This is a genomic window from Colwellia psychrerythraea (assembly GCF_000764185.1).
Classification (GTDB): domain Bacteria; phylum Pseudomonadota; class Gammaproteobacteria; order Enterobacterales; family Alteromonadaceae; genus Colwellia; species Colwellia psychrerythraea_B.
This window is the reverse complement of the sequence record NZ_JQEC01000042.1, coordinates 115,344-173,014: the sequence shown is the minus strand read 5'-3', so window position 1 is coordinate 173,014 and position 57,671 is coordinate 115,344. Positions and strand designations below refer to the sequence as shown.

General features: G+C 37.9%; 45 protein-coding genes and 1 other RNA gene (2 of these 46 cut by a window edge). 32 read left to right on the top strand and 14 right to left on the bottom strand.

Annotated features, from left to right (window positions below):
• The 8 genes from rplM to GAB14E_RS07900 form a co-directional block, all read left to right on the top strand.
• Positions 1 to 148 carry the 3' portion of a 50S ribosomal protein L13 gene (gene rplM, locus GAB14E_RS24895; protein WP_019027184.1) on the top strand. The gene continues 281 nt to the left of window position 1, outside the view, so only the last 148 of its 429 coding nucleotides appear in the window; its start codon lies off the left edge, out of view; the stop codon is at positions 146 to 148.
• Between the two features lie 3 nt (positions 149 to 151).
• Complete coding sequence (gene rpsI, locus GAB14E_RS24890) at positions 152 to 544, top strand: 30S ribosomal protein S9 (protein WP_033083093.1); 393 nt, start codon at positions 152 to 154, stop codon at positions 542 to 544.
• Between the two features lie 309 nt (positions 545 to 853).
• A complete protein-coding gene (locus GAB14E_RS24885) occupies positions 854 to 1,003 on the top strand; it encodes a hypothetical protein (protein WP_156115749.1) in 150 nt (49 codons plus the stop codon).
• Positions 1,000 to 1,590: a ubiquinol-cytochrome c reductase iron-sulfur subunit gene (gene petA / locus GAB14E_RS07880; RefSeq protein WP_033083092.1), complete on the top strand. Its 591-nt coding sequence runs from the start codon at positions 1,000 to 1,002 to the stop codon at positions 1,588 to 1,590. Before GAB14E_RS24885 ends, petA begins: the two co-directional genes overlap by 4 nt.
• Positions 1,590 to 2,867 (top strand): cytochrome b, encoded by a 1,278-nt coding sequence (locus tag GAB14E_RS07885; protein ID WP_197061225.1) that lies wholly within the window; start codon positions 1,590 to 1,592, stop codon positions 2,865 to 2,867. The genes petA and GAB14E_RS07885 overlap by 1 nt, the downstream gene beginning before the upstream one ends.
• Positions 2,867 to 3,589 (top strand): cytochrome c1, encoded by a 723-nt coding sequence (locus GAB14E_RS07890; RefSeq protein ID WP_033083091.1) that lies wholly within the window; start codon positions 2,867 to 2,869, stop codon positions 3,587 to 3,589. Before GAB14E_RS07885 ends, GAB14E_RS07890 begins: the two co-directional genes overlap by 1 nt.
• Positions 3,590 to 3,680: 91 nt before the next feature.
• Complete coding sequence (gene sspA / locus GAB14E_RS07895) at positions 3,681 to 4,322, top strand: stringent starvation protein SspA (RefSeq protein WP_033083090.1); 642 nt, start codon at positions 3,681 to 3,683, stop codon at positions 4,320 to 4,322.
• Complete coding sequence (locus GAB14E_RS07900) at positions 4,322 to 4,801, top strand: ClpXP protease specificity-enhancing factor (protein ID WP_033083089.1); 480 nt, start codon at positions 4,322 to 4,324, stop codon at positions 4,799 to 4,801. The genes sspA and GAB14E_RS07900 overlap by 1 nt, the downstream gene beginning before the upstream one ends.
• 325 nt (positions 4,802 to 5,126) lie before the next feature.
• Here GAB14E_RS07900 and GAB14E_RS07905 read toward each other — a convergent pair whose 3' ends face one another.
• Genes GAB14E_RS07905 through GAB14E_RS07920 form a run of 4 tightly spaced genes read right to left on the bottom strand, consistent with a single transcriptional unit; the run spans position 5,127 to position 8,783 of the window.
• The gene (locus tag GAB14E_RS07905; protein ID WP_052093817.1) at positions 5,127 to 5,723 is read right to left on the bottom strand and encodes a BON domain-containing protein; all 597 of its coding nucleotides are present in this window, start codon (positions 5,721 to 5,723) and stop codon (positions 5,127 to 5,129) included.
• A complete protein-coding gene (locus GAB14E_RS07910; RefSeq protein ID WP_033083088.1) occupies positions 5,724 to 6,314 on the bottom strand; it encodes a phosphoheptose isomerase in 591 nt (196 codons plus the stop codon). It lies immediately after the preceding gene.
• A 53-nt stretch (positions 6,315 to 6,367) separates the two neighbouring features.
• Positions 6,368 to 6,757: a YraN family protein gene (locus GAB14E_RS07915; RefSeq protein ID WP_081967849.1), complete on the bottom strand. Its 390-nt coding sequence runs from the start codon at positions 6,755 to 6,757 to the stop codon at positions 6,368 to 6,370.
• Positions 6,744 to 8,783, bottom strand: coding sequence for a penicillin-binding protein activator (locus GAB14E_RS07920; protein WP_081967848.1), 2,040 nt, complete (start codon positions 8,781 to 8,783; stop codon positions 6,744 to 6,746). The genes GAB14E_RS07915 and GAB14E_RS07920 overlap by 14 nt, the downstream gene beginning before the upstream one ends.
• A 173-nt stretch (positions 8,784 to 8,956) precedes the next feature.
• Between GAB14E_RS07920 and rsmI the strand changes: the two genes are divergently transcribed.
• The 5 genes from rsmI (at position 8,957) to rnpB (ending at position 14,114) form a co-directional block, all read left to right on the top strand.
• A complete protein-coding gene (rsmI, locus tag GAB14E_RS07925; RefSeq protein WP_033083086.1) occupies positions 8,957 to 9,808 on the top strand; it encodes a 16S rRNA (cytidine(1402)-2'-O)-methyltransferase in 852 nt (283 codons plus the stop codon).
• Positions 9,809 to 10,173: 365 nt separating this feature from the next.
• Complete coding sequence (locus GAB14E_RS0123210; protein WP_081967847.1) at positions 10,174 to 12,018, top strand: vWA domain-containing protein; 1,845 nt, start codon at positions 10,174 to 10,176, stop codon at positions 12,016 to 12,018.
• Between the two features lie 50 nt (positions 12,019 to 12,068).
• On the top strand, positions 12,069 to 12,653 hold the full coding sequence (locus GAB14E_RS07930; RefSeq protein WP_033083085.1) for a sigma-70 family RNA polymerase sigma factor: 585 nt from the start codon (positions 12,069 to 12,071) through the stop codon (positions 12,651 to 12,653).
• Complete coding sequence (locus tag GAB14E_RS07935) at positions 12,643 to 13,647, top strand: hypothetical protein (RefSeq protein WP_033083084.1); 1,005 nt, start codon at positions 12,643 to 12,645, stop codon at positions 13,645 to 13,647. The genes GAB14E_RS07930 and GAB14E_RS07935 overlap by 11 nt, the downstream gene beginning before the upstream one ends.
• 48 nt (positions 13,648 to 13,695) lie before the next feature.
• Positions 13,696 to 14,114, top strand: an RNA gene (gene rnpB, locus GAB14E_RS24245) — RNase P RNA component class A.
• 343 nt (positions 14,115 to 14,457) lie between these two features.
• Here rnpB and GAB14E_RS07940 read toward each other — a convergent pair.
• Genes GAB14E_RS07940 through GAB14E_RS07950 form a run of 3 tightly spaced genes read right to left on the bottom strand, consistent with a single transcriptional unit; the run spans position 14,458 to position 17,456 of the window.
• Positions 14,458 to 15,312 carry a TolB family protein gene (locus GAB14E_RS07940; RefSeq protein WP_033083083.1) on the bottom strand — a complete coding sequence of 285 codons (855 nt, stop codon included), beginning with the start codon at positions 15,310 to 15,312 and terminating at the stop codon, positions 14,458 to 14,460.
• Between the two features lie 9 nt (positions 15,313 to 15,321).
• A complete protein-coding gene (locus tag GAB14E_RS07945) occupies positions 15,322 to 16,530 on the bottom strand; it encodes a serine hydrolase domain-containing protein (protein WP_033083082.1) in 1,209 nt (402 codons plus the stop codon).
• Between the two features lie 59 nt (positions 16,531 to 16,589).
• Positions 16,590 to 17,456 carry an alpha/beta hydrolase gene (locus GAB14E_RS07950; protein ID WP_197061224.1) on the bottom strand — a complete coding sequence of 289 codons (867 nt, stop codon included), beginning with the start codon at positions 17,454 to 17,456 and terminating at the stop codon, positions 16,590 to 16,592.
• A 277-nt stretch (positions 17,457 to 17,733) separates the two neighbouring features.
• Between GAB14E_RS07950 and GAB14E_RS07955 the strand changes: the two genes are divergently transcribed.
• Complete coding sequence (locus GAB14E_RS07955) at positions 17,734 to 20,043, top strand: winged helix-turn-helix domain-containing protein (RefSeq protein ID WP_033083081.1); 2,310 nt, start codon at positions 17,734 to 17,736, stop codon at positions 20,041 to 20,043.
• A gap of 232 nt (positions 20,044 to 20,275) precedes the next feature.
• Here the strand turns inward: GAB14E_RS07955 and GAB14E_RS07960 are convergent, their stop codons facing one another.
• Positions 20,276 to 21,097: an AraC family transcriptional regulator gene (locus GAB14E_RS07960; protein ID WP_033083080.1), complete on the bottom strand. Its 822-nt coding sequence runs from the start codon at positions 21,095 to 21,097 to the stop codon at positions 20,276 to 20,278.
• Positions 21,098 to 21,233: 136 nt separating this feature from the next.
• Here GAB14E_RS07960 and GAB14E_RS07965 point away from each other — a divergent pair, with 136 nt between their 5' ends.
• The 11 genes from GAB14E_RS07965 to GAB14E_RS08010 all read left to right on the top strand — a co-directional run bounded on the left by GAB14E_RS07965 (position 21,234) and on the right by GAB14E_RS08010 (position 31,889).
• Entirely contained in the window at positions 21,234 to 21,719 is a 486-nt protein-coding gene (locus GAB14E_RS07965) for a YHS domain-containing (seleno)protein (RefSeq protein WP_033083079.1), read from the top strand.
• A 34-nt stretch (positions 21,720 to 21,753) separates the two neighbouring features.
• Entirely contained in the window at positions 21,754 to 22,071 is a 318-nt protein-coding gene (locus GAB14E_RS07970) for a thioredoxin family protein (RefSeq protein ID WP_033083165.1), read from the top strand.
• A gap of 30 nt (positions 22,072 to 22,101) precedes the next feature.
• Complete coding sequence (locus GAB14E_RS07975) at positions 22,102 to 22,386, top strand: BufA1 family periplasmic bufferin-type metallophore (protein ID WP_033083078.1); 285 nt, start codon at positions 22,102 to 22,104, stop codon at positions 22,384 to 22,386.
• 3 nt (positions 22,387 to 22,389) lie between these two features.
• Positions 22,390 to 23,268, top strand: coding sequence for an MbnB/TglH/ChrH family RiPP precursor modification enzyme (locus GAB14E_RS07980; protein WP_231562071.1), 879 nt, complete (start codon positions 22,390 to 22,392; stop codon positions 23,266 to 23,268).
• Entirely contained in the window at positions 23,265 to 24,098 is an 834-nt protein-coding gene (locus tag GAB14E_RS07985) for an HvfC/BufC family peptide modification chaperone (RefSeq protein ID WP_052093808.1), read from the top strand. Before GAB14E_RS07980 ends, GAB14E_RS07985 begins: the two co-directional genes overlap by 4 nt.
• Entirely contained in the window at positions 24,095 to 24,586 is a 492-nt protein-coding gene (locus tag GAB14E_RS07990; protein ID WP_033083077.1) for a DoxX family protein, read from the top strand. Before GAB14E_RS07985 ends, GAB14E_RS07990 begins: the two co-directional genes overlap by 4 nt.
• 311 nt (positions 24,587 to 24,897) lie before the next feature.
• On the top strand, positions 24,898 to 25,047 hold the full coding sequence (locus GAB14E_RS24575; protein ID WP_081967846.1) for an XdhC family protein: 150 nt from the start codon (positions 24,898 to 24,900) through the stop codon (positions 25,045 to 25,047).
• A gap of 220 nt (positions 25,048 to 25,267) precedes the next feature.
• Positions 25,268 to 26,170 carry a transcriptional regulator MelR gene (gene melR, locus GAB14E_RS07995; protein ID WP_052093806.1) on the top strand — a complete coding sequence of 301 codons (903 nt, stop codon included), beginning with the start codon at positions 25,268 to 25,270 and terminating at the stop codon, positions 26,168 to 26,170.
• A 185-nt stretch (positions 26,171 to 26,355) separates the two neighbouring features.
• Positions 26,356 to 28,383, top strand: a complete 2,028-nt coding sequence (locus GAB14E_RS08000; protein WP_231562069.1) for a hypothetical protein — start codon at positions 26,356 to 26,358, stop codon at positions 28,381 to 28,383.
• 220 nt (positions 28,384 to 28,603) lie between these two features.
• Entirely contained in the window at positions 28,604 to 30,607 is a 2,004-nt protein-coding gene (locus GAB14E_RS08005; RefSeq protein ID WP_033083076.1) for a glycoside hydrolase family 97 protein, read from the top strand.
• 91 nt (positions 30,608 to 30,698) lie between these two features.
• A complete protein-coding gene (locus GAB14E_RS08010) occupies positions 30,699 to 31,889 on the top strand; it encodes a trans-sulfuration enzyme family protein (RefSeq protein ID WP_033083075.1) in 1,191 nt (396 codons plus the stop codon).
• Between the two features lie 242 nt (positions 31,890 to 32,131).
• Here the strand turns inward: GAB14E_RS08010 and GAB14E_RS24240 are convergent, their stop codons facing one another.
• Positions 32,132 to 35,410: a PKD domain-containing protein gene (locus GAB14E_RS24240; RefSeq protein WP_052093804.1), complete on the bottom strand. Its 3,279-nt coding sequence runs from the start codon at positions 35,408 to 35,410 to the stop codon at positions 32,132 to 32,134.
• Between the two features lie 149 nt (positions 35,411 to 35,559).
• Positions 35,560 to 38,400 (bottom strand): TonB-dependent receptor plug domain-containing protein, encoded by a 2,841-nt coding sequence (locus tag GAB14E_RS08015; protein ID WP_033083074.1) that lies wholly within the window; start codon positions 38,398 to 38,400, stop codon positions 35,560 to 35,562.
• A 1,025-nt stretch (positions 38,401 to 39,425) separates the two neighbouring features.
• Here GAB14E_RS08015 and GAB14E_RS24235 point away from each other — a divergent pair.
• The 3 genes from GAB14E_RS24235 to GAB14E_RS08025 all read left to right on the top strand — a co-directional run bounded on the left by GAB14E_RS24235 (position 39,426) and on the right by GAB14E_RS08025 (position 47,830).
• Entirely contained in the window at positions 39,426 to 44,591 is a 5,166-nt protein-coding gene (locus tag GAB14E_RS24235; RefSeq protein ID WP_052093802.1) for a collagenase, read from the top strand.
• A 76-nt stretch (positions 44,592 to 44,667) separates the two neighbouring features.
• Positions 44,668 to 45,090 (top strand): hypothetical protein, encoded by a 423-nt coding sequence (locus tag GAB14E_RS08020; protein WP_033083073.1) that lies wholly within the window; start codon positions 44,668 to 44,670, stop codon positions 45,088 to 45,090.
• Positions 45,091 to 45,655: 565 nt separating this feature from the next.
• Entirely contained in the window at positions 45,656 to 47,830 is a 2,175-nt protein-coding gene (locus tag GAB14E_RS08025) for a winged helix-turn-helix domain-containing protein (RefSeq protein ID WP_033083072.1), read from the top strand.
• Here GAB14E_RS08025 and GAB14E_RS25360 read toward each other — a convergent pair.
• On the bottom strand, positions 47,810 to 49,783 hold the full coding sequence (locus GAB14E_RS25360; RefSeq protein ID WP_052093801.1) for a metallophosphoesterase: 1,974 nt from the start codon (positions 49,781 to 49,783) through the stop codon (positions 47,810 to 47,812). The genes GAB14E_RS08025 and GAB14E_RS25360 overlap by 21 nt on opposite strands.
• A 600-nt stretch (positions 49,784 to 50,383) precedes the next feature.
• Here GAB14E_RS25360 and GAB14E_RS08030 point away from each other — a divergent pair.
• A complete protein-coding gene (locus GAB14E_RS08030) occupies positions 50,384 to 52,633 on the top strand; it encodes a collagenase (RefSeq protein WP_033083071.1) in 2,250 nt (749 codons plus the stop codon).
• A 356-nt stretch (positions 52,634 to 52,989) separates the two neighbouring features.
• Here GAB14E_RS08030 and GAB14E_RS08035 read toward each other — a convergent pair whose 3' ends face one another.
• A complete protein-coding gene (locus GAB14E_RS08035; protein ID WP_033083070.1) occupies positions 52,990 to 53,439 on the bottom strand; it encodes a MarR family winged helix-turn-helix transcriptional regulator in 450 nt (149 codons plus the stop codon).
• A gap of 292 nt (positions 53,440 to 53,731) precedes the next feature.
• Positions 53,732 to 54,301 (bottom strand): hypothetical protein, encoded by a 570-nt coding sequence (locus GAB14E_RS24225; protein ID WP_052093799.1) that lies wholly within the window; start codon positions 54,299 to 54,301, stop codon positions 53,732 to 53,734.
• A 335-nt stretch (positions 54,302 to 54,636) separates the two neighbouring features.
• On the opposite strand from GAB14E_RS24225, the gene GAB14E_RS24880 reads away from it, so the two are divergent.
• Positions 54,637 to 54,813 (top strand): hypothetical protein, encoded by a 177-nt coding sequence (locus tag GAB14E_RS24880; protein ID WP_156115748.1) that lies wholly within the window; start codon positions 54,637 to 54,639, stop codon positions 54,811 to 54,813.
• Between the two features lie 151 nt (positions 54,814 to 54,964).
• Here GAB14E_RS24880 and GAB14E_RS08040 read toward each other — a convergent pair whose 3' ends face one another.
• The gene (locus GAB14E_RS08040) at positions 54,965 to 57,133 is read right to left on the bottom strand and encodes a hypothetical protein (RefSeq protein ID WP_033083069.1); all 2,169 of its coding nucleotides are present in this window, start codon (positions 57,131 to 57,133) and stop codon (positions 54,965 to 54,967) included.
• A gap of 152 nt (positions 57,134 to 57,285) precedes the next feature.
• Here GAB14E_RS08040 and GAB14E_RS08045 point away from each other — a divergent pair, with 152 nt between their 5' ends.
• Together GAB14E_RS08045 and GAB14E_RS08050 are read left to right on the top strand one after the other, a co-directional pair.
• Positions 57,286 to 57,486: a Flp family type IVb pilin gene (locus GAB14E_RS08045; RefSeq protein WP_033083068.1), complete on the top strand. Its 201-nt coding sequence runs from the start codon at positions 57,286 to 57,288 to the stop codon at positions 57,484 to 57,486.
• A 31-nt stretch (positions 57,487 to 57,517) separates the two neighbouring features.
• A protein-coding gene (locus GAB14E_RS08050) for a prepilin peptidase (RefSeq protein ID WP_033083067.1) crosses the window boundary here: on the top strand, positions 57,518 to 57,671 show its 5' portion. Its footprint extends 335 nt past the window's final position; the window shows 154 of its 489 coding nt (coding positions 1-154); it begins with the start codon at positions 57,518 to 57,520; its stop codon lies beyond the right edge, outside the window.

The window sequence follows — 57,671 nt, the reverse complement described above, 5'->3', positions numbered from 1 at the left end:
AAAAGCACCAACACGCGTTCTTGAATTTGCAGTGAAAGGCATGTTACCTAAAGGTCCTTTAGGTCGTGAAATGTTCCGCAAATTAAAAGTATATGCAGGCCCTGAGCATGCACATACAGCACAACAACCACAACTTTTGGAGCTATAAGCAATGGCTGATAATCAATATTACGGTACTGGTCGTCGCAAGAGCTCAACTGCTCGTGTGTTTATGAAAGCTGGTAACGGTGCAATCACAATTAACAAACGTGACATTTCTGAGTATTTCGGTCGTGAAACTGCTCGTATGGTTGTTCGTCAACCATTAGAGTTAGTTGAAATGTTAGAAAAGTTTGACTTCAACATCTCTGTAGTAGGCGGTGGTATTTCTGGTCAAGCTGGTGCAATTCGTCACGGTATTACTCGTGCATTAATGGAGTTTGATGAAACTTTACGTGGTTCTCTACGTGCTGCTGGATTCGTTACTCGTGATGCTCGTAAAGTTGAACGTAAGAAAGTTGGTCTTCATAAAGCACGTAAGAAGCCACAATTCTCAAAACGTTAATATTCGTCATATTCAGGATTTATACAGCATTGTCTACGCTGTTCGCCCAAGCCACTTAGTTAACCTAAGTTCAGGGGCTCACAACTTGACCGCTTTGTCTAAATCCAGACTATTTAGAATATATGCATTTAAAGAACCGACCTCGTGTCGGTTTTTTTATGCCCTGAAAAAATTTACCCTTTTGTTAATAATTCCTATTAACTCACCATAAATATCCTTTATTTATTCTATTTCAAAGTATTTCAAATTATTTCTGTTTTTACAGTGCCTAAGCCCCTTTTTACCTTGTAAAAAACACGCTATTTCTTTATGATCAGAAAAATTTTTTGTCGATATACCGCTTGGTATGAATTTGAGCTAACAAAAACAAACGCTGTGCTTGCTGGTTATGGTAAATTATCACTTAGTTTGTCAGAAAAAAATTGTTTTGTTAGTGTCTTAGTTGGAGAGTATGAATGAGCAATGTGCCTGTGAATAACGGCCGCAGACGCTTCTTAACGGCTGCTACGGCAGTGGTTGGTGGTGCTGGTGTGGTTGGAGCTGCTGTGCCTTTTATTGCTTCCTGGAACCCAAGTGCTCGCGCGAAAGCTGCGGGTGCTCCAGTTGAAGTTAATGTAGGTAAAATACAGCCTGGTCAATTAATCCGTGCAGAATGGCGTGGTAAACCCGTTTATGTTGTACGTAGAACGGAAAAAACGGTTAGTGAATTAGCTAAACATGATGACCAGTTGCGAGATCCAGATTCTGAAAAGGCACAACAGCCTGAATATGCTACTAATGCCTATCGTTCAATTAAACCTGAATTCTTAGTTGCTCTAGGTGTTTGTACTCATTTAGGGTGTGCACCTACTCATCACGGTGGCGATTTTGAACAGTTTGTTGAAGGCGTGCCAAACGGTTTCTTCTGTCCATGTCACGGTAGTAAATTTGATATGGCTGGCCGTGTTTTTCAAGGCGTTCCTGCACCATTAAACCTGGTAGTGCCGGAACATTCTTTTATCAGCGATGACACCTTATTAATTGGTGTTGGTCAAGGAGACGTATAATGTTAATGAAATTATTTACTGATTTCATGGGCTGGATTGATAAACGTTTGCCAGTGACTGACGCTTGGAACAAACATTTAGCACAATACCCAGCACCAAAAAACTTTAACTTTTGGTACTTTTTTGGCTCATTAGCTATGTTAGTACTTGTTAATCAAATCCTTACCGGTATTTGGTTAACGATGAACTATGAACCATCTGGCGATGGAGCATTTGCTTCTATTGAATATATTATGCGTGATGTCGACTTCGGTTGGTTATTACGTTATATGCATTCTACTGGTGCTTCAGCATTTTTTGTTGTTGTTTATATGCATATGATGCGCGGCCTAATGTATGGCTCATATCAAAAACCTCGTGAATTACTGTGGATCTTCGGTATGTTGATCTTCTTAGTACTTATGGCTGAAGCTTTCATGGGCTACTTATTACCATGGGGTAATATGTCGTATTGGGGTGCACAAGTAATTATTTCCTTGTTTGGTGCTGTACCAATTATTGGAGATGATTTAACACTGTGGATACGTGGTGATTACGTAATCTCTGGTGCGACTTTAAACCGTTTCTTCGCTTTACATGTTATCGCGATGCCTTTGGTATTAGTTATTTTAGTATTTTTACATATTCTTGCACTTCATGAGGTTGGTTCAAATAACCCTGAAGGTATCGATATTAAAAAGCCAAAAGGCAGTGTTAAACCTGAAGAATTAAGTAAATTTACTTTCCATAAACAATACAGTGAAAAGTACGATATTGTTGATGCGGTACCTTTCCATCCTTATTATTCCGTTAAAGATATTATGGGTGTTGCTGGCTTCTTATTCTTATTCTGTTGGGTAATGTTCTTCGCGCCAGAGGGTGGCGGTTACTTTATGGAAGCGCCAAACTTCACGCCGGCAAATGGTTTGAAAACTCCTGAGCATATTGCTCCGGTATGGTACTTTGGTCCTTTCTATACTATTTTGCGTGTTGTTCCTGATAAGTTATTAGGTGCGGTTGCTATGTTTGGTGCAATTGTAATGTTATTTGCTTTACCTTGGTTTGACCGTGGTACTGTGAAGTCGGTACGTTATCGTTCAAAATTACATTTAGTTAACTTAATTCAGTTTGCTATTTGTTTTGTTGTGCTTGGTGCATTAGGTACTATGCCTGCAACACCAACGGCTAATCTAATTGGCGTAATTGCTAGTTTTGGTTACTTCGGTTTCTTCATTGCATTGTGGTTCTACAGCAAGAATGAAAATACAAAACCAGTACCTGAGAGGATTGCAGACTAATGAAAAAATTAATTATAGCCGCTACTTTCGGCATTTTTGTTGGCTTAGTGGCACTTACACCATTAAGTGCTACAGCATCTGGTCCAAGTATTGCCTTAGATAACGCCAATAACGATTTATCTGATAAAGAATCTTTGAAAAAAGGTTTCAAAACTTATATCAATTATTGTTTAGGTTGCCATCAATTACAGTACCAACGTTATAACCGTACTTTTACCGATTTAGGTATTGAAGAAGCGGACGGTATTGCTAATTATATGTACACTGGCGATAAAGTTGGTGGTCATATTCTAAATAGCATGCCGAAAAAAGAAGCGGCAAGCTGGTTTGGTAGCGCGCCACCGGATTTAACTTTGGAAGCGCGTTTACGTAGTCCTGATTGGATCTATACTTACTTACGTTCATTCCATATTGATGAATCACGCCCATTTGGCGTAAATAATACCGTTTTTAAAGATGTTGGTATGCCACACGTATTGCAAGACTTGCAAGGTGTTAGCACTATTGACGAACATGGTAAACTTTCTCCAGCAATGGGTGGAACTTTAACTGCTGAAGAGTATGATGTAGTTGTTCGTGATTTAACTAACTTTTTAGAATATGTTGGTGAGCCAAATAAACTAGAGCGTAAAGCACTTGGTTATTGGGTATTAGCTTTCTTGTTCTTCTTCTTTATCCTTTCTTATTTCCTTAAGAAAGAGTACTGGAAAGACGTACATTAAGTTATTAATGCAGTAAATTTCAGGGGGATTTGATAGTTATATATCAGGTTCCCCTTTGTTAGTTTTTAAAGTAAATAATTTTGGAGGCTCTATGGCCGTAGCAGCAAATAAACGCTCTGTGATGACGTTGTTCTCTCATGCAGATGATATGTATAGTCATCAGACACGCATAGTTTTAGCAGAAAAAGGTGTTGGTGTTGATATCAACTTAGTTGATTTAGCTAATTTGCCAGAAGACTTATTGGACTTAAATCCATATGGTACAGTGCCAACTTTAATTGACCGTGAATTAGCTTTATATGAAGCAAAAATCATTGTTGAGTATTTAGATGAGCGTTTTCCACACCCACCATTAATGCCAGTTTACCCGGTATCACGTGGTCGTAGCCGTTTGATGATGCATCGTATCGAGCAAGATTGGTATAGCCTTACTAAAGTGATCATGTCAGGCACTACGGCAGAAGCAGCTAAAGCTCGTCAAGAGTTAAAAGAAAGTTTGTTAAGTATTGCGCCAATCCTAAATGAAGCACCATATTTTATGAGTGAAGAATACAGCTTAGTTGATTGTTATTTAGCACCGTTATTATGGCGTTTACCAGTATTTGGTATTGAGTTAGTTGGTCAAGGTTCAAAAGAGCTTAAAACGTACATGTTACGTCTGTTTGAACGTGAATCTTTCCAAGCATCACTCACTGAAACTGAGCGTGAATTACGCTTTGGTCATCCTGCCTAATGGAAGACGCAACACCTAGCTCAATGAGTTCGAATAAGCCTTATATAGTTAAGGCTTTCTATGAGTGGATTTCAGATAATGATCTAACACCATACATTATGGTCGACGTTAATGTTTATGGTGTTTTAGTACCAATGAATTATGTGGCTGACGGGCAAATTGTATTAAATATTGCTGGTTCAGCAGTTGGTACCATTGCATTAGGTGATAAAACTATTAATTTTAGTGCCCGTTTTGGCGGGAAATTAGAGCACATTACCGTACCTTATGGTGCTATCGGTGCTATCTATGCTAAAGAAAATGGTGCAGGAACTTCACTTCCTATCGAACATCCAGCTGAGGATGAAGATGACTTAGTCGATGAAGTACCAGAGAAGCCTAAATCTACTTTAAGTAGTGTTGCATCAACGGGTAGTGAAAAAGATAAATCAAACAAACCGAAAGGTAAAAGTAAAGCTAGCCTGAAAATTATTAAATAGTCTTACCTATTTTTAAAAATTGAAAGCTAAAATACAAAAACCTGTAAATATCATTGATATTTACAGGTTTTTTTTGTTTTAAGAATATGACTTAAAAGAGAATTGAATAACCTGAATTCTGGATAATGAGTATTTGATGTTTAAGTAAAAACAAAAACTTAGGCTGTTAGCAACAAAATTAACTAGCGGTAGACTCTATTAATGTTTCAATTTATTCTATTATCAAGGCAAAACGTCGATGAATAACAGGTTCTTTATCTATGTTTTAACGCTGAAAATCGGATAAAGGGGGATTTTGAATAAGTACTGCTATCCATAGTTTAAATTAAAGATATTCAAAGGCTTTAATCACACGACTGACACCGTTAATATTACGAGCTATTTCAACAACAATGTTTGCTTCCTCTTTTGTCACTAAACCTAATAAAAACACCTCTGAGTTCTCAGTAACAACCTTGATATCTTTGGCATTTACTTCTGAGTTTGCAAGTAAGGCAGACTTTACTTTAGAGGTTAACCAAATATCATTGCTCTTGGTTGTGACACTTACCATTGAGCTAATGCGAATCTGATTGTGTATGGTTATTATGTCAGGAACGTCTTGTATTGTTTTGATGGCAAGGTCTCTAAGGTAGCTGTTAGGTGCTTGCCCAACAATCACAACAGTACCATTCATACTAATAATATGAAGGTTGGTATTTTTTGCTAATGCCTTTTGCTTGTTCAGTTCATTATGGGCAACAAACTCGATGCTCTGGTCATCTATTTGTTTGCTGAAACTACGCCTGTCAGCAACCATAGTAGCACCGGCGGTAATGGCGACTACAGTGGCAACTGCACAGCCTTGCAAAGCTGACACAAGCATTAGCAAGCCAGCAATGTGTGCAGTTTTATCTTTAACTATATTTGTTAAAGAAAGCATTTATGAATCACCTTGAGGAAATAAGGTGCTATCAATTATTTCGCATAAACTGTGTATGACGATTAAATGTACTTCCTGAATTCTTGACGTTCTTGACGAAGGCACTCGTATTTCAACATCACTGTCACCGAGTAAACCCGAAATATCACCACCATCGCCACCAGTTAAGGCAATAATAGGTATATCACGTGATACTGCACTTTCTATCGCTTTTACCACGTTACGCGAGTTACCGCTGGTAGAAATAGCTAACAGGACATCGCCATTGTGACCAAGTGCTCTAATTTGTTTGGAAAAAACTTCATCATATTGATAGTCATTAGCGATAGAGGTGATAGTTGATATATCGCTATTAAGTGAGATGGCTGGCAAACTAGGTCGTTCAGTTTCATATTTATTCAGCAGCTGCGCACAAAAATGCTGAGCATGACCTGCAGAGCCGCCATTGCCACAAGAAATTATTTTATTACCACCTAATAAGCATTGCACCATCATCATGCCCGCATGCTCAATAGCTGGTGCTAGGAGCTCACTAGCCGCAATTTGAGTTTGAATGCTTTCGGTAAAATTATTTGTGATCTGTTCTAGCATGGAAAACTGACTCCGCGACAATATTGTCTATAATATTAATTTGTTTTATGAGCTTAAAAAGCATTTTTTAGCCAAGTAACCTGTGGATTGGCAATATCACCCTCAAGGGCTACGACATCAATACGACAGGGGGTATTATATTCATTTAAACCGACTTGATGCAGATAAAATGTTACGCAATGTTTAACTTTTTGTTGTTTACTCGCAGGTATAGCGGCAATAGCACCTCCAAATGCTTTATTTTTACGATACTTAACTTCAATAAAAACGTAAGTATCGCCATCAAGCATAATCAGATCAACTTCTCCTTGGCGACAGTGGTAGTTCTTGTCAATTAGGTTTAAGCCTTGTTTTGTTAGGTATTGCTCAGCAAGTTGCTCAGTAATTTTTCCTATATCTGTACAGGTAACACCTGTAGTTGCTGCGCGCTTACTCCATAACAATAGAGTCTACCTTATTGCCTTTATATACACCCCAAAGCAAACTGCGGGTTAAAATGCTGTTTTTATCTAGCTTTAATACGCCAGTTTGCCCCCAATGTTGCAAATGAGGGGCTTGTTGCATAAGTGGAATCTTGCTGATCAGTTGATAGCTGTCATAACCCATAGCAAAAAGTCGGGATAAGCCATCACTACGTTTTGGCCAAAGTTGTTGACTAAGTGCAGCTAATTTTGGATTTTGTTCACTAGTTAATAACCACGGGATTTCAGTAAAAGTTAACCCTTGTAAGTCACTGTTACTACTGTAGTCGCTACGAGTGCTATGACTTCGTGAACTAGCAAACACCGGTATGATTTCCGCGAACGGGCTAATATTAACTTCAATATAAGGTTTTACTAAACGCGTTTTATCAGGGGTGCCAACAAGATAAATCATATCTATATCACGTCTGTTGCGAGTTTGCGTTTTTATACTTTGACTCAGTCGACTTTCAAGATTTTTTATTCGAACCTTACTTTTATCAACAGATAGAATTGCTTTTATATTGGCTTGCATTTGAGCACCGGTATCGTAATAAACTACCTCTATAGTATTGCCAGTTATACGCTGCCACTGTTTAACAAAAGCTTGCGCTATACGTTTACTGACAATGTTTTTTTGGCTTAGCACTATCGGGTGTTGATAACTTTGCCGACTAAGGGTTGATGCTGCTTGATTAGCTTCATCTTCTGGGCGCATAGATAACACAGTATGTTGCTGTGTTAGTGAAGAAGAGGCCGGTATATTTAGTAATAACGTCGCAATAGCAGTGGAGTTAGCGGCTGGCTTTAAATAATTTTCTATGGCAGAGTCACTATCAATAGCAGCTAAGTAATCAACTGACTGTTTGAGGCTGTAACTTTCAGCGTTTACGGGGGCCTGATTGCCGTCAAGGGTAAACAAACCAGAGTTAGCATTAAGCATATAATCATTTTGCGATTGTGCTTGGACACTTGTATGGCTGATGTACTTGTCTACATTGGATTTTAGTAAAGGGCCAATGACGTAATCTATTTTTTTTGTCGATAATTCATTTGTTAGGCCATACCAGTTAATAGTATTACTGTCTAAAAAATGCAGTGTCTTGGTTTCATTATTATTGAAACTCGCTAATATTCCTTGCTGTATAGCTAAACCATACGAGCGCTGACTACCTGTTAACGGTAATATTACCGCTATATTTTCAATGTTTTTTGGAACAATTACTTGCGTAGATAACTGTTGTGCAATGATATTAGCAGGATGAATTTTGAAATTATTTTGCCATATCTTCAGGTGATATTGCATCAGATTTTTTTTGTTAGTAAACTTATTTGCGATAGCCGTTAGCTTTAACCAACCCTCGCTATTGGGCGCTTTATCTAATGCAATTAAACTTAACTGCCATTGAGATAGGATTTGAAATTGCTGCCAAATATCAGTAATTTGTTGTGAGCTTTGTTCACTGCTGTTTGTTGTTGAAAAAGCGAATAATTGCGCATTTAAAGCGGCAATAGGCTGCTGCTTCTGATGAAAGGCAATACTGAGTAATCGGTAGTATGTGGCTGTAAGTGTGATGCCATTTTCGCTAGCATATTGTTCTAATTGATTTAGCTGTAAAAAACTTTCCTGATAGTAACCTAACTGTTGCAGGCTATTGGCTTTAATTAAAGCCAATTGTACTTTTTCTTGGGTATAGTTAGCTATTTGACCATCGATTAAAGGCAGCGTTTTATCTGCAAGCCAAAGCGCTTTTAGGTAATTTTCTTTTTGAAAAAATAATTTTGTTGCTGTAATTAGTTCACTTACCGCTTCGTTATTTGTTAACGTTTTTGCAAGCGCTAAATGTTGCTCAGCAGATAAGTCACCGGAGTCAATGACCATTTCATCAATCTCTGTGCCTGTTTTAGTAACGGTTGGTGTTAAAGGTGGCTCTTTAGTACTACAACTTGCAAGTAATGTCAGTAATAAAGCAGGGAGAATCAGAGATTTTATTTGTTGAATATACATTGAAAAATTGTTTAATCCTATTAACTTGATTCTTACCAGTAAAGACGCTGTTTTTACCACAATAAATAAATCCGTGCATATTGCTGTCAGTATGGGGTTATAATAAACGCCAACGAAGTTAGTCTCAACTAAATACGCCAAATATAACTATTAAATCGAGTGAAATAAGTTACATGAGTGAAACAACCTTAACCCCAGCTACCCTCTATATTGTTGCAACACCTATCGGGAATTTAGGTGATATCAGTCAAAGGGCTATTGATATATTAACGCAAGTTGATGTTATTGCTTGTGAAGATACTCGCCATACAGGCAAGTTATTATCAGCTTTTTCAATTAAAAATAGAACTATGTCATTGCATGATCACAATGAGCGCCAGCGCCAAGATCAAGTCGCTACTATGTTACAAGAAGGCAAAACTATTGCGTTGGTTTCAGACGCAGGCACACCACTGATCAGTGACCCTGGTTTTCATATTGTCCGTCATTGTAGAAGTTTGGGATTAAATGTCTCGCCTATTCCAGGAGCTTGTGCCGCAATTTCAGCCTTATCAGTAGCTGGTTTACCTACCGATAGATTTAGTTTTGAAGGTTTTTTACCTTCAAAGTCAGGTGCTAGACAAGCGACATTAACTGCTTTGATTGATGAGCCTCGTACTATGGTTTTTTATGATGCGCCGCGCCGCGCCATAGATACCGTGCGAGATATTGTCGCAACCTTAGGTGGCGAACGTTATATTGTTATTGCTAGAGAGATCACAAAAACCTTTGAAACAATTCATAGTGATACTGCAGAAAATTTTTTAATTTGGCTTGAGCAAGACGCCAACCAGCTAAAGGGAGAAATGGTATTAATCATCGAAGGATATAAAGCCGTTGAAAATGAAATTTCAGCAGAGGTGATTAACACTTTAAAGTTATTGCTTGGGGAAATGAAACCTAAAAAAGCTTGTGCGATCGCTGCTGAAATCTATGGCGTGAAGAAAAATGCGCTTTATGATATTGCTTTGTCTTTGAAAGGCTAGCAGAGCGGCTACTTTACGCTCTGCTTTTTAAATGGCCAAATTAGACTAGCTACCGCGATTTCCAAACGGCATATTTAAACGACCATCACCATAACTGTCTCAAATATGATTTTTGGATTTCAAGCAATATGATTGAATACTATTCTTTGTTGAATAGTATTTACTTAGAATGACTTGGCTACACACTACTCGCCGCGACTAAAACGCTTTACTCTCTTTGAAAGAAACGAACAAAATTTTAACCATGAAAGATCAACAGCCCTTAAGGTCATTTAAATAATTTTAGGAAATTAAAATAAGTAATTTCATTTTAATTAACCCTTTTTCATTACTCCTGCGTTTATAACAATAACCAAAGGAGAAAAATGATGACCAAGACTATTAAAATTGCATTATGTGCAAGTGTGTTATTACTCGCTGCATGTGCACAAGAAGCTAAAGTTGACAGCAAAAAGCAGCAACAGGGTGATGACATTGCCATAATACAAACCGCTGAAAATGAGGCAGTTGAAAAAATAAACATAGCGATTGAAAAGGAAAAAAGAGCAGAAACAAGTCCACCTGCTGTTTCGTTAGCCCAAAAGCGGCAAGTTGAACATAGCGTGAGAAAAACAGGCCCAGCAATGCAGCAAGGTATTATGGCTGTGGGACGTGATATAAGACCGCCGAGCAATTTTTATTCTCATTACCCGCCAATTGCACCGGTATCAAAAGATAGAGAAGAATATTCGCAAATAATTGAAAATAGTGTCAAATCGGTAAGTGAAAAACCGGTTTCTACCTTTTCAATTGATGTTGATACAGCCTCTTATGCCAATATTCGCCGATTACTAAACCAGGGCAATCTACCCCAACATGATGCGGTTCGTATTGAAGAGTTAGTGAATTATTTTTCTTATAACTACCCCAAACCAGATATTAAAACTAAGCAACCGTTCTCGGTTTATACTGAGGTTGCGCCAAGCCCATTTAATCGCGATAAACATCTAATTCATATAGGTATTCAAGGTAAAACAGTTGATAAAGCCAAGCGACCCGCGGCAAACTTGGTTTTTCTCATTGATGTTTCTGGCTCGATGAATAGGGTTAATAAATTAGGATTATTAAAGAACTCTTTGAAAATGCTTGTTAAACAACTAGATGATCGTGATAGCGTTGCAATTGTTGTTTACGCTGGCAGTGCAGGTACTGTACTTGAGCCGACCGCTGGCGATAATCGTCATGCAATCACCAGTGTACTCGCTAATTTATCTGCGGGTGGTTCAACTAATGGTGGTGCGGGTATTCAAGCTGCTTATAGGTTGGCAGAGCAAGCATTTGTAAAAGATGGTATCAACCGAGTTATTTTGGCAACCGATGGTGACTTTAATGTTGGTACGGTTAATCAACAAGCACTAAAAGAGCTCATTGAACATAAACGGGCGTCTGGAATTTCTTTAAGTGTATTAGGTTTTGGTGCGGGAAATTATAATGATGCTTTAATGCAGGAACTTGCCCAACATGGTAACGGTAATGCCTATTATATTGATACGCTAAATGAAGCACGTAAAGTGCTGGTTGAGGAGTTGACGGCAACGTTAATGACTATTGCTAAAGATGTAAAAATTCAACTAGAGTTTAATCCAAACCTTATTAGTGAATATCGTTTGATTGGCTATGAAACAAGAGCATTAAAGCGTGAAGACTTTAATAATGATAAAGTTGATGCAGGTGATATAGGTGCGGGCCATACGGTAACCGCGCTTTATGAAGTGAGTTTTGTTAATGCCAAAAATAAACTGATTGATGATTTACGTTATCAAGATCAAAATCAGCAGGCAATAACGTCAAACCATGAAAGCAATAAAAGTGATGAACTTGCCTTCTTAAGGTTACGTTATAAATTACCTGAACAAGAAAAAAGTCAATTAATTGAGACACCGATTTTACTTAGTTCAATGAAAGCGAGTTTGTCTGTTAGCAGCAACAATTTTAGGTTTTCAGCGGCAGTCGCTGGTTTTGGACAAATATTACGTGGCGGTAAAAATCTGACTACTATGACTTTAAACGACGTTATTAAGTTGGCTGAAGTAGCCAAAGGTGATGACAAATATGGTTATAGAGCTGAATTTATTAACATGGTGAAACTCAGTGATGCCTTAACGTTTAATGACCTGGCTGTTCAATCAGATATAGTTTTAGCCGCAACTCAATTTGACACTATTTACTAAGCCTACGGCATTAATGCCTAAGGTGCTAAAGCCTAACTTATTAAGGAAAGATGCTGATTTTAGATGAACTGAGCCAAGATGAAACGGATGAATCGCTTATGCTTAGCTATGCCAATGGTAATGCTTCAGCGTTTGATCTGCTTTATCAACGGCATAAATTGGTTGTTTTTCGTTTTTTTGTTCGGCAAAACTTGGCTCATACTGTGGCTGAAGAGCTGGCCCACGATACTTGGCTAAAAATTATTAATGCTCGTCAAAGCTATGTAGTCACGGCAAAATTCACTACTTATTTATTTACGGTTGCGAGACGGTTGGTAATTGATTATCAGCAAAAGAAAAGCCACTTATTTGAAGTGACAACAACAGATGACGAAGCATATTCACAAGATTCAATGCCATCTAACGCAGATGATGAACAGACTGAACCAGATAAGCAAGCGTTAAGCATTGCCTTAAAACAGCAAATATCATTATTACCCTTTGAACAGAGAGAGGTATTTTTGCTCAAACAAGAAGCCGGATTTAGCATTGATGATATTGCTAATATTACTCAGCAGAACAAAGAAAAGGTTAAAAGCCGATGGCGTTATGCTTTAAAAAAAATGCGTAAGGGGTTAAGTTTTTATGTCAACTGAACATGATAAAAACAAAGTCACTATCGATGATGAAAAATTCATTGATGCGCTTTATGCTGAGCTGGAAAGGGAAATAGAAAACGAGCTGAAAAATACACAGCAAAATGAACTAACAACAGAGCCAACTGATAAGTTGTTCACTGAACAACCGAGTGCTTCACTCGATCAACGTATTTTAGCAGCAGCGCATAAAGCGGTTGACTCTAGTCCAAAGGCAATTGATTTCGGTGGAGAAAAATCATCAAAAATCAGAAAGTCACGCACTTGGCACGTTCCGCTTAGTTTAGCAGCGTCAACGGTATTAGTGGTGTCATTGGTTGTTAATCAAGGAGAAGAGTCAGTGCTGCCAAACGGTGATATTATGTTAGAGCCGATAGCGATTCAAGCTGAACAGGCACTAAGCACTAAAAGAGTAGGCATAGCTGAAAGAAATGTTATGGCGCAAGGGCAAAGTCGAGAGTTTGCTAAGCAAAGCAACCATCAAGCGAAGAAAAATGCTAACCCACTGATTCAAGAATCTGTTCAAGTGGCTAAGCGAGTACCCGCCCAAGCACCAGTTTATGTTGCAAGGAAACAGGAGCATGAAGTCGCAGTTGCAATGGTCGATCTGCCAGCTTTTAAAGCTCCAGAAAATAGCGTTTTGGGGGATAAACGGGCTCGAACAATAGCTCGTGAAGAGACTTCAGTTTTGCAAGAAAAGTCATCGGCCAGCAAGCTCGCAGGTTTAAATACTGTGCCTTTTCTGTCATTGCAGCAATATCAATTATATAAAGAGCAAAGCAAGCAATGGCTTTTACGTAACGAGAGTAGACAATATTATTTGATTGATGTTTTCGATAGTGAACAGAAAACTACTCAATATAAGTTATTAAAAAAATATTTTAATATTAAGCCTTTAGCGATAAATTTAGCCGATGGTTTTGTTAGTAGCTTGGCAAATGGCATAGATCATAAACATTCGTTCGAACAGATAGAAGCACTAGATGAAAAATAATTGAGTCAACTTATAGGCGCAACAAAAATATTAGGGTAGAATGCGCCCCGAGTTGACCAGACAATCGCTGGCTAGTTTGCGTAAGTATTTCTAGCGGGAGGAAAGTCCGGGCTCCAATGAGCAGGGTGCCAGGTAATGCCTGGGCGGCGTGAGCCGACGACAAGTGCAGCAGAGAGAAGACCGCCGATGGCCGCTTGCGGAACAGGTAAGGCTGAAAGGGTGCGGTAAGAGCGCACCGGATTGCTGGTAACAGTAATTGCAGGGTAAACTCCACCTGGAGCAAGACCAAATAGGGTTTCATGATTATTTAGGCGTAAGTTTGAATAATATAAGCGTGGCTCGCGTGGAAACCGGGTAGGTTGCTTGAGCTATAGAGCGATTTATAGCCTAGACGAATGATTGTCACTTTTACTTATTTTAGGATAAGCAAGAGATACAAAACCCGGCTTATAGTGTCAACTCACTTATTTAAATAAAAAGCCTCTACAGCAATGTAGGGGCTTTTTTGTCTAAAATTATCCATTCAACTTGTCATCTAACAAGCGAGGCTTATTGATCAACTCTAAAAGTGAGCTATCACTTTAAACCCTACAATTATATTCCCTAAATACTGCGCTCTTAAGCACAGAACTCATACTCAAGTTTCTTTAAAGCCCCCTATTAACTATGAAATTAGGAATACTGCACTGCCGGCATATAGATGCTTCAAGTTTATGGTAGCTATCGAAAAAGCAGCCGGCAGTACTTTATTCAGCGGAAATCGGATCGTAGCGACTCTTGTTCCACGGGAATAGTTTGTCATAGGGTTTACTATTTTGGCCTGAGTGTTTCAATAATCTGTGCATCCACCCAGTAGATATCTGTATTACCGTCAGCTACGTTTCTGTTGAAAAGTATGTATTTTCCGTCAGGGGTGACGCTTGGATAGAAATCCTCTCTAGCGGAATTGACTTTATCACCCATATTGATCGCAGGGCCCCATGATCCATCTTTTTGTCGGTAACTAATATAAATATCATTACCTCCATAGCCGCCTTCCCGTTCACTATCCCAAAGCAGATAGCTTTCGTCTGCCGCGATAAAGGGGTGAGCCGTCCATTGTCCGGTGTTGACTACGGGTCCTATTTCCTTTGGTGTTTGGCGTTTTCCGTCCTTGAGCTTTGAAATGCGGATTACCTTGTTTTTATAATCGTCAAAAACATAGCTACCTTTGGCTGATGCCGTCAGGCGCATAATGCCCCAGTCTTTGCGGTCAAACATCGGTCCAAGGCTTTTGCGTACTGACCAGCCGTCGCCAATGCGGTCTTTATAGCCTTCTGCCATGTGCCATCGCTTGCCGTCAGGCGAGAACGCAGTTTCACCGTTTCGCGGAAATTCTAGATACTTCGTCCAGAGTTTGTTTTCTTGCCGGAAGCCGATAACGGTTCGGCGTGTGTATTTTCCGCCTTTTGTGGTGAAGTAAAATTCTTTCATCCCGGGGGCAAATACGCCCTCACCATCCCAACTTTTTTTGGAAATGATACCCGGTGCAAAAGGCTCTGCCACCATGCCAGGCGGCTTTTGCCCGAGATAAGGGCCTTCAAGGATAGGAGGTTTATCATGTCCATAGCTTTTACCACTCATAGCTAACAGACAAAGCAGCAAAATAATTGAAATAGGTTTCATGGTTGTTCCTTATTTAACAAATGCAGGTAGGATGATTTTTGAAAGCTGGGTCATTATGGTATCTTCACGGTCATGACCAGTAATAACCACAATTAAATCAAGCGCTTCAACCGTTATAATGCGTTGTCCTCCTGCACCCCAAGCAATTTTGGCATCATAACTTTTATCACCGACTGTACTATCAGTTTGATACCAAAAATAGCCATAATTAAAGCTATCGGGTTGCCAATCTTCAGTAGCTTTAGTTATTCCTTTGGTGGCAGCCGCTAAAAATTTTTCAGAAATAAGTTGTTCGCCATTCCATTTGCCGTTGTTAATAACCAAAGTGCCCAACTTGATCATATCGCGCGATGTCATGCTTGAGCCACTGTCCCCTGTTGGCAGGGCACTGAGGTCATTTCGCCAGCTATAAATACTGATCCCTACCTTATTGAGCAGTTCATTTTTAATAAAATCTTTAGCGGATCCTGGTACCACAGCATCAAGTACTTGCATGACTATTATCGGATCGGGGCCTTGGTATTTATAGATCTGAGACTCAGAGGTAATAGGTGCACTAAGCTCAAGATAAGCCTGAATCTGATCTAAGCCTTTAAACTGGCTGCGATTTCCCCTGAATTTTTTGAACTGTTCTTCACTGAATCGAAGCCCTGAGCTCATAGTCAATGCTTTGTGAAGGGTGATTTTTTCTACACCTCCAACAAATTTCGTTGAGTCTAGGTCTTTGAGAAAGTTGACCAGAGGTTTGTCCAGATCAGCCATTGTCAGGTAGCCAAGTTGTATTGCACGGCCAACAAGCAGGCTTGTATAAGCCTTGGTGATTGAAGCTTGCATATGAGGAAGGTTGACGCGACCGCGCAAATAATAGGATTCAAAGACAAGTTTGCCGTGGCGGGCAATAAGCAGGCTATCGTATTTCCCATGTTTCTGGTCGGCAATCTCTTGGCTTAGTTGCATAATCATAGCTTTATTACCGCCATTAGCGACCAAATCACCAACCACTAGACCGTCTTTTCTGTCTGCTGGCGTTGAATCGATAAAGGCTTCTTTTAGATACGGAAGATCCCAGAAGGAAATCGAGGCTTCAGCGGTTGTAACCTCTGGTGCTCGACTATTATTTTTTTCGGTACTATTTATGGCGCTTTCTTCGGCAAAGCTGCTAAAACTAACGAGTAGTGCTACAGCGATCAATTTTTTTAACGTAAAGTTAATGTTCATATTTATGTTCTCTAGAGGGAATGTTTTATTTAAAACCTAGTGGTTTTTATATTGCTAGCTTAATCAGTATTTAAATTTGTTAACCATGTGACACTGCGTACTCCAGTCAAAGGAAACGCTGTTTGATGGCTACCCTCAATGACTACATGTTTTAAAGATAAACTCTTATCGTTTCTAGCTTTGAGCAGGGTAATTAATTTTTCGGTATGCATGCCCAGCTTTTTCTCCAATGTGCCATATGAAATGAAAACATTAGCGTTTAGACCTTTACGCTTTAAAGCCGTATTACCGCTAAGCTTGGATAGATAGGGAATATCTCTTGAAAGCGATGGGCTGCCAAGAATGTAGTTTTTAAAAGTATCGTGTTGTGTCAGTAGAATGTATGCGCCAAACTTTCCACCCATAGAATAGCCAAAGTAAGTGCGTTTATTAGGATCTGCTCGGTAATTGTTTTCTATAGTCTTAATCACATCGTTGCGAATAAAATCTAGATGATTACTGGCTTGCCCAAATTGATACTTCGCTTGACGTTCAGGGTTGCTTGACTTACTTATTGAATAATCCCGAAATCGACTGACATGTGCTCCACTGTCTTTCTGTAAATCTTCTTTGATGTCTTTTTGCCAGGAAATCCCCACTAAAATAGCGTCCTCCATTAGGAATTCAGTGGCAGCAGATAATAATTCGATATGCCACAGTGCGTCAGTAAAATAGATTACCGGATAAATTTTGTCTTTATTCTTTGTATATTCCTCTGGTAGTTTAATATACAACTCATACTGTCTATCAGCCTGAGTATCTTTGATTGAGGCGACTTGTATTTTCGATAAGGTAAAATCGCTTGTTTCGCTAACATCGTTCGCATGTACTGTTAGAAAAGGTAGAAATAATAAAATAGCTAGGGTAAAACACTTCTTCATATTCATCAGTTTATCTGTTCCTATTTCTTTTAAAATAATTGGCATGGTATACATCAAGTAAAGTTCGCTCTTTAAATAACATGGATAAGTGAATTTAAACGGTTAGAAACTAAAATGCTTGAAGTTAGGATGATTTTTACCTGATGTCTTGCTGATAGTATAAAAAGTACAGTTTATCAATTGGTTAAATAATCTGGTTTAGCTAAAGTAGGGGTTGTGTTAAGGTTATTGTTTTCGTTTAGACTCACTTTTGAGTACCCGTTTCATCCACAATAGAGGTTATATGGCAGAGCAATATTGGATTGGTGGTTTTTATATCGATTTATCTAGAAATCAAATCACTCAAAATATGCAGTCTCAAATAATTGCCCCCAAAGCTTTGGCTGTACTAACCTACTTGGCTGAAAATCAGGGTAGGGTGGTTAGCCATGACGAATTGTTAATGAACGTTTGGCAAGGAACTGTGGTTTCAACTAATACATTGCAAAGAAGCATCGCCCAAGTAAGAAAAGCACTGGGTGATGACGGAAAAGTTCAAGTCTATATTAAGACTCATGCTAAACAAGGATATAGTCTGGAGTGTGATGTTCGATGGCATGAAAATGTCGACTCAACAAATGATGAATCGACTAACCTCAATAACGGCGAAAAAAATTCAGTCGACGAGACCCGTATCAGTGAAGAGGTTAGTGATGGCTATATTGAAGGAGATACTGAAGGTAATAGTGAAGGTGACAGTGAGGTCAAGAACGATATTAGTACGACCACTCATACCGCTTATCCCACAAATAGGTCAGCGATTGATGCAGAAGATAAACCAAAATATTCTAAAGCTAGTTTAAGGCAGATTGCTATCACCTTTGGCGCTATCTTTTGCATTATGATTCTGGCTATTTTTGGCTATCAATATCTTGTACCTAAGCAAGCTGCGAAATTCTCCTTTGGACAGTTACGTGCACTGACTTCCACAGACAGCAAAGAATTAGCGAGTATCTATTCGCCTGATGGTCAGTACGTGGTTTTTCATCGTTATTCAGAAGCGTTTTGTATTAATAATGTCTGGGCAAAAAATACTAAAACACAGCAAGAGTTTCAGTTAACAAAGAATTTAGACTCATATGGCAGCCATAGTTTTTCTAACGATGGCAATAAATTGGCATTTATTAAAACTGGCGGTTGTAGAAAACCGGACACTCAGAAAAAATGTTATAAACTGATGAGCTTGGATTTTAACAAGGCACTGGTGTCGCCTCAATCTCCAAAGGTATTGATGGAATGTAAAAATTCACGGATACGAACTCCTCGATGGTTAAATAATGAAAATATTGCTTTATTACAGAAGTTTTCGGATCGTTGGAAGTTAATCAGTTACTCAGTAAGTGAAAATACAAGCCAAGACCTATATACCATAAATGACGGTAATATAATCGACTATGACTACTCGGTTGCAGACGATTTAATCGCACTCACCAGTTTTCATAGTGATGGTCACTATTACATTGAAGTGATCAAAACAGATGGTCAGCTCTTATCTAGTCATCGAATTAGCTATCCGAAAGAAATAGCAAAGTTCAGGCTGATTTATCCCAACTTTTCACCGTTAAAAAATCAATTTATTTTTAGCACAGGTAGACAACTTTTTACCTTATCCCATGAAGGCCAAGTAACCAATATCAGTTTACCTTTGGATGAATCAATGGGAACGCCGATATTTCATCCAGGTGGCAATAAAATGCTGGTAATTAAAGGGCAATACGATAGTGATATTGTATCGATGCCGCTTTCACAGGTAAAGAAGACACAGATAACACTGGCACAAACAGAAAAACCTCAAAACAAACAAAACTTAAATTTCTCCGTTATTGAACGCTCGACTCATAGTGAAGAAAACGCCATATTACAGCCCCATGGCGAGTTGATTGCGTACGAATCAGAACGTTCAGGAGAAGAGCAACTTTGGATAACCGACGGTAAAGGTTCACAACAACTCACCCACTTTTCTATGGATAGTTATTTACTTGGCATGGATTGGGCGGCAGACGGTAAAAGTATTTTAATCAATGCCAATAATGAGTTAATCCAGGTATACCTGGATTCAAAGCAAAAATCGTTTCCCTTAAAATACCCAGTTGTGCAACTTTTCCAATGGAATAGTAAAAACAACAGTGCTTTATTGCTGGTACGTATTAAGGGTATATTAAAATTCGTCGAGCTCAATTTAACTAACTCCGAGATTCGCATTATTAATGACAAAGGCGTTAATTGGGCATTAAAAAGTGAAAGCGGTCAATTAGTCTACAAGGACCATATGGACAGGTTTTGGCAACCAGGACCTGCTGAAGATCAACTTATTGAAGCGTTAGAGGGTCAAGGAAGTGCTAAGCAAGGGTTCTTGATAAAAGACAATGTCATTTATGGCATCAATGATGATTCTCAATTATGGTCGTATGCGCTTAAAGAGGAGCACTTTGAAATTATCGGTGAGTTACCTACCAATATAGATGATTTAACCGACATAAATCAGACACAGGTTTTGATAACAGTCCGAGTTTCTGCCAAAAAAGAAGTGGTAGAACTCACTTTAAGGGAGTAAAGCAAGCAAAGAATTGATTGTCTTTTAGAATAATTTAATTACCTTTTAGTGCGCTATAGGTAAGCTATTCTTCTATCAATGAATAAATTCAGTGTGAATTTAATACTCTATCTCGCTATGGGTGCACAAAGCGAGATAGGTGATATTCATTGGCCTTCTATAAATATGACCAAATGTATAGTCGCACCACCGCTTACGAACAGATAGCTATAATATTTTATTTAACTATAAATTAACTAGCTTGTTCTAGCCATTGCTTAGGTGATAAACCGAGTTTCTTTCTAAATACCCGCGCGAGTGCCGAGCCATTTTCATAACCAACGGCATTGGCAACTAATGCCACAGACTTCTTTTGTTGCAACAAATCCTTGGCGACAACAATTCGCCAATCAATCACATAATCTCCCGGGCTTTGACCGACAATACGTTTAAAAGTCTCGGCAAATTTTGATCTAGACATTAATGCAAGCTCAGCCATTTCCTCTAATCCCCATTGTTGCTGTGGTGTTTGATGAATAGCCAATAAAACTTTAGCTACGTGAGGGTGTGCTAAACCCGCGAGTAACCCATGCTGCATAATATTGTTATTAAGCACATGTCGCAGCACATGGATAAGAAATATATTGGTCAGTGAGTTAATCATCGGTAGTCGTCCACATCGATCATGAAAAGCTTCTTCAAAGAGTGATTGCGCGGTTTGTTTGAGCTTTTGACAATCGCTAAGCTTGAAAGCTAATAATGCCGGCAAAGCATTAGCAATGGGATTTGAGCTACTTTCATTATAAATAATATTGGCGCAAACCAACTCTGGAGGATTCTCTTCACTGCCAATAATACGATGAACATGGGGGGTTGGAAAAAATAGTACTGTGGGTTCATTAACTAGCTGAGATTTCCCTTGCTCATCAATCAGCGTTAACTCACCACTGCACAGTAAGTGCAAATGTCCTTGATTTGGTTCTCGACTAAAAGTACTGATGCCACAGAGGTTACCAGTGAAGAATACTTCGGTATTCATCGAAAAGCGCTGCAAGATGACTGAAAGTTGATCCATTCTTCTCCCCTTTATGCTTGTTTTGGACGATAGGGTTCAAAGTTAGGACTATGTCATCCCTTTTGGTTAATTGAAAGGCCTATATTATCAACCAAGGAAAGCATCCTTATCAATTATTAATAACAGGAACAACAAAATGAAACTTGCAACGCTTATAAAATCAACCTTCACAACTTCTGCACTATTGATGAGCAGCCTAACTTTTGCTGCAAATATCGAAGTAAATGCCAATGGTAATGACTTAGCGATTAAAGGATACGACGCGGTATCTTACTTTACTAAAGGCGCACCGGCTAAAGGAACTGATAATTTTACCGCCGCTTACAACGGTGCCATTTATCAGTTTTCAAGTGCTGACAACCGAGATTTATTTAAATCAGAGCCAAGTAAATATGCACCTCAATACGGTGGGTACTGTGCCTTTGGCGTTACGATGCATAAGAAATTTGATACTGACCCTATGGCTTGGCATATCCGTGGCGACAAATTATACCTGAACCTAAATAAAGACGTACAAAAGAAATGGGTAACTGATATTCCGGGTTACATCGAGACAGCTCAAACTAATTGGACCGATATTAAAGGATTAACAACAGAGCAAATTGAAAAAGTTTACGACTAATACTGAGTTATTTGATAACAAGCATGAGGTTTTAATGATGAAACAACTGACATCAGCTGACTCACTTGACGAGTTACTATCGCAGCACGAATTTTCACTATTATTTTTTAGTGCCTCGTGGTGTGGCCCTTGTCGGTCTCTATCACCGATTGTTGAAGGTGTATCAGGTTTGATGAGTGATCGATTTAACACCATTAAAATTGATGTTGATAACTTGCCCACTTTTGCAGCAGATTATGGCATACGCAGTGTGCCTACGCTGATGTTGGTGAAAAATGATGAAATTATTGAGCAACGTGTTGGCGGATTACCACCACAGCAATTAATGCAATGGTTAGAGCAGCTGACTTAGCTGCTTATTTTAAACGTTTAAGGATTAATGATGAACAATAAATTATTAGTAAGCGCAGCATTAGCTGCAGTAATTTCTACTGGGGTTATTGCCCCAGCCGAAGCTGCGGGTAAGAAAGAAAAATGTTATGGCGTGGCAAAAGCGTCTCAAAACGATTGTGCAAATTTAGCCGGTACTCACTCATGTGCGGGTCAATCAAAGGTTGATAATGACAAAGGTGAGTGGAAGTTAGTAACTAAAGGCACGTGTTCAACGCTGGGTGGATTATCAAAAAAAGCAGCGAAAAAACACTATAAAGCAACAAAGGGTGCTTAGAAAATGACTATGTCGGTAAAAAATAGCGAAATAATGGTAGGTGTTGGCCTAAGACACCCACATTTTTCCGACATATTAACCCAGCCTAAGCAGGTTGATTTTGTTGAAGTGCATTCGGAAAATTATTTCGGTCTAGGAGGTGCAGCGCTTTCGGTGCTTACTCAAGTTAGAGAAAAGTACCCAGTTAGTTTACATTCAACGTCGATGGGGCTTGGCTCTACGCAAAATGTTCCGATGCAATATTTGGCACGCTTAAAAACGCTCACCCAAAAAATAAATCCATTTCTGATGTCTGAACATGCCTGTTTTACTTGGGGGCAACAGCAAGGACAACTTATTCATAGTGGTGATTTATTACCGATTGCTCATACCCTGCAGACGTTAACTAAAATGTCTGCACAAGTGGATAAAGTGCAGAATTTTTTAGGTCGGCAACTGATCATTGAAAATATTTCTGCCTATGTGAAGTTTGATGAAAGTTACTTTAGTGAAGCTGATTTTTTAGCACGGCTTTGTCAAAGAACTGGGGCAAAAGTATTATTAGATATTAATAATATTGCCGTTAACAGTATGAATTTTGAAGGTGGTGATATTCATCAATCAGTGGCTGATTATATTAATGAACTACCCGTGGGGAGTGTCGCGCAAATTCACTTAGCGGGTTGCACTGAACCTTTAACGGGAGAGATGACCATTGATGATCATGCACGCCCTGTTTCTGATGATGTTTGGCTGGGCTATCAACAAGCGTTAATACGTTTTGGCGCTGTGCCAACGTTAATTGAATGGGACAGTGAGCTACCCGAATGGTCAGTATTGGTTGATGAAGCGAAAAAAGCACGTGATATTGCCCATGCTACATTAGCGAGGAAAAGTATATGAATGAGCTAAGTAAGACTGAAACAGGCAAAAATGAGTCAACCATTAATGAATCAGTTAAAAATGAACAACGCTTGTTGTTAGAAGTGATTTGGAATGATGAACCTTTAGCTCTAGCACAATGCGGCTTTAATGCTCAAGGCATTAATATTTATCGACGAAATTTATTGGTTAATGCTCAGCGAGCATTAACTATTAGTTTCCCAACGGTGTTTGCACTGCTTGATAGCGACATTAGCGAGAGTCTTGTTTATCAATTTTTACGCGTGTCTGCACCTAACCGAGGCGATTGGACGCAATGGGGCGAACATTTTTCTCACTTTTTAAGTACCACAGAAGTAGGGGCAGATTATCCGTACCTTGCTGATTGTGCAGCATTAGACTGGTATGTGCATTGTGCATTACATGGTCGAGACCAAACCCTAGCATCATCGACATTACAATTGCTTAGTAAGGGTGAGCCAGAGCAACTTTTCATTGCTTTCAATCAGAATGTAAAAGTATTTAAAACAGCCTATCCCTTAACTGAAATATTTCAGGCTCATCATAACAGTGATGAACTTCAACGAAAAGTCGCGATGGGTGATGCGCAAAAAGTACTGGCAAGTGTGTCTGTCGAACAAGTTGTGATGGTTTATCGTCCTGAATTTCAGCCGCAAGTGACTACATTATCGGCCAGTGAAGGGGCGTTTATGCTTTCTTTATTGTCTGGACAATCACTAGCGCAATCACTTGATGCGGTGAAATATGATAACGAATTTTCATTTGAGCAATGGCTGTTTACCGCTATTGAACGTAACTTAATTAATATTATTAAAGAGAAAAAAATATGAATACTCTAAACAATCTATTTTTATCTATCAGTTATATATACCGTAATATTGCTAGCAAAATCAGCTTGCTAGAGCCAGTCGCGTTATTAGCCGCACGTTGCTATGTTGCTTGGGCATTTTTCTCTTCGGGGTTAACTAAGCTAAGAGATTGGGACAGCACGTTAATGTTATTTGAATATGAATATCAAGTGCCGGTCTTACCGTTTGAATTGGCCGCCTTTTTAGGCACTGCTGCAGAAATTGTTTTGCCGTTGTTATTAATTGCAGGACTAGCGAGTCGTTTTTCTGCTTTGGGATTATTTTTTGTTAATATTGTTGCGGTAATAAGCTTAGAAGAGATTGCCCCAGCAGCTTATGCAGAACATGTATTATGGGGCGTATTATTGGCACAGGTTGTGATTTTTAATGGTGGACGCTTTGCTTTAGATCGCCTAGCGGAACAGCGATTATTTAATATTTACTCAACAAATAAAGCATCAAATACTTGATTGTTAATTTAACCCGCTATAACGATTAGTTCTAAGCAATGCAGGGAAATATTAACTCTTGATCTGGCTTATGTGATTCAATTTACGACTTCCAATAACGACTTGATCTGCTAATGATAGTTCAAGTCGTTTTCTAAATTCCTTTTAAGTTCTGAAAATATGGTGGCGCTAATATGCTTAGTTTTGAACCTGTCGTTGTGAAAGGAAAAGACAATTGGAGTTTCAGCCATTTAGGACAAAAACTATTTAGTAGTGGAGTATTCAGCTTATTATTAGCAGGATATTATTTTGGCTAATCGCTTAGAACAACTATTTTTGAAACAAAGGGAGCTGCCTATCGTAAGGCGAGAGGGGAAATGTTGTTCAACAGTAACGGTCAAGTTTTTGGATTACTCAGCGGTGGCTGTCTCGAAAGTGATCTTATGCGTAAAGCACAGAAGTGTTTGTTTTTTTTGAGGTAATGTCATCGTTATTTACGATATGCAGATATTTCATGTAAAGCTCTTTGTTATTATTAAGTAATGATCATTTGATTGATTTTTTTAGCAAAAGCTACGATTTAAATAGGGCTGTAATGCCTGTTACGGAAAACTCATAATAGATTCCCGTTCTGTAATATTTATTTGTTTAGTTCCCACTTATCATGTATTTTTTCCCAATAAGTAGTAGTGGAGTGATGATATGTTTGATTGGGTCAATAGAATTACTTTTGATGAAAGTAGTCCTTTAGAAGTGCAAGGGTATGAAAATAAGTTTGGTTTTCAAAGACACCAACCAGAAATTATGGAAAGTAGTCACTGGCATGGACATATTGAAATTAATTATTTATTTAATTGTTCAGCAGATTACCTGATAAACGGTAAAAAAATCAGTGTACCAGAAGGACGAATGATTCTGTTCTGGGCGTCTATTCCTCATCAAATGACGGCAACTGAGGGGGAGGGTTATATGGTCAACATCTACATACCGTTACAAGCGTTTTTAAGTTGGAAGTTTCCAAATGCCTTTATTGACCATATATTACATGGCGAAGTACTCGTTGCAGATAGCCTTCATCCAACCGATCAACCTCTTACTTTAATGTGGGAAGAAAACTTAGAAAAAAAACAAAATCCCTTAATGTTACAAGTCATTGATGAAATTAGAAACCGTATACGAAGAATGTCATTAGAACCCTTTAGTACATTTAATTTATCAAGTGCTGACAGAAAATATGAAGCTAAGTCGTTAGTTTCTAGTTTACCCTACATTCATACAATTCTTCGTTATATTGCTGATAATTATGATCAAAAAATCACTGTTGATGATGTGGCTAAACATACAGGTTTACATCCTAATTATGCGATGAAAATTTTTAAGCAAGTGATGAAAATTTCGATAAAACAATATATTAATAAATTAAGACTACAACATGCTCAAGCACTATTAATAGATACTCATAATGCTGTATTAAATATTGCTCTGGAAGCCGGCTTTGGTTCTATAAGCCGTTTTTATGATGTTTTTCAGCGCGAATTTAAAATGACACCATTACAATTTCGTCAAAATGCTTTTAATTCGATAACGAATTCAGAAGTAAAATAGACAGAATGAACTTAACTAACTGTTTTATTCAAATTAATATTTTACCAAAAACATATTTTATCAATAGTGTGTTTTTCAGGAAGTTTTCATTAAATTTCGATAAGTTATTTGCTGGCTTAGCTGTTCCAATATAACTAAATATGCACTTATCACTTAGTGTAAATATATTATTGGAGGCAATTATTTTGCTTAAGTTTGTTTCAAGTTTTATTTTGTTGTCTAGTCTCGTGGGCTGTAGTGGTATTGAACAAGTAGAAGTTGCTAATCACCCAGAAAGTAGCATAAATAGTTTGGCTAATACGTTGACTGATCGCTGGGCACTAACTGAACAAGGTATAGAGTGGCAAGTTACTGATAGCCATGAAGACCATATTGAAATGAGTGGTGAGCAAATATCTGCGATTATCTATTATGGTAGCGATAAACAGGGGGAGTTGTCTTTAAATCGTAAACTTGTTTGGCCAATGTTAAGAACTATACCTAATGATACCCACGCCAGTTTAATTCATGATTTTCCTCTTTCGGTTTCACCTAACATAAAAATCAATGGGCAAGTAACTAATCAAGAACAGTTAAAACATGTGCGTTTTAATGGTGTACTCACATTAACAAGTCTATTAAATAACGATGTCACGCTTACGCGCACTTTATCTCCTAGTACTACAGAAGCGGTAATGGTTGAGCAACTACACTTTGCAAATACAAGTAAGACCAAAGTAGAGATTTCCATTGATGCATTAAATTATCAAGTGAAAACAGCTGCTAAGAAAGGAACTTATGGTGTTTATAGCATCGTTGCCCAAAGTGATAAATATGCAGGAATAAGTTTAAAAGCAGGTGAGTCGATAGATGTTTTTGTTAAATATATTGCGACTAAACAAGGTCAAATTGCAGATTTTAATGGTGCAGATGAAATTCAAAAGCGTCTTGTTTATGTTAAAAGTCTTAAAAATAATCTGCAATTAGTAACACCTGACCCTATTTTAAATAAAATGTTCGATTTTGCTAAGTTACGCTCTGCAGAAAGTATCTTTCGTACCAAAGGTGGCTTAATGCATGCACCGGGTGGTGGTCGGTACTACGCTGCTATTTGGGCTAATGATCAGGCGGAATACATCAATCCATTTTTTCCATTTTTAGGGAACAAAACGGGTAATGAATCAGCAATAAACAGCTTCCGCCATTTTGCTCGCTTTATGAATAATGAAGGTAAACATATTCCATCTTCAATTATTGCTGAAGGTGATGATATTTGGGATGGCGCGGGTGACCGTGGTGATTGCGCCATGATAGCTTATGGTGCTAGTCGTTACGCCTTGGCAATAGCTGATAAAAATCAAGCAACTGAGTTATTAGCGCTTATCGATTGGTGCATTGACTTTAGTTATAGCAAAATGAATAAAGAGGGCGTTATTGGTTCCGATAGCGATGAACTTGAAGGTCGTTTTCCAGCAGGTGATTTTAATCTAAGTACCAATATGCTGACTTACGGTGCTTTGATTTCTGCGAATCATTTAAATAATGAATTAGGCCGTGAAGATATTGCTAAAGACTATCAAAATAGAGCCATAGCATTACGTACGGCAATTGAAAACTATTTTGGTGCTAATGTTCAAGGATTTGATACTTATCAGTATTATCAAGGTAACGATAAGCTTCGAGCTTGGATCGCTTTACCTCTCACTTTTGGTATTTTTGACCGTAAAGAGGCAACTCTAAACGCTTTATTATCTGAGCACCTTTGGAGCGCTGATGGCATCTATAGTGAAGCCGGCAATAAAACCTTTTGGGATCGAGCAACTTTATATGCCTTTAGAGGTATATTCACGGCGCAAGAAACAGATACTGCGATGCGTTATTTTAAATATTACTCACGTAAAAGACTATTAGGTGAGCATGTTCCCTATGCTGTAGAAGCATGGCCAGAAGGCAATCAACGTCATTTATCAGCAGAAAGTGCTTTATATGCTCGTACGGTAATAGAAGGCTTATTTGGAATTGAACCAACTGGTTTTAATCGTTTTAATGTGGCGCCATATTTACCAAGTGAATGGAATCATATGTGCTTAAATCACGTCCGTGCATTGGCTAATGATTTTAATGTTTGTGTTACTCGTAAAAGCGCTAACTTTGAAATAACAGTTAATCATGGTGATGGTAAAACTCAACAGATTAATTGGGATGGGCAGGCTCCTGTAAGTGTTAGTTTTTAGCCCAATCCCGGACAGCGTTTGTTGGGCATTTTATGGCGTTATCGCCTGTTTATGTAGAATAACCCTATTTTAAAGGCTCTGCCTTGTATAAATAGCCAATGATTTGCTGCAAAAATAATCTCAAGTGATCAACCGCGCCTAAATAAACAGAGAAGTTTACTCTTGGGGTTTATCTTCTCTAATTCTCAGTCTCCTATCTTTATATTAAGAGTATTAAGTCATGAACCTTGGTTTCAAGAATATAGCGTGCCTTGCACTATTATTGTGTAATTTTTTTATCGTTAAAAGTTACGCTCAAACATTTATTATCACTTCCCCTGATGGAAAGTTGGAGCTATCTGTCAGCTTAAATAATAGCTTAAATTATTCATTAAATGTTTCAGGGCAAGCTGTGCTTGTAGATTCTAAAGCTGAGTTAACTATTGAAGGAGTCGATAGTTCTAAAAAAATCATTAGCGTCAAGCGTAACAGTGTTCATCGTATTTTAAACCCTCATGTGCAGCAAAAATCAAAAGACGTTGTTGAGCACTATAATGAAATTTCATTACAATTTGATAATAAACAAAGTGTAACTTTTCGTATTTTTGACCAAGGCATGGCATATCGGTTTAGTACGCAAAAAATAGGTACTTTAGTTGTGAATTCAGAGTTGGCACTCTTTAATTTTGATAATGATCATCAAGTATTGTTTCCAGAAGAAAAGAGTTTTATTTCTCACAACGAACGATTGTATTTACCTAAGCTTTTATCTGAAATATCTTCTAAACAATTTGCAAGCTTACCGTTATTAATTGATGTAATGCATTCAAATAAAACCAATACAAAAGTGGTAATAACTGAAACTGGTTTACGTGATTACCCTGGTATGTGGCTAAAGGGCAGCGATAAAACAGCCTTATCAGCTTTATTTCCAAAACAAGTTTTAAAAAGTGAACTTAAAGAAAAATCTGATCGTAATGAAAATATAATAAAACGTGCAAGTTATTTAGCAAAAGTTGAAATAACGGCTAATCAAGCTGAAAGAAACTTTCCATGGCGTGTCATTGCTATCGGTAAAACAGATGCGGAACTGTTAACCAATGAATTATCATATTTATTAGCTGACGAATTAAAAATAGCAAATCCTTCTTGGATAAAACCAGGAAAAGTGGCTTGGGATTGGTGGAATGCTAATAATATTTATGGTGTTGACTTTACTTCAGGCATTAATACTCAAACCTATAAGTATTATATTGATTTTGCTGCACAATATGGTCTTGAATACATTGTGATGGACGAAGGCTGGTACCATTTAGGTAATGTCTTAGATGTGGTTCCAGATATTAATGTAAAAGAAATTATCGATTATGGTAAGTCTAAAAATGTTGACGTTATTCTCTGGGTTATTTGGGAAACACTTGATCAACAACTAGAACGAGCACTAGATACCTATGAAAAATGGGGGGCTGCCGGCATTAAAGTTGATTTTATGCAACGGGATGATCAGGCAATGGTTAATTATTACTGGAAGGTAGCAGAGCAAGCCGCTAAAAGACATTTGTTGGTTGATTTTCATGGCTCTTATAAGCCTGCAGGCCTACGTCGTGCTTATCCTAATGTGATCACCAGAGAAGGGCTTAGAGGTTTAGAACATAATAAATGGGCGGACTACATTACTGCTGAACATAACCTAACATTACCCTTTATTCGAATGTTAGCAGGGCCTATGGATTATACGCCAGGGGCTATGATTAATGCACATTCAAAAAACTTTAATATCGTTTTTGACCGGCCCATGAGCAAAACTACTAGAGCTCATCAAGTGGCTATGTATGTTGTTTTTGAAAGCCCGTTACAAATGCTTGCTGATAGCCCTTCAAATTATTTAAAAGAATATCAGTCTACTCAATTCATTAGTGTTATACCGACCGTTTGGGACGAAACACGTATATTATCGGCTAAGATCAGTGACCATATCATCACTGCTAGACGTTCAGGTGATGAATGGTTTGTTGGTATTATGGGAAATAGTAAGGCTCATGACTTTACCGTTGATTTATCTTTTTTATCTTCGGGTGATTATCAAATGGAAAGCTTTGCCGATGGCATAAATTCTGAAAAATATGCGAGTGATTATCAAATTAATAAACAGTCAGTAACTCGCCTTAATAAAGTTAAAGTTAGACTTGCGCCAAGTGGTGGTTGGGTCGCTAGGCTAATTAAAGTAAAAGTAAAAGTAAAATAACTAGGATCTGTTGATATTTAGAGATTTTTTTTGCAGCAAGTTGTAGGTTGTTTTTGGCTGTTCTTATAAAAAGAAAATAGAGAAGTAAGTTATGGAAAATAAACGTCATCTAAATACCTTAATGGTACATGATAAAGATCAATATCAAGACCAATTTGGTGCCGTTGTACCGCCTACTTATCAAAATTCATTGTTTACATTTTCTAGCTGGGAAGCAATAGAGCAAGCATTTGAAGATAAAATTAACAACTCAATATACACCCGAGGTAAAAACCCTACTGTTGCCTTAGTTGAGCAAAAAATAGCAACCTTAGCCGGTGGAGATAAAAGTAAATTGTTTGCTTCTGGTATGGCCGCTGTTTCTGCGGGTATGTTACATTTTTTATCTGCAGGTGATCATATTATCACTTTAAAAAATATTTATGGGCCGTCGATTAGCCTTATTAATGATTTTTTGATCCCCAAGATGAATGTTGAAGTTAGTTATGTTTCAGGTAATGATATTGATGAAATAATTGCAGCGATAAAACCTAATACCCGATTGATTTATTTAGAAAGTCCATCATCAGTAATATTCAGTTTACAAAATTTGGCACTAATAACTGCTGTTGCTAAAAAATATGATATAGCTACCGCAATTGATAATACCTGGGCTACTCCATTATTTCAGAAACCATTAGCGTTAGGCATAGACCTTGAAATCCATTCTTGTTCTAAGTATTTAGGCGGACATAGCGATATTGTTTCAGGGGTATTGATTGGTTGTAAAGAATTGATAGATGCGATACATATTAGAGAATACGAGCTACTTGGCGCCAAAATGGCACCCGCTGAAGCATCCCTATTATTACGCAGTTTACGTACCTTAGATTTACGAATGGATCGACATCAACAGAGCGCTTTAAAAATAGCAGAATTTTTAAATGCTCATCCACAGATAGCACTTGTTAATTACCCCGGTCTCGCAAACTTCCCTCAAGCAGAGCTGGCTCAACAGCAGATGTCAGGCTTTAGTGGCTTAATGAGCTTTAGGTTAAAAACAAACGATCTTGTGAAAATAAAAAGTTTTTTTAATCATCTTGAATTATTTCAAATTGGTGTTAGTTGGGGAGGACATGAAAGTTTGATTTATGCACCAGCTATCAGCTATTTGAAAGAGCAAAGTCCCGAGCAATTTAAAAGAATGGCGATTTCATTAGGGGATATGCGTATTTCTGTTGGTTTAGAAAATGTTGAAGACTTATTGTTAGATCTTTCTCAAGCGTTGAAGCTAATAGAGTAAATGATTTAATGTGATTTATTTGTATCTACTTCCTCATTATTGAAAACTTCCACAGTCACTTTAAATTATTATACCTTTTGCATTAATTCATCTTCAGCTCTTGAATAAACCTCGAGGTGCTTGTTAGCAATAATTTTATTTATGTTAGGCTTCAAACTTAATGTTTACTTTCAATTTTCAATAGTTAATAAAAAACGAGTAGGGTTACTACTCGTTTTTTATTAAACGGCTAAGCCAATAGATTAATCTATATATCTTAAATACAATGTCGGTGCACTAAAGTTAGGGTTAGCTTTAATGTGGATATAGCTCCAACCTTGCTGAATACTTTCTACCACAATAGTCTCATTATTCCCCTCACTTGCAGACTTTTTATCATAGGTACTTTCTGTAGGGCGAAAATCGAGGCGATAGAGCATATCAGCATTACCGTCACCATAACGTAGGTTAATCTCTAAGTTCTTTCCTGCATTTTCACTCTTAACCATATAAGATAGTTGGACTTGCCCTTGGTCGCTGGTATTAGCCAAACAATAAGCGGTATCTGCATATACTCTTGATCCTGATATAACTGAACCACCATTTTCACAGGCGTTTATTATTTCACTAACCGGCTCACTAGTAATAATTACTTGTGCCGTGTCGGTATGGGAAATACCCTGGTTATCAGTCACGGTTAAGCTTGCAGAATACACACCTGAGTTGGCATATTGGTGTGTAGGGTTTTCTAGCTTGCTCACTTCATCATCACCAAAGTCCCAATCATAAGCAACAATATTGCCATCAATATCAAACGAGCCAGCACTTGAGAAAGTAACGGCTTGTGAAATACTGCTATTGTATGGACCATTGATATCAGCTTGTGGTTGTTGGTTGTTATCAAAAGATATTTTTAAACTAGTACCTGCAAAAGTATCATTAGCGCGAACATGAATATAATGCCAGCCACCTTGTACATTAGACAGTTGAATATGCTCTTTATTGTCGTCGTTATTTGCTACGTTATCGTACTGCAACGTGGTTGGACGTGATTTATATTGATGATAAATGTTGGCATTACCTTCACCATGCTCAGTATATACATTTAGCGTTTTATCCACATCTTCACTTTCTACATAATATGAAAACTGTAATTGACCACCGTCAATAATTTCAGCTAAACAATATGTTGTATCTAAGAGTAATTTACCTTGCGACTTAATCTCAGCATTTTGTAAACACGCGTCTGTTATCGTTTGATTGACATCAGTTTCAGTTACATTTAGTTCTATTGTCGCAGTATCTGTTAAACCTAAATCATCTTCTACAGTTAATGAAACAACATATGTTCCTATAGTATCAAATATATAGTTTGGGTTGATTTCACTACTTATATCTCCATTAGCAAAATCCCAGTTATAGCTAACAATCTCACCATCCGGATCTGTAGAGTTAGCGCCCTGAAAACTTACCAGATTACCTACTGTACTTGGATCTACTGGTGATATTAAGGCAATTGGAGGTTGATTATTTAAGCCAAAAGTTACAGTTAATTTAACATCGTCAAAACCTTTATAGCCACGAACCATTACATGGTACGCGCCCTCGACAACCGCTGGAACCTCACAAAATTCATTATTACCAGGCTTGTATGGACGACAATCAAAATCATTCATAGATGCAGGTAAACCTTGATTTAAGTATAAATCCGCATCACCGCTGCCGTCAGATAAGCTAAAGGTAAGATCTGTGGCATTAACAGGTATATTAATATTGAAGTGTTGCTCTGATGAAGCTACGCCACTAAGCAAACGATACTCGCCATTTACTAAGGTATTATCAATTACGCCAGCAGTAATGCTCGCCGTTGTGGTAACTATATCAACAGCGCCTTTGTTGTCTCTTACTTGCAATGTGACTGTGTAGTCATTGGCACTAAGGTAGCGATGACTAGGGTTTTCTTCATTGCTAGTAGTATCATCACCAAAGTTCCATAAAAAATTACTGATCAAGCCATCAGAATCTTTAGAACCTGCACTTGAAAAAGATATTTCATCGGCAGTGGTAGCAACATATGGACCATTTATAATAGCTTCTGGCTTGATATTTATCGGAGGATTTTTATCAGTATGTTCAATGGTAAAATAATCTTTAACTACACCTTGTGGATTTAACACATTCATTTTTAATGTTTTATTGTTAATCTCTAACAACATTGAGCCACGTCCACCATAAATATAATCACTTGGATGACGCTTACCTGAAGCTTTATCTTCATCAGTTACCACTTCAGCATGACCATTACCGTCACCAGAGCTAGCACCATGAGTAATATATATGGTGCCATCATTCGCTTTGCCGGCGGTTTTAACATAAGCACCATCACCATCAATACGTCCGTTGCCGCCATTTAGTATATGTTTACTGCTATCAAAAGTTGATGAGTTACCATAATGGCCATTAATTAAAGCGGTTCGTGTATAAAAATGGTTATGACCCATCATGACAAGATCAACACCATGCTTTTCTAATATAGGGTTAAATACCTCGCGCATTTTTACCATGTTATATTCAGTGTCTGAATCATGGCCACTTTTGCCGTAAACCGGGTGGTGGAATATGACAACAAGCCATTCAGCATTGCTGCTAGCGAGATCATCTTCAAGCCACTGGGCCATTGGTGCGCCGCTGTAGGTAATAGAGCCATCAGCATTAGTTGTTACATCTACATCATAGTGCTCTTCATCACTAGAGTTTAAAGAGATAACATGAATATTACCGTAATCAAAAGAAAAGTAGCCCTCCGTATTCGACGGCACACCACCTGCTTCACCTTTGGTTGGCATAGTAAATAAGTCGTAATAACCACCGGTACCCGTTTCTACTTTGGCTGTGCGGTTATCATGGTTGCCCATTGCCGGCCATAAGGTAGATTGTTTCAACATTTTAGGATATTGATTGAACACTGCATTTTGATATTCTTCAATGGTGCCATCTGGGTAGGCATTATCACCAAGCATCATCCAAAAATTTGTATGTTTGCCATTAGCGAAGTTGTAATACCCATCACGTACTATTTTTTGATCTAAGGTTGTTGGGTTATCACCGGCACGTCCTGGATCGCCTAATATCCAAATTCTTGTTGGTACAGCTTCACCTGTCGTTGGTGATGTTTCAAAAAAGGTTTCGGCATTATTACCATCAAGTTGCTCTGCAGAAGAGCCAATAGAGTAATAATATCGGGTTAACGCCGATAAGCCTTCGATGTTCACTTCATGATCAGTGGTTAATTCATCCTCTAAGACTTTATTACTTAATGCATCAACAGCATTACCGAAACTTACTTGGCTGTTGGTTGCAACATCGGTTTTCCACCTTATGGTCATACTTTTGTCAGTGGCCATCTGCACATAGGGGCCTCGGACAATTTCTGCAGCCCATGCATTTGTAGTACTGGCTAAAGTTAGCAGTAAAGTGGTTGTAATAATGTTTTTTGCAAATCCGTTATGGCAAAATTTATTGCTTTTAGTTTTAGTTATCATAGGTATTGCCTTTTTATTTTAATTAAAAAGTGGTTTTTTTGAATTAGTTAACTAAGGGGGAGAGCGTTTAAGCCCCATTAAAAAGGCTACACACAGACGAATAGGTGAAAGTGCATAACCTATAAAGCTAATGAATTAAGTTTTTGACGCTAAAATTCATAGCTGAACCCACCGTAGTAATAACGGCCCATTAGGTTATACCCAGATGTAGTTGGGTGAGCAGTCCAAGATTTATCGAATATATTGCGCGCACCCAAATATATTTCTGTTGAATCCGATAAATCATAAGCTAGGCGCGCGTTATGAACGGTAAAGCTAGGAGTTTCAGGGCGATCATAATCTTCGATAGTGGCATTGCGTTTAACTAAGGTTGAGGTGGTATGATCAACAGACCAATTAACTCTTACTGCGTTAATGCTGTAGTTAGCTACAAAGCGTCCTTTCCAATCAGGCGTATCATAAACACCACGCCAATTATAGGCTTCGTCAGTTGGTGAACTCTGATCGGACACTTGAATGGTATGAGTGGCATAAAGTGCAAAGTTTAAATCACCAAAGCTTGACTCAAGCGAATAATTTGCCTCGAAATCAATCCCTCGTCGTGTAAAAGCGCCTTTATTTACTGGCGCTTTTAAAACATTGCTAATATTTCCATCACTTTTTCGAGAAACGAGCGGGCAATAAATACTATTATTAATATCAATAGATTCGGCACAGCCATATAGAATTTCTGATGAGGAAGTATTTTCAATTGAGTCTGTTAAATCAATATCAAAGTAGTCAACGGTCAAAGCTAAATTATCAATAAAGCTGGGTTGATAAACTAAGCCTATTGTTAATGTGTCTGCTTTTTCTACTTCTAGAATTTGATTACCCGAGGTAGTTGTATCAGTACCATTGCCTAAATTGGTTTCAGAAGCAAAGTTCTCAGGGTCTTCTATACCAAAGGCTTGACAGTTAGCAATAACAGTCGATTTTTCATCTGCTGGTAAACTGTTCACATTGGTTTGGTCACAAGGGTCGGTTAAACCACTAGAGAATCCTGTGGAAGGGGCACCAAACATCTCTTTTAACTGCGGAGCACGTACGGCATGCGCATATGTTGATCTTAAAGCTATACCCTCAAAAAGACTCCAGTTTAATGCTAGTTTCCAACTAGTATTTTGACCCGAATAACTATAATCAGCATATCGAATAGCTGTATTTAAAGTTAAATCGTTAATGAGGAAAACATCACTAACCAATGGTACTTCTATTTCAGCAAAAGCCTCAACAATGTTGCGCGCCTTTTTCCATGGCAGTTTTTGACTACCAGAAAGATCTTCATCTTGCCAAGTATCATCGACTTGAACATCTATTGACTCACGTCGGCCTTCGATACCCGCAGCAAACATTAAATCACCCGCAGGTAATTCATAGAGGTCGCCTGACAAACTCGTTGAAAATAAGTGTTGCTCGCTAGTAATTTGTTGACCAAAAGGATCAAGCCTAACATAGTCAACAACCTCAGCATTCATTGGCTGTAGAGAGTTCCATGCTGGACAAGACATGTCTTCTACGCCGCAAATACCGTTGGCACCATAAGTATGATTATCAACTCTGCGATAGTCATTAGCGTTGTTAAGGCGTAACACGTCTGTCTGTGTAATGCCGGATGAAACATAAACGTCCCAAAGCCAGCCATTAGCAAACTCACCCTCTAGGGTGGCACTTATTGCCAGTAAATCACGATCAGTACGACTTGTTCTTGGGCCAAGATCATTCAAGGTGTAAGGTGCTTTATACCAGCCGCCATCACTGTCTAATAAGTCCCACACTTCTTGAGATAATTCAACGTCATCGGCAAAGTCACTGCTATTGCCCCATGAACCATAGCTAAACTCTGGTGAAGTTGTATTTTGAGATTCTACTCCGGTATAACGTATGTCTGTGGTTAACTGTGTTGTATCACTAAGGGCATAGTTAAATAATAAATAAAGGTTATGACGCTCATAAGGCGACCTCACTTTACCATCAGCAGCAGGATCAAAGCCGTTAGGATTTAATAATCGGTAAGAGTTATGAATATCACTGCTGTCAAATAAGTAATCAGCACCAACATTGGTTATATCATAATAATCAGAAAAACCAGTGTCGTAGTTCTTCGTTTGAATGATTTGCCCATTAATATTATAGTCAGGCCAAGTAATGTCATGTGCGATAATTTTAGCTGGAATACCGTCGCTATCTACATTTTCAGCATCAGGGTTATGTAACGGGTTTGTTATCCAGTCGGTTCTACTACCCGCACCTGAACGCTTAGCTGTTGCTGCATAACCTTGATCATAATAGTCATAAGAAAAAACAATGTTGGCATCGTCATTTAAAAAATTATGACCGGTAGTTAGCGTAAAACTTTTCTCTTTACCATCGTTGTAACCTGACTCACCAATTTGTCCACTTACTCTTGTGCCCTCATAGTCTCTTTTCAACACAAAGTTAACCACACCAGCGATTGCATCTGAGCCATAAGTAGAAGATGCACCACCAGTTAAAATATCGGTTCGCTCTAATAAGTCGATGGGGATAAATCCAGTATCTGTCACTAAAATCCCATCATCTTTGGCTGATTGCACAATACGACGGCCATTAACTATGGTAAGGGTTCTTTCTGAGCCCAAATCACGTAAGTTTGCGGTATTTAAACCGGCATTACCAAAAGAGTAATTACCCGTTGAGCTGTCATTACTTAGAGAAAACTGAGGCATTTTAGTGAGCAAATCGTTCACATTCATAAAGCCAGTGTTTTTAATTGATTGGTGATCTAGTGATACTACGGGTGAGGGTGTATCGGTATGAATTCTCGCAATACGTGAACCAGTTACAGATATTCGTTCGACGTCTTTCTCTTTAAGAGTCGTTTCCTGTTCTGCAAAAGCTTGCTGAGAAAGAATCAAGCTTGTCGCTACTGCTGTACATATAAGTGAGTGCTTAAAAAATTTATTGTTCATTGTTTTTATCCCCATTAATTTTTAGCTATTTTTTTTATCGTTAGATTTTATAAACGTAACCTTCAATACAAAATTAGAAGCTATTAGCTTTCAAAATTTATAAGTTCCATTTATATTTTTTAACTTATAGTCAGGTCATTTTGGGGTTACCGCATGTATTTTGTTGTCACATATAACTTCAGATTACAGTAGGTAACTTAACTAAATTAATGCCGTTAAGAATGATGAAAAGACAATAATCAGCTAACATCAGCTAGCATTAGTTATGATTGGGGGGGCATAGGAATAGCGTATTTATCAATATAAGCTGGGTATTTTCTTGGTAAGACATTCTGGTTGAGGGATGATATACCGCAGTTTAGAGATCATACGAATTAGGCTAAGGCTAATATATGAGGCTTATATATAACTCTTATGTTGATAAAATTCAGTATGGTTAATTAATGTATATATCTAGCTATCAAGATCAGTGAAAAACAACTATCAATCCCTCGCTGTTAACTAACACTTTAGAAAAAAAAGACACTGACGCCACTTAATTACACAGTAAAACAAATGAAAGTGTGCATGTTTGTGCATCGAAAAGATGAAAATCTCCGTAGGTATATTGATGCTAAATCTGTGTAGATCCGTCGAAGACACTTGAGTCAATTGAAGGGGGTTTGATAGTCACATAGCTAATTTAAAATATATTAGATAAGTGGCGGGAATTTCATGTTTTTATTGGCTACATCTAGATAAAGGCAATTAAGCATTATCTATTTACTCCTATTTCTAATTAGTTTACCCAACCTAGTGAAACCTTACCAAAGATAACCATTGGCTTTCGCCACTATCGAAGCAATTTAATTTTTAGTACTAATAACATTGTATACAAAAACTCATTTTGTATACAAGAGCGCTTACCTCTCGTTAGAAGGAGTCTTCTCGAGGTAAGCCGTTAATAAAAGTTAGGTATAAATAAAGTTACTAATAATACCAAAAACAATAAAAATATAAATTAAACAATGAGATAGGAAGTTATTATGAATTATCAAATAATAAAAAATCTTCTCACCGCTGTAACAGTAATCACAACTCTCGTTACCTCAGTGAATAGTAATGCAAGTGAAACCGAAATGTGTGGCAACTCCACCACAACAGGTAATGCCCTGACCCTTGGGCAAAAAGAATGTACTACCGGCAACGGTCTATATTTTTGGGTTGATATTGAAAATGATGGCACGCCGTTACAAATATCAACCTTTGGTGGCACAGGTCAAGCCGACATCCTAACCAGCACAGCAGGTTGGGCAACGGGTAGCAGAAACGATAACAGAACAAATAACCCAGGCACGGTTGAGCAACTCGATTTAGTGGCTGATGAAGGCAGACTTTACATCAGCCTTTTTGGCAAGCACGAACAAGTAAGCTTTAAAGTTCAAGATACATCAATTAATGATGGCATGTGTGGTGCCAAAACCTTAAGTGGCAATGCCTTAACATTAGATCAGCAAGAATGTATTTCAGGCAACGGACTCTACTATCATCTTGAAGTTGAACAAGACAATACCAATATCACCATCACTACCTCGGGTGGTACGGGTGATGCTGATATTTATATTAACCAAGGGAAATGGGCGACACGATCACGTTATACTGAGTTTTCTGAAAATGAGGGTACTGAAAATAGCTTAATAGTTAATGCTGATAGCGGACGTTTATATGTCAGCATCTTTGGTAAGAACCAAGGAGTTAGCTTATTGGTTAGTGCAATTTCAAGTTCAGATTCAGATGACTATGTCGTTATCGATAAAGATGTCCCAGTAAATATTCCTTTACCTGAGCTTAATTCGATCAGCGAATTTACTGACACTGTAAATCAAATTATAGCCAGCTCTTGGAGTGATTGGTCTGCCATATCTAGTGGTTCAATAGACCCTATCACCGATGTAGCCAACGCTATTCACTTCCTTGCGGAACAAGATGATATAAACAGTATTGATTTAGATCAATTAATGTACTTTTTAAAAAATTATAGCTTCAATGGTCCTTATCAAGACTTTACTCGTGATGAAGCGCAACGTCTGAGTAATGCTTTGCAAGCGGTGGCTAAAATGAGTGAGTTTCACTCAACTAATGCTCCCGTTGGTTTAATTCAAGAGAGCTACGCAACCGCAATGCTCAACTTTACTAACTCACCCATTAGTGAGTATTTTGCAGAGCAACTGCCACACTTACTTGCTCTGCTGCAAGTATATTCAGAGCTTTCAGAGCCATACACCCATGCAAATTATGGCGCCAGTACTAACCAGCTTCTTAAAGCTGTTTATGACATGGCCTATTATGCTGATAACAGCAGTGCTTTACACTCAGCATTTAATGACAATATGTTAAAAGTGATATCGGTGTTACGCAGCTATGGTTTAGGTGAAACCGGTTTAGACTTACGCTGGGATGATGATAAAGATAAGAAGTGGATTTTAGGGCATTTATTCATTGCCTTAGGTAATGTTAGTAACATAGCCGATGAAGCCACCCAAGCACGTATTGATAGTATCATCATTGAAATTTTTGATAAGGTGACCAATGATATCTCTGTAGATACGGCAAAAAAAGAAGTGACAGCCACTTTCTTGGAAACAACAAACCGCCTATGTGATGAAAATGATGCGCTTGCACAATACTGTATAGCAAAACCGACAGTAGATGACATTTTATCAATCAACTACCAATGTAACGACAATATTCTTATTCGCTCACAAGCGATGACAAACGATCAATTTGTTAACGCTTGTAATAAGATGACTGCAATTGAAGATAAGTTTCATGCTTTCTTTGCAACCAACAACATCCCTGTTGCTGACGACAATAATCAAAAGTTAGAGGTGGTAGTTTATGCCTCACCTGAAGATTATGATGAATATGGCTACGAATTCTTTAACCATAGCACTGACAATGGTGGTATTTACCTTGAAGGCGATCCTTCTGTAGTGGGCAATGTGGCAAGATTTCATGCCATGGAATGTCCTGATGCTTGGGTACCGTATTCTTGTGCAGCCGGTGGTGATGTTTATAACTTAGAACACGAATTTGTTCATTATCTTGATGCTCGATACAACTTATATGGCAAGTACAGTTACCATGACAATACCGTTTCGTGGGCCGAAGGTTGGGCTGAGTTCATCTCTAAGGATGTTGGTAATGAGCGTAACTTAAACTCTGTAGTTGGTGAATTTATCCCGCCATTAGATAACATCTTGTTTATGGAGTACGGCTTTAGCAACCTATACCCGTGGAGCTATCTTGCTATGCAGTATCTTTCACAAGAAAGATCCGCAGATGTAGCACTACTTGTCGAGGCACTACGCAAAACAGATAAAAGCTTATACCAAACCGAACTTGCACGTATTTCTGCAACAGATGGTGATGGTTTCCTTAATTGGGCACAGAACAATACTGATGCGGTAGCACCACCGCAGCAAATAATTCCAGCCGCAAATACTTTTGGCAGCTGTGATTTAGTTTATCAATATGTACGTGACTCGAGCGTATCAGCCACCGTTAGTATTACTAACAGCACAGATACTCCGGTAACTTTATATTGGGTAGATAGCAGCACAGGTGAAGTAGATTTTGATTACCCATACAAAACCTTAAATAATGGCGAAAATTATACTGCTGACAACTGGAAGAAAGGTGATCGTTTAGTTGTTGCCGACCAAGTACGAAATTGTTTAGGTGTAGCAGTTATGACTGAAACGGTTAATACCTACACAATCAACCAAACAATGGTAGCCGATGCTATTACTAGTGAAATAATCCCAGCAGCAAATACACTAGGCAGCTGTGATTTATTAAATTGGCATGAACGCACAACTGGCGATGCAGCAATAAGTATTACCAATACCACGAATAATACAGTTAAGCTTTATTGGGTAAACCCTTCAATAGGAAAAGCGGACCTAACTAAAAATTATCAAACCTTGGAAAAGGGCGATAGCTATAACGCGATTACATGGACACAAGGTGATCGCATGATGATTGCTGATAGTGAAGATAGTTGTGTAGCTGTTGCGGTATTAACCGAAACAACAAACAATTACACAGTAGATGCGTCTTTATTTGATATAGATGACAATTCAGAGCCGTTAACAGGTGCAGATGTTTATCTTAGCCTTGATGGTACTGCTCTTGTTAATCAGCTAGCCAGTAATGATAGTCAAACTGTCAGCCCTCTCTTTCAAGTAGTTGGTACTGATGCAGCACAATTATTCTCTGAAGAAAATGTTACATCTGTAGCCAAGGCTATTGAGGAGCGTGCACTAAGTTATTCAGGAGAAGATACTACTGGTCTTGAGTCGATGATGTATTATTTACGAGCGGCTTATTATGTTCAGTATTATTCTCCTGAAGATATTGCTGAATATAGCTCAGCTGCTCAAGATAATATTATTAATGCACTAAATGTTTTCTTTAATAACGACAATGCATGGCTTGTAAGTGATGAAAATGCACCCGTACTAAGAGAAGCAATCACTTTAATAGATTCTGCAAATTTAGGCTCGAAATTTAACCATATTATTCTAAAGGTACTCGCAGAATATAATGAGCAATGGAAAAATAATCGGGGTATGAATGGCGCAGCAAATGCAATATTCACCATATTATTCCGCGCTCAATGGGATGATGAAATGCAGGCCATTTTTGCCTATGATGACAGTATATTAGATGCCTTAAATAATTTTCAATTAATCCACAGAGACATCTTAGATACTGACGCTGAATATGTATTGGTCAATGCGGTAAGAGAATTAGGTCGCTTGTATCATATTGAAGAAATGATCCCAAGAGTTAAGGTGTTAGTTAAGGGTGTAATTGATTCAACCAATAAAGATGATAACACCAAGGTAATATGGTTAGCTGCTGCGAGTATGGCTGATTATTATGATCGCGCTGATTGTGGTTATTATGATATGTGTGGTTTTGCTTATATGTTAGAAAAAGACACATTGTCTTTTAACTATAAGTGCTCTGACAGCTTAAAAATACGTGCTCAAGAACTATATAATGATCAGGGTGAGTGGATTTGTGGTGTTCTTGGACAACAAGAAGCTAACTTTCATCTAATACTTGAAACATTAGAGATACCTGTAGCTGATGATAACAATACCTCGCTTGAGTTAGTTGTTTTTGACTCTTCTGACGAATATGGCACCTACGCTGGGCAATTCTTTAATATTGATACCAATAATGGTGGTATGTACCTTGAAGGTTCTCCAAGCAATGATAAAAACCAAGCTCGCTTTATTGCTTATGAAGCCGAATGGAAACGTCCTGATTTTCATGTTTGGAATTTACAACATGAGTACGTTCATTATTTAGATGCACGTTTCAATCTCTATGGTAGTTTTTCGGCAGGTTTGTCAACTGACACAGTGTGGTGGACAGAAGGACTAGCTGAGTACATTTCAAACCTTGATGACAATACTAGAGCGATTGATTTAGGAAAAAATCAAGAGTATGCCTTGTCTGAAATCTTTAAAAATGATTACTCTGTCGGTCAAGACCGTATTTACCGTTGGGGATATTTAGCGGTAAGGTTTATGTTTGAAAATCATCTAGATGATGTTAATCAAATATTAGCTTACTTAAGAAATAATCAATATCAAGACTATCAAGTGTTTATCGACAATATAGCGACTAGTTATGATGCAGAATGGAACTTATGGTTAGTAAGCGACTTATCAACACAACGCAGTGGTATTGTTGAGTTTGGTCCAAATGATGATGAAGCATTAAGCAGTGGCCAAGCCGGCAACTGGGAAGGTGAACCTGTCACTATCAGCACGGATTTCTCTCCATGTGTAGTTGAAAACCCTGAAAATGCTTATGACAAAGAGATGCGTCATATTGCTTTTGATAGTACGGTTGAGTGTATAACCTCAGAATCTGGCAGAGCATCATTTTCTATACCAAACCCTGATGGCTTAGCATCATCTTTACTGATAACCACCTCTGGTGGCTGGGGAAATGCTGATATTTTATATAAAATTGATGGTAGACCTTCCGCTGAAGATAATGACGGCATGGCAAATGGTAATGGTAATAACGATAGTATTACTGTTGAGCTATCGGCTGATGTCTATTGGCATTACATCACCTTAACGGGTGACTTCGGTGGCATGAAACTGCAGTTAAGCGTGCAATAATTATCATAACGAGCTAAAGGTCGCGAATTATGTGGCTTTTAGCTCAGCTATTTACCAGAGTCATAAGGATTAAAAGATGAAACCAATAAAGTTATTGATCATGGTTTCCGTAACCGCCGCTATTACAGCATTTGGATATCAACTCATATCAAGTGATGAAGAGAACGGACTTGCAGAGCCTGTTGAAGAAATAACAGGTCAGAGCAATATTCAAAATAGTCGCATTATCCATGGTGAGGAAAACGAAAGTGCTTACCTAGCGAGTACCAAGAACACTACGGAAACAACTCGTCAAATAGAAAAAAGTAAACACCAGCAAGAAGAAGCACCACGAGAAGTAAGAGGCTATTCGAGACCAGCTCCACCTCCACCTCTTACCGCGAACCAATCAAGAGATGCCAGAGATAACGTAACTCAAGGACATGGCCATGAACATGCTCCGGTTAGCCGAGCAAGGAAGGTAAATGAACCAGCACCGCCATTAGGTGCAAGCAATTAAGTTGTCCCTGCTAATATAATATATTCAAAACGCTGCTAGTCAGCGTTTTTTTATTAGTTGTTTCTTTGCTGTTATATATTCTATAAATAAGCTGAGTCTAGTTACCCTCTATTACGCACGCCACCATATATACAACTCAATAGTTGCCAATATCAAAGGAAAAACTTTGTGCAACAAGCTTCAATATCTACTAATAACCAGCTATAAGTCACTAACGAAGACAATATTGATAATATTAACAGTAGCTTATGCCGTAAGGTTACATAAGGCACCATCATAATTGGTAGGTTGGCTTTTACTCTAAAATACTGCCAAATAGAGTTGCATCAAATGTTTACTACTTAGCCATAACTCAATATTCTTGCTGTTTGTTGAGTCATTAATCTAATGGTAAATCATCTGATGGACTTGTGCCCCGAAGAATAGTTATATGAATTAAGCCTCGTAAAATTATTTCAGGTGATCCTTTGCCGCTCATTTGAGCGGCTTTTTTTTTTAATAAAAATATTATACTCTAACTATAACAACAAAAAACTGGGTACAAATATATGATAACAGTTCGCCTATGAGTGAAATCCTACCTCATCTGTTTCAAGTAGGAGATTGGCAAGCAGATGCCAATCAGAATTTGATGTGGCATGGAAGTCGTAAAATTCATCTTGAGCCTAAAGCCATGGCTATTCTTCAATATCTGGTAATGCATGCTAATAATGTAGTTTCTAGAGAAGTTTTATTTGCCGAATTTTGGAAAAACCAAGTTGTCACTGAGGATGCTCTCAATCGAGCAATGTGGAATATTCGCCGTTCTTTAGGTGATACTCCGAATAACCCCCAATATATTGCTACTATTCGCAATAGGGGCTACAAATTAATTGCTCCAACAACAATATTAGAAGACCCCCGAGTTAAAGAACACCAAGCATCAGTCCTGAAAAATATAGAAAAAAACCTATCATCTAAAAATGCTGCAGTTGACAAACTAAAACTAAAACCAAAACAAGCTCAGGTAAAATCAACCACTAAAGAGTCATCATTTTTTGACAGATACCCGTTGAAATTATGGCAGACTTATTCAACTATTGTTTTAGTCCCCCTAATCCTGGTAGGCCTATTTAGCACTGTATTCGACACTCAGGAAAAGTCAGATAGCTCTCAAAGAAAGCTAAGTCGTCTCACTTATAGCCAAGAGCAGAATGTTATGCCTGTGGTTTCTTACAATGGTGAGTCACTTGTCTACGTAGCCAGAACTAAAGGTAAACCAAACCAATTAAAACTATTAAATAAAACTAACAACCAAACGTATTGGCTTGGTAATAAAAAGCATAATTATAGCTATCCAACTTTTAACAAAGACAATGTTTCTTTAGCTGTTATCTCAGACCAAGTAAATAAAAGTGAGCTGGCGATAATTAATGTTAACTCCAATGATATTCAATCGATTATTACGCTTAAACAAACAAGTCATGGTTTAAGTTGGCACCCCGAGCAAAACTTACTTGCTTACACTCAGGCCCACCCGGAAACAGGCAGGCCTAGTATCTTCATTGTACATACAGAACTAAAGCAACCCCAGCTGCTAACTCATAGCGGAACGGGGATAAAAGATCAGTTACCTAAGTTTTCTCCGGATGGAAATCGAATTGCTTTTATCCGACATTTTGCCTATCGGGAGCAAGCTTTATTTGTGGTGGATTTACAAGGTGAAATGCAAAGGATAAGCGCTAATTTTTCCCAAATACTAAGTTATGTCTGGTTAAATGATAAGGAGTTGTTGCTATCTTTAGCAAAGGGAACGTCAAGGTTATCACTGACAGGTAAGTTAACTGTTGAAAGCATTAATAGTATTGAGAACAATAGCTTTAGCACGCTCGATATGCATTTCATTGCTCGAAATGAACAGTTAATTTTTAGTCAGTCTAAGCAATCAACTCAAGTGGTAAATTATCCACTGAAAGACGCAAATCTAGGTCATAACCTAACCATTTCTCAAGCGAATGATACTGAAGGTGATGTTAGCCAAAATGGACGGAATTTAGCTTTTGTGTCCAACCGCACAGGGCAGTCTGAAATTTGGCTACTTCAAGGTAATAATCTATCTCATATTGAGTCAAGTATTGCTGATTATATTTATGATTTACGTTGGTCGCCGGATAGCACAAAGTTAGTTGCAACCTTAAAGGTTAAAGGTGAATATTATTTATTTAATTATCAAATTGACACAAATCAGCATAGTAGAATTGCATTAGGTCAAAGCCCGATAAATATTGCTGACTGGCAAACAAACCAATTAATACTTTTCACGCAAAGACAAAAAGATAGCTGGTATTTATTTCAATATGACACGGAATTGCAACAGAAGAAAAAACTATCAGACTTAAACATTTATCAAGCTAGACTAACACCTGATAAACGGCAAATAGTTTATACAAGCCATAAAGCTGCTGGGATTTGGTTATGGGATAGAAACACAGTGCCTAACTTGATAGCAAATTCAACACAGTATGACTTACCTAGAAATTGGTTTGTTGATGATGAGTTTTTATATTATCTATCATCCTTTGAAAATATAAACCAAAGCGAGCTATGGCAGCTAGATTTAACTAAAGGGGAGCAGCACAGAGTGGGGATTTACCCTATGCTGGAGTTAAGCTCTCGTTCAAAAAAACGAATCTATAACTTTACGGCGAGTAAAATAAGTCAGTTAAATGGTGATATTTGGTCAGTGGACCTGCAACCTTAATGTTGAACCATCAAATAAACCTCGGGTGAGTTTCCCTTGTTCAAGCAGCAATAACTCACCTGATTCTCCTAACTTTATACTACTATCTATTGCGATAATTTTATTATTAAAAAGCCCCATCACTTGTTCTTGTGATGTATGACCAACAACAATATGATTAATGTCGAAGTAGTTTAATAACTTATCGACATCCTTCTCAGGGAATTCTTCAGTAAAGTAACCTCTAAACCAAGTAGGTCCCTGGTTATAAAATAAAAAGTTTAAGGTATCATCATTTTTTATTTTCATTTTTTCATCATCAATATGTCGCCGAAACAGTTGATTGACTTGCCCGATAGTTAACTTTCTATCAATCCATTGTAGGCTGATACCACCATGAAGAAATAAAGCATCATTTATTTTAACGAGAGTATGTTTACTACGTAGCCAAGTTCCTATTTCTGTGTTTTTATCATAAAGTTGGTTATAGCTGCGACTGAGTAATTCTTCAGTGACTTTATATTTTTCATGAACATAGCGAAGATCGCCCATAAAAACCATTTGTTCATGATTACCCATTAATAAATGTAACCGTCCACCCGCTTGTTGCGCTTGGAAATCAAGCTTATATAAAAGCCACAGTACTTCATTAACCTGCTCACCACGGTCAAACATATCACCGGTAATTACCATGTGGCCATCAGCAAAGCTCCAGTCGCCTTTTTCATTAATAATATGATGATTAGTTAAAAGCTCAACTAAGACATCAAATTGGCCATGTATATCACTTAATGCGACTATTTTTTTTACACCTTTATATACATTTTTAGCAATGAGATGAGGCGCGGGGGTTAAGGTGGGCTCAGGTAATAAATCACAAGCTTTGGGGCGGTTAACTTTACTTTTGATCACGCTTGTTTGATGTACTGCATTCTCACATATCCAATAAGCTTGTTTAGAGCCTAGCTTATCTTCAAGTACATAAGGACCATCGCTAACAATCTTGGCGCCGAGGGGATCTTGCCAGTTAGCAATTAATTTTACATCAGCAAAAGCTTTATATGAAAATAATGAAACAAAATAAACCCCAGCTTGCGGGTTTTGATAGTTCACTGTCTCATTATTACCTGGCTTAAAGGGACGTTGATCCCAGTCACTTAATTTTGCAGCTTGACCATAGCGCACATACAAATCAGCATCACCGCTGCCGCCAGTCATTGTAATGTTTAAAGAAGGTACGCCTTCACCTATTGTTATTCTATATAAGTTTGAAAAAGATTTCGGCTGGGTGATTGAAACACTTTCAGCCTTGCCTGCCTGCAAATGACCTAAGTGCTCAGGCATTTCACTTTTGACACTAGACTGTAAATCAACACTAACATCAGATGAATTTTTTGAGGTTTGATGACCTTCAATAGGGGTATATGTTAATGCAAGGTCAAAACTTATATCGCTGCTTTGCTTAGAAAGTTGATGAACTTCAACAGCAATCAAGTTTTTACCTTGGTGCAATAAAGCACTTGAAATAGCATGTTCAACCCAGGCGCTTTCTAAAGTTGAATCTAAAGCTAAGGTATTATGGCTTTGATTAATGGGTAGGTTTAAACGAAATGCTTCACTACCATTAATATAAACAACAGCACCATCATCGGCTAAAACCCGCAGTTTAAGTGCGTCTATGCTATTTAAGTCTTTAATAGTAAAGTTTTTTGCAAAGTATTGAGTAATGGGTTTATTGGTAGGATCATCACCAAATGAAGTAACTGTTGTTTCTCCGCCATCGCCATAACCGAACTCGGCAAAACCACTCATCCATAAACTATGATCAAAATTGGCTTGATTCCAATGAGAGGCAGGGGATTCTGGTTTATCGTAATATTGCCACTGACTTGCTGGAGATATGAGGTCTGCACCTTGTGCATGGGTCATAACCAATCCAGCAAATATTGTGGCGCAAATATGCTTTAAGCGCATAATATGTTCCTATATATTTATCTTTGATTATTGGTGTGCCCCAATGGCGCATATTTTCTATATGCTTCTTATTATTGTGTTATTTGTATAACATCCCAATCAACATAATTCATCATGCTTGATTGAGTCAAGCAGAATTTATACTGTATGTTATTTTTTATAAATTACCGCTCAGATACTTTAAATACAATATCTTTTCTAACATTCACTTTAATTTAAACAATCCAAAACCATAGTAAAACCTCTTAAAGCCACCTCAAAAAAACGTTAAAAACAAGATGTAAATATACTATTAATACAATGTGTTACCACGAACCATAAGCTACCATCATGTTTCATCAGGTGTGATAAGTAGCATTCACAAGGTAAGTGATTTAAAAGTAGCCAACAAGAAGCTAATCATAATTACTTAAAGAGTCACAACGAAAAATTGTTCGTTTTTGTATTTGCTTCTACATGCTATGTATTGCATATTGTATATCAATACTGTTTTTCTGTTAAAAAAAAGCCCGAATACTAAGTTAATCCATAACAGATGAAAGGAAGAGTTACTTAAAGGACATAAGATTAACAAAGTTGTAATTTACCTGGAGTAAATATATGTCATTTAAAAAGTTAACTATAAGTACCGCTGTCATACTTGCCCTTTCAGCTTGTGGTGGAAGTGATAATAAAGTTGTAGTCGAAACTCCTGTCCCTGTTGTTCCTGACCCTGTTGTCCCTGATGCACCTTCGATAAATTTAGAAGAGATAATGCCTCACATTTCAACTTCAGAGCCGTTGAAATTTATCGTAGACCTACCTGAAGATGCTGAAACACTCGTAATAAATTTATTTAGTGGCGATGCGGGAGAGCCATTAGGTGATCCTGATCTATATGTTCGCTTTGAAGCAGAAGCCTCTGCAGGTGAAAACGGTGAATTTGACTGTTTCTCGTTTAAGTCTGACGGAGATAATGAAGCTTGTATCATTGATAAACCTTTGGCTGGCCGCTATCACATATTAATTGATGCTTTTGAAGGTGGTACAGTTACGGATGCTTCACTCTATGTAAGTACCGAAATATTTAAGGGTAATAAACTTTGCACCGACGTTGCTGTTCGTATTCGAGCACAAGAGATGACAGAAGAAGAACTTACTCAGGTATGTGATGATTTAACTCAGGCTAAAGCACAATTTAATACCGTCTTAGATGACACTATTACGCCTGAGTTTAGTCTTCCAGTTGAGGGCGATTTGAATGAAGTAACTAATCTTCATATTTTTTCTAGCCTATCTAATCATGTGGCTTGGGGGGAACACCTATTTAATCTTGATAATGATTCAGGAATTTACCTTGAAAGTGAAGCAACTAAATGGAGCCATCGCTCAGATATTATCACCTTTAATGGTTTAGAGTGGACTGACGGTTTCCCTGTTATTCGTTCATTACAACATGAATATATTCACGCATTAGATGCGCGCTTTAATAAAGAAGGTAACTATATATCAGCGAATGGTTGGTGGAGTGAAGGACTTGCCGAATATACCAGTACTTTCTATAACAGCCCCTACCGTCTTGTCGCGGTAGCGAATGAAGCAGAGAAATTTACCTTAAGTGAAGTATTTGATCATACCGCCAGTAAATATTCCTGGGGACAATTAGCCATAGCCTTTTTCATTGAGGAACATCCAGAGCTAGTAAACGGCATGTTGGTTAAAATGCGTGCTGGTGAGTGGGATGCTTTTCAAGAAGAGTTACTATTCCAAGCCCAAACATATCAAGACGAGTTTGTCACTTGGTACAGTGGTGAAAGTTTAACTCAGCAATTTAATAATAGTGTGCAGTCATTAGCGTTAGATGATTATCAAGCAATAAATGGCCGTGGCGGTTGGCTATATTCTGTTGAAGTAGCTGAGGGTGCAGACTCTCTCACCATTGCGACTAAACAAGGGGCGAATGATGTTGACCTTTGGATTAATTATGATTCAGCGGTACACCCCTCTTTAGATGACACCTTCACGTGTAGTTCAGAAACTGATGGTAATGACGAAAGTTGTACCATAGATAATCCAGCTGCCGGAACCTATTATGTTACCGTAGGCGCTTACCGACATTATAGCGATATTGTTGGTGCTTATTTAACCGCTTGTATAGGAGCAGATTGTAGTGTTGATGTGCCTGAGGAAATGCAAACCATTGAGATTAAAGAGCCTCATTTGCCACATTGGCCAAGTAAAGGCGGCATAGGCAGTTGTACTTTAGCTGAGCCTAATTACTCAACAGATACACCTGCCATTGCTGTTGCCATTACTAATACAACCGATTCTCCAGTGGGAATTAACTGGTTAAGATCTGATGGAGAGTCTTGGGATGGTCCATACGAAATGCTTGAAAAAGGTGATACTTGGCAGTCTACTTACTGGAAAGAAGGGGACCGTGTGGTACTTACTGATGCTGCAGAAAACTGCCTTGGCATTGCTTTATTAAATGATGAAGACAATCGTTTCGAGATAGATGAAGAGCTTGTTAAAGATGCTGTTAATGAAGTACAACTTCCTGAACAGGCAACTGCAATAATGGGCTCTTGTGATCTTGCTGTGCCTTATGATCGCGATAGTTCAACCGATGCTCCAGAGTTTCAAGTTGTTAATACCTCAGCAACTAAAGTTGACCTTCAATGGATAAGCAATACTACCGGTGAAGCCACTTCATCCGTTTATGCAACATTAGATGCTGATAACCCAATATTTAAAGCTGACAATTGGGTTGTCACAGATAGAATGATGATAGTTGATCAAAGTAGTGGCGATTGTATAGGAGTGCTGGATCTTAATGAAACAAGCAATATTTTCATTTTAGACTTATAAGATTTCCCTTATAAGTCTCACCTTAGTAGTGGCTAAGTAATGTTGGCCACTACTATATGTGTTCCTTACTCACTAATTAAAAGAAAAGCCTCTACATCGCTGTAGAGGTTTTTTTGTGGATGACCCTCACGACTAACTGGCTACAAAAATGAAAAAGTTTTTGTCATTTAACATCATAATAGTATTTGGATTCATTTCGCTTACTGCTTATTGCTTTCACTTTAACAAAAGCAATGAGAATACATTTTTAAGAACCAGGTATTTGATAGAGATATAGCTGGCGTTTGTGATTGAGAGCAAAGACGTTATTGGCTATTTGGAAATGACTATAAAACCTCTATGAGTGAAGACCATACTCAAATTATTTTATTTTCATCTAGATCGGATCTGAGTTTTGTTAGAAACGGTAAAGCGTTAGTAAAGTCGTCAATAGAAATATTCTTAAGCACAGGGCTCAAGCTCTTCATCGTTGCTGCAATAGATTGTTCTCTTATTGCTTTGCCTTTTTCAGTAATAAAAATCTGTTTAACCCGACGATCTGCTAGGTTTTCTTCTATATGGATCAGTTCAAGTGCTAATAATCGATTGGTAGTATTGGTCATTGCGCCTTTAGTGACCTGAAATGTTTTAGCTAACTTTGCTGGGGTTGTAGCTTCTCCAATGCGGACTAAGTGAGACAACACTTTAAATTGTGAGGCTTTCATTCCTAAAGGTAGGCTTTTCTCTAATAAGTGAGTACTTAACTGATTAACGATTGCTACCTCAGTAAATACTTGAAATATGATACCTAAGTCTTGCTCTTTCATTTTATTTCTTTGACTGGTTAATGATAATTTTCAGTGAATATCTGACCACGAATTGCGCGGACTTGCCTTAATAGAAGCTCATACTCTCATTAGGATCATACTGCTAGAGTGTAAGTAGAGCGATCTCAACTATATCATGGATATTAATGTAAATAGACTCGATTTTATTTGCATGGCTTATCATGCCTTAATCGAGCAAGTTTTATGTTATTGCTAACGGGTACCACTTTATAGTTTGCACAATTGTTAATTGTGCTAGACGCTTTGTTGCAGTGAATTAATTTATTGAGAGTTATTCTTTAGATAATTCTTTTTGTAACTCTGTAATAAAGGCCAGAGCCGCAGAATTCATACTTATTTCAGCGGGAGCTAAACGATCAAAGCGAGCGGTAAATTCTGTTAAAGGTGTCCACTGAGCAAAATTTAGCTGCACAATAGATTGTTTGGTTTTTGCATCAAAGGCGACAAACTCAACAGCAACCCCTCCGCGGTCTAAAGGGAGAAACAGTGCTATTGTCGATAACCAATTTAATGGCTCAGACACTGTTTCAACTCGTGTAACGGCGGCTCTGATGTGAATGTCCGAGACTTTATGAATGTCTGAAAATTTAGCTAACTCAGTTTCTAAAGAGCTTAGTAAAATAGTATTTAAAATGTGCTGCTCTTTTACGGTAATGAGATTGGCTTCGTTAATATGCCAGCTAACAGCAATTTGTTTTGAGTCAGCCTTAAATACTTGGCTCTCTGCGAATAAAGCTCCAGAGTTTGTGGTTTGCATGTTTGAACAAGCACTTAATGAACATAGTAGTAAGCTGGTCTGTAGAGCACTCGCTAATTGTTTTTTTTTATCCATAACTTTCATATATCATCCCTTTTTAATTTTATTGTAATAAATATAGTTTAACGTTAAATTAAATATAGTTTAGTGTTAAACTATATTTGTTGCAATAAAACTATTGGGAATAATTAGAAATAATATAAATTATAGTGATATTTAATTCGCTAGTGGCACAACCATCAGAATAACAATGGCTCAGGGCATCAAGTGGTGACTGCATACAATGAATTTCAGCCATTTTATCAGAAACAAACTTGGCTTGAACATGGTGCGCTGTAGGTTTGGAAAGTAAGCTAGGAAAGCTTGATAGAATTTAAACAATTAAAGCTTGGTGGTGGTGCTTGTTAAAATAATTTTTTATGCAGTTTCGAATTAACTTATTAGCTTATAACATTGAACGGCCGGATAATATTGAGTCTATGGTATTGGGGGGCAACTATTTTGGCGGCAATAGGCAGGGCATTTGGAGTGAAGAAGCAGTCCCGGAAAGTTTGTATGGCAACACTGATTTTTTGAAGAGAAGTTATTTACAATAACCTTGTTGCGGGTTGGCATAATGCAATAGATAAATGCTTTACTGAGAACAATGAGCCAAGCAAATAACACTTGAAATAGTACCAAGAATAGCACTGATAATTATGTGAATTAGCACTTTTAAGGCCTAAACTTTAAAAGTGCTAAAAATAACTAATTTACGCTGAACGTTTTAGTAATCGTTACCGGTTCAAAGCGAAAGTTACCGCGAATTTTGGCACTGAGCAAGCTACCTTTGGCTAAGGTTGTATTCACTGCTCCGCTGTCTAAATCTATTTCATCACTACGGTTGCTTGACCACTCTATGGTAATACCCTCAATATCATATTGATCGAGGTTTGTAGGTAAATTAAATGTGCCACTGCGATAATAAACACCTGTGCGATTTTGCATTATTATGCCGGCGGTCAAAAATTGTTGTGCAGCCCTAACTGGTGAGCCAATAATGCTATTTGCGTTTAAGTAGTTAATGGTATCGGCACCTAAAAGGTATGCATCACCTGTAGTGTAAACCACTTTGTCAGACAGTACTGCAACTTGCTCTATGGTATTGTCATAGTCGGTTAACATTGGCTTGATGATGAATTCAGCATTGTTGTGTTTAATCAAGCTAATGTTTTTATCATTAGCTACCACCGTCATTTTAGCTATGGGGTTGCTGCTTAAAATACTTGGTGGGTAAGGGAGTGTTAATGTCTTATTCAAGATGAGCTTATTATCAATAATATCTATAAAGCTAAGCTCTTCTTGGTCAGTATTGATGGCGGCAAGTTGTTGCTCACCGCTAAAATGAACTTGATTAAGTTTTTGATTACCATATTGATAACTGGCTAATAGTTTCATGGTATTGGTATCAATTAATACTAACTTTCCGCTATCAGGTTCGGTATAAGCTAGCAACTCACCGTTGGCAGATAAGGCGATTTGTTTCAGTTCAATAAAGTCAGGCACACGATAACCAAAGTCAGGTGTTAGTGCTAGGTTAGCACCGCCAAGACGGTAAATAATATGGCCTAAGCCATCATCAAGTACTACCGCGAGTAATTTACTGTCTACACTACTTGCCATAGTAACCATTGCGTCGTTATAACAACTGGCTTCACTGTCAAAAATAGGGGGGATCACTGTCGGTTTATCTATTACCGGGACTGATGTTGATGCCGAAGTGTAGCCATCAATATTACTTATTTTCAAGCGTCTACTTGTTGTGTTTTTTGCTGGTGTAAGGCTGGGATTAATATCGTTAGTCGACTGAACATTAGATAGAAATAAACCATGATCACCATTAGCATTACAAACATCAGTGATGCCTGTTGCTTCTTTGCTCGTCAGAATAAAGAAGTTATTGCTATTAATATGCTGCTTTATTTTATTGATATCAGTACTACGAGTTTGGTTTAAATAATCAAACCAGTCGTCATAATCATCATCGTCGTCGTCGTCGTCGTCATCGTGGGCATTATGTTTATCATCGTCATCTTTGGCACTTACCAGGTTCTCTGCTCTATTCGAACGTAACAATGGTGAATTTTTGTAGATGTATGTTGCATTACGTTGCTGTGTATTTTTGCTTTTAGCTTGATTCTCAATGTTGGTATAGGCACCACTATTTGCATTTAAGCTTATTAACTTATTATCACTGGTGACTATGATTGCGCGTCCAGTAACAGGGTGTAGGTCAAATTGACTAAATCTAACATTACTGTCTTCATCGAGTAAGTAAGAGTTACCAGTTAATAAATTTGGGTAAACAAGCGCATCAGCGTGCTGCTGAGAGGTTTGTACTTTAAGGTCATTGCTATAAACCATCAAGTCAACCATTGCGGCAATTGGCAAATAACGATTATCACTAGTAATGACTTGCGCTTTAATGATTGAGGAGATGATTTTATTGCCTTCACTGACTGGGCCATCAAATTTATCTAGCTTGCTAAAGTCTATATTGAGTTTTTCAGTTAAATAAGACTTAGCTTGATCTATGCTGCCATTTACCAATGGATTATACATTACTTCATTATTTATCAAGGTAGTAAATGGCGTTATTAATGAGCTGCCAGCGACAGCCGATAATGTGAAATCATCATAAACTGCAAGAATCGGGCTTTGGTTTGCTAACAACTCTTGTTCGCCTGTTAATAGCTCAACTTCACCAATATCACATTGGCCATTTAAATTACTATCAACACAACTTGATTTATTAGCGCTGTATCTAGGTTGTTCATATTCAGGGATCAGTGCATCGTTATTATCGGCGTCACTGTTACAGCCAAATAGCAGAAATGCACTAATAATAGTAACTAAAACAAAATATTTAAAGGACATGGAAAACTGATCACCTAATAGAAAATTGGCGAATTATCCCACTAGATAATAATAAGATCAACAACCTTAATGATAATTATTTTTATTTGCGTTATGTCTTTGCTCTAGGTAAAATACGCAAAAATTCACACTAATTAACTTATCGGAACATCATGTCACCATTTTATCGTAATTTTAAAGCTTTTCTACAAGACCAACGTGGCGTCTCGGCAATCGAATATGCAGTACTCGCTGCCATTATTGTTGGTTTATTGGTGTCGGCATTTGGTGGCGATGAAGGTTTAAGCTCGATCATAGAGCAAACTTTTGAAACCATTAAAACCAAGATCACTGAGCTTACTGCCGCAGAGTAGCTATTCATAATTGGGACACTGACGTTGAGCAATGTTTACCATTACCGTGATTATCACTTGCCTGCATTACTTAGTAGCTGGTTTATTAGTTAAGGCAAGTTATTTAGATTGGCGCTATCGACAGTTACCTAATTGGTTGTCTTTACTGGTATTGGTAAGTGGAATGTCAGTTTTATTATTACAAC

Bases quoted from the DNA above. Each gene is read 5' to 3' on its own strand.
- rpsI (WP_033083093.1), top strand. From the start codon at position 152: ATGGCTGATAATCAATATTACGGTACTGGTCGTCGCAAGAGCTCAACT.
- GAB14E_RS24885 (WP_156115749.1), top strand. From the start codon at position 854: ATGATCAGAAAAATTTTTTGTCGATATACCGCTTGGTATGAATTTGAG.
- petA (WP_033083092.1), top strand. From the start codon at position 1,000: ATGAGCAATGTGCCTGTGAATAACGGCCGCAGACGCTTCTTAACGGCT.
- GAB14E_RS07885 (WP_197061225.1), top strand. From the start codon at position 1,590: ATGTTAATGAAATTATTTACTGATTTCATGGGCTGGATTGATAAACGT.
- GAB14E_RS07890 (WP_033083091.1), top strand. From the start codon at position 2,867: ATGAAAAAATTAATTATAGCCGCTACTTTCGGCATTTTTGTTGGCTTA.
- sspA (WP_033083090.1), top strand. From the start codon at position 3,681: ATGGCCGTAGCAGCAAATAAACGCTCTGTGATGACGTTGTTCTCTCAT.
- GAB14E_RS07900 (WP_033083089.1), top strand. From the start codon at position 4,322: ATGGAAGACGCAACACCTAGCTCAATGAGTTCGAATAAGCCTTATATA.
- GAB14E_RS07905 (WP_052093817.1), bottom strand. From the start codon at position 5,723: ATGCTTTCTTTAACAAATATAGTTAAAGATAAAACTGCACACATTGCT.
- GAB14E_RS07910 (WP_033083088.1), bottom strand. From the start codon at position 6,314: ATGCTAGAACAGATCACAAATAATTTTACCGAAAGCATTCAAACTCAA.
- GAB14E_RS07920 (WP_081967848.1), bottom strand. From the start codon at position 8,783: ATGTATATTCAACAAATAAAATCTCTGATTCTCCCTGCTTTATTACTG.
- rsmI (WP_033083086.1), top strand. From the start codon at position 8,957: ATGAGTGAAACAACCTTAACCCCAGCTACCCTCTATATTGTTGCAACA.
- GAB14E_RS0123210 (WP_081967847.1), top strand. From the start codon at position 10,174: ATGATGACCAAGACTATTAAAATTGCATTATGTGCAAGTGTGTTATTA.
- GAB14E_RS07930 (WP_033083085.1), top strand. From the start codon at position 12,069: ATGCTGATTTTAGATGAACTGAGCCAAGATGAAACGGATGAATCGCTT.
- GAB14E_RS07935 (WP_033083084.1), top strand. From the start codon at position 12,643: ATGTCAACTGAACATGATAAAAACAAAGTCACTATCGATGATGAAAAA.
- GAB14E_RS07940 (WP_033083083.1), bottom strand. From the start codon at position 15,312: ATGAAACCTATTTCAATTATTTTGCTGCTTTGTCTGTTAGCTATGAGT.
- GAB14E_RS07945 (WP_033083082.1), bottom strand. From the start codon at position 16,530: ATGAACATTAACTTTACGTTAAAAAAATTGATCGCTGTAGCACTACTC.
- GAB14E_RS07950 (WP_197061224.1), bottom strand. From the start codon at position 17,456: ATGAATATGAAGAAGTGTTTTACCCTAGCTATTTTATTATTTCTACCT.
- GAB14E_RS07955 (WP_033083081.1), top strand. From the start codon at position 17,734: ATGGCAGAGCAATATTGGATTGGTGGTTTTTATATCGATTTATCTAGA.
- GAB14E_RS07960 (WP_033083080.1), bottom strand. From the start codon at position 21,097: ATGGATCAACTTTCAGTCATCTTGCAGCGCTTTTCGATGAATACCGAA.
- GAB14E_RS07965 (WP_033083079.1), top strand. From the start codon at position 21,234: ATGAAACTTGCAACGCTTATAAAATCAACCTTCACAACTTCTGCACTA.
- GAB14E_RS07970 (WP_033083165.1), top strand. From the start codon at position 21,754: ATGATGAAACAACTGACATCAGCTGACTCACTTGACGAGTTACTATCG.
- GAB14E_RS07975 (WP_033083078.1), top strand. From the start codon at position 22,102: ATGAACAATAAATTATTAGTAAGCGCAGCATTAGCTGCAGTAATTTCT.
- GAB14E_RS07980 (WP_231562071.1), top strand. From the start codon at position 22,390: ATGACTATGTCGGTAAAAAATAGCGAAATAATGGTAGGTGTTGGCCTA.
- GAB14E_RS07985 (WP_052093808.1), top strand. From the start codon at position 23,265: ATGAATGAGCTAAGTAAGACTGAAACAGGCAAAAATGAGTCAACCATT.
- GAB14E_RS07990 (WP_033083077.1), top strand. From the start codon at position 24,095: ATGAATACTCTAAACAATCTATTTTTATCTATCAGTTATATATACCGT.
- melR (WP_052093806.1), top strand. From the start codon at position 25,268: ATGTTTGATTGGGTCAATAGAATTACTTTTGATGAAAGTAGTCCTTTA.
- GAB14E_RS08005 (WP_033083076.1), top strand. From the start codon at position 28,604: ATGAACCTTGGTTTCAAGAATATAGCGTGCCTTGCACTATTATTGTGT.
- GAB14E_RS08010 (WP_033083075.1), top strand. From the start codon at position 30,699: ATGGAAAATAAACGTCATCTAAATACCTTAATGGTACATGATAAAGAT.
- GAB14E_RS24240 (WP_052093804.1), bottom strand. From the start codon at position 35,410: ATGATAACTAAAACTAAAAGCAATAAATTTTGCCATAACGGATTTGCA.
- GAB14E_RS08015 (WP_033083074.1), bottom strand. From the start codon at position 38,400: ATGAACAATAAATTTTTTAAGCACTCACTTATATGTACAGCAGTAGCG.
- GAB14E_RS24235 (WP_052093802.1), top strand. From the start codon at position 39,426: ATGAATTATCAAATAATAAAAAATCTTCTCACCGCTGTAACAGTAATC.
- GAB14E_RS08020 (WP_033083073.1), top strand. From the start codon at position 44,668: ATGAAACCAATAAAGTTATTGATCATGGTTTCCGTAACCGCCGCTATT.
- GAB14E_RS08025 (WP_033083072.1), top strand. From the start codon at position 45,656: ATGAGTGAAATCCTACCTCATCTGTTTCAAGTAGGAGATTGGCAAGCA.
- GAB14E_RS25360 (WP_052093801.1), bottom strand. From the start codon at position 49,783: ATGCGCTTAAAGCATATTTGCGCCACAATATTTGCTGGATTGGTTATG.
- GAB14E_RS08030 (WP_033083071.1), top strand. From the start codon at position 50,384: ATGTCATTTAAAAAGTTAACTATAAGTACCGCTGTCATACTTGCCCTT.
- GAB14E_RS08035 (WP_033083070.1), bottom strand. From the start codon at position 53,439: ATGAAAGAGCAAGACTTAGGTATCATATTTCAAGTATTTACTGAGGTA.
- GAB14E_RS24225 (WP_052093799.1), bottom strand. From the start codon at position 54,301: ATGAAAGTTATGGATAAAAAAAAACAATTAGCGAGTGCTCTACAGACC.
- GAB14E_RS24880 (WP_156115748.1), top strand. From the start codon at position 54,637: ATGCAGTTTCGAATTAACTTATTAGCTTATAACATTGAACGGCCGGAT.
- GAB14E_RS08040 (WP_033083069.1), bottom strand. From the start codon at position 57,133: ATGTCCTTTAAATATTTTGTTTTAGTTACTATTATTAGTGCATTTCTG.
- GAB14E_RS08045 (WP_033083068.1), top strand. From the start codon at position 57,286: ATGTCACCATTTTATCGTAATTTTAAAGCTTTTCTACAAGACCAACGT.